Below are 57671 nucleotides of genomic sequence, written 5' to 3' on the forward strand. Positions count from 1 at the left end.
AGTGACAGTTATGCAAGCTACACCGACGTTATGGCAGGCGTTAGTAACTGAATATCCAGAAAGGCTACAAGGGCTAAATGTGCTCGTTGGTGGTGAAGCTCTTCCAGCCCATTTAGCAAATATATTAAAAGAATTAGGTTGCTCTATTACAAACTTATATGGACCAACTGAAACGACTATTTGGTCTACTGTCATGAACATTAATGAAAATGAAATTGGTATACCTCCTATTGGAAAGCCAATTTGGAGTACAGACGTGTATGTATTAGATGCAGGTTTACAACCAGTACCACCTGGATTAATTGGTGAATTATATATTGCAGGGGAAGGGCTTGCGAACGGATATTTAGGAAAACCAGAGTTAACGGCTGAACGGTTTGTTGCAGATCCTTATGGAAAACCAGGGAAGCGCATGTACCGCACAGGTGATCTTGTGAAATGGCGTAACGATGGTGTGTTAGAGTACATGAGCCGCGCAGATCATCAAATTAAAATTCGTGGTTTCCGAATTGAATTAGCTGAAATTGAAATGGTATTACAACGACATGAATATATTCAACAAGTGGTAGTAATGGTACGGGAAGATCGCCCAAATGATAAACGAATCATTGCGTATATCGTTGCCGAAGGGAATGAAGGGATTAACCTTTCAGAAATTCGTTCTTATGTTTCAGAAAGTTTAGCGAATTATATGGTGCCATCGGCATTTGTTGTGCTAGAAGAATTACCATTAACGCCAAATGGTAAGGTTGATAGAAAGAAATTACCTGCTCCTGATTTTAATGAAATGAACAAGGAGAGAGTTGCTAGAAATCCGAAAGAAGAAATATTATGTGATTTATTTGCAGAAGTACTTGGTGTTTCTCGCATTAGCATTGATGATAATTTCTTTGAAATGGGTGGCCATTCGCTTCTTGCATCTCGTCTAATGGCAAGAATTCGTGAAACGTTAAGTGTTGAATTAGGAATAGGAAAACTATTTGAATCGCCAACCGTTGCTGAACTGGCGAAACAATTGGATCAAGCAAAAACTGCAAGACCAGCTATTAAGAAAGTAAGTAGACCAAATGAAGTTCCACTTTCATTTGCACAGCGCAGGTTATGGTTCTTAAATTGTTTAGAAGGTCCAAGTCCTACTTATAATATTCCATTAGTCGTTCGTATTTCTGGAAAGTTGAACGAGGAAGCATTGCAAGGTGCCTTTTATGATGTAGTTGAGAAACATGAAACGCTTAGAACGATTTTCCCTAACGTATTAGGTAGTTCCTATCAGAAAATTTTAGATATGGAAAATTTAAATTTAGAAATGATAATAACAAAAACATGTAAAGATGAATTAGAAAGTGTGCTTGTAGAGGCGGTAAGATATAGTTTTAACCTTGATGTTGAACCAGCAGTTCGTCTGCAACTATTTACAGTGAATGAAAACGAACATGTATTACTAATTCTATTGCACCATATTGTAGGGGATGGCTGGTCATTACAACCGTTAACGAGAGATTTTACAGCGGCATATAAAGCACGATGTCAAGGTAACAGAGTTCAGCTAGAGACACTTCCAGTTCAATACGCAGATTATGCACTTTGGCAACAACAACTGCTCGGTAATGAAACTACACCAGAAAGTCTTATTTCAACACAATTAGATTTTTGGAAGAAAGAGTTAGAAGGTTTACCAGATAAAATAGAGTTACCTACAGATTACCAGCGTCCAATTGAAATGAGTTATCACGGAGAAACAATTCATTTTCAAATAGATGCGGGTATGCATAGTAGGTTAGTAGAGCTTGCACGGAAAAACGGAGTTAGTTTGTTTATGGTGTTGCAAGCAGGACTTAGTGCGCTATTTACAAGATTAGGTGCAGGTACTGATATACCAATTGGTAGTCCGATTGCTGGAAGAAATGAAGATGCACTCTCTGACATAGTCGGTTTATTTGTAAATACATTAGTGTTACGTACAAATACATCAGGAGATCCAAGCTTTAAAGAATTATTGAATAGAGTGAAGCAATCAAATCTTGCAGCTTATGAAAATCAAGATGTTCCATTTGAACGACTCGTTGAAGTGTTAAATCCAGTACGTACTCGAAATAGTCATCCGCTGTTTCAAGTTATGTTAGCTTTCCAAAATACGCCAGAAGCAACGTTTGATGCTCCGGATATAGAAGCGAACCTTGAAATTCAAAGCGTTGGTTCTGCGAAGTTTGATCTAACATTTGAAATTAGCGAGAGTAACGGAGTTGATGGTACTCCAGATGGCTTAAACGGGTTACTAGAATTTAGTACGGATTTATATACACGTGAAACAGTTCAAAAATTAGTTGAACGATTTATTTTGTTATTAGATGATGCAGCGAAACATCCGGATCAATCAATTGGCACATTAGAAATATTAACTTTAGCAGAGAAAAATACAGTGTTAGAAAAGTGGAATGGTGGTTTTCAAATTGTACCAGAAATGACATTGCCACAATTATTTGAAAAGCAGGCTCATATAAATCCAAACTCTATTGCTGTCGTCTTTGAAGATGAAAAGTTAACTTATGAAGAGTTGAATAAAAAAGCGAATAAAATAGCTCGATTGCTAATAGCAAAAGGAGTAGGCCCTGATCAACTCGTTGCTTTAGCGATGCCGAGATCTTTAAATATGGTTGTAAGCTTACTAGCTGTTCTGAAAGCTGGTGCGGGATACCTTCCGTTAGATCCGGATTATCCGTCAGATCGTATTTTATTTATGCTCCACGATGCGAAACCATCATGTGTTTTAACAAATTCAGATGTGGAAATTGAATGTGATGAGGAACTGAAAATTTTAGTTGATGATGTGAAAGTAATAGGGGAAATTGAGAAATATAGTGAAGACAATATTGATGAAATGGAGCGCATGAAGCAGTTATCTCCTTCGCACATTGCGTATGTTATTTATACATCAGGCTCAACTGGTAGACCGAAAGGCGTTATGATACCTCATCAAAATGTAGTAAGACTTTTAGGAGCAACTGATCATTGGTTCCTATTTGACGAGAACGATGTATGGACAATGTTTCATTCATATGCTTTTGATTTCTCGGTTTGGGAAATTTGGGGACCTTTATTATATGGTGGGCGTTTAGTCGTAGTACCACATACTGTAAGTCGCTCGCCGAAAGAATTTTTACAACTTCTTGTTAAAGAAAAGGTAACTGTTTTAAACCAAACTCCATCAGCGTTCTATCAATTGATGCAAGCAGATCGTGAAAATGAAGAAATTGGCCAAAAATTATCTTTACGATATGTTGTTTTTGGAGGAGAAGCACTTGAGCTAAGTCGATTAGAAGATTGGTATTGTCGACATTCTCATAACGCACCAAAACTTATTAATATGTACGGTATTACGGAGACGACAGTACATGTTAGTTATATTGAATTAGATGAAACAATCGTCTCTTTACGAGCAAACAGTTTAATTGGGTGTAGTATACCTGATCTTAAAGTGTATGTGTTAGACAACTATTTACAACCGGTGCCACCTGGAGTAGTTGGAGAAATGTATGTTGCAGGTGCAGGGCTTGCTCGTGGATATTTAGGAAGAGCAGGCTTAACTGCAGAACGTTTTATTGCAGATCCATTTGGTAAGCCAGGTACAAGAATGTATCGTACTGGGGACTTAGCACGTTGGCGTCAAGATGGGACGCTAGATTATATAGGACGTGCAGATCATCAAATAAAAATTCGTGGATTCCGAATTGAATTAGGGGAAATAGAAGCGGTAATAATGAAACATCCTAAAGTTGAGCAAGTAGCCGTTATTGTACGGGAAGATCAACCAGGGGATAAACGGTTAGTTTCTTATATCGTCGCATCAAATAATGAAATGATTGATACGAATGAAATGCGTAAGTATGCTGGAGGTAGTTTACCAGATTACATGGTTCCATACGCTTTTGTAGTAGTAAATGAGTTGCCTTTAACTCCAAACGGTAAATTAGATAGAAAGGTATTGCCGGCTCCAGAATTTATCGCATCATCTTCTAGTCGTGGACCAAGAACACCGCAAGAAGAAATGTTATGTGACCTGTTTACAGAAATTTTAAGTGTGCCGCAAATTGGAATTGATGACGGATTCTTTGATCTAGGTGGCCATTCACTTCTTGCAGTGCAGCTTATGAGTCGTATTAAAGAAGCACTTGGGGTTGAACTAAATATCGGAACTTTATTTGCAGCACCTACTGTTGCGGGTCTTGCTGAAAGACTTGAAGTGGGAAATGGACAAAGTGCACTTGATGTGTTGCTTCCATTACGAGCAAGCGGAGACCAATTACCACTATTTTGTGTACACCCAGCAGGTGGATTAAGTTGGTGCTATGCAGGACTTATGAAATCTTTAGGAACAGATTATCCAATCTACGGTGTCCAAGCACGTGGTATTGCTAAAAATGAAGAACTTCCAAAAAGTTTAGAGGAGATGGCGGCGGATTATTTAAAACACGTTCGTGAAGTACAGCCTCACGGACCATATCGTTTACTCGGTTGGTCGCTCGGAGGAAATGTTGTGCATGCAATGGCGGCGCAACTGCAAAATGAAGGGGAAGAAGTAGAATTACTCGTTATGCTGGATTCTTATCCAGGTCACTTCTTACCGAATACGGAAGCACCTACTGAAGAAGAAGCGTTAATCGCATTACTTGCTTTAGGTGGATACGATCCAGATAACATGGATGGTAAACCACTTACGATGGAAAGTGCAGTAGAAATACTTCGTAAAGATGGAAGTGCATTAGCAAGTCTTGAAGAAGAGACGATTTTAAATTTGAAAGAAACATATGTAAATTCGGTAGGATTGTTAGGGAAATATGTACCGAAAGTTTATAACGGAGATATTTTATTCTTTAGATCTACTGTTATACCAGACTGGTTTGATCCTATCTCTCCAAATACGTGGCTAAATTATTTAGATGGGCAAATTGTGCAACACGATATTGATTGTAGACATAAAGATTTATGTCAACCAGGACCACTTACAGAGATTGGACAAGTATTAGCGAAATATTTGCAGGATAAGAAAGGGGTAAGTACAGTATGACGAATCCGTTTGAAAATGATAATTACACATATAAAGTACTAAAAAATGAGGAGGGCCAGTATTCTCTCTGGCCTGTCTTTCTTGATGTACCTATTGGTTGGAATGTCGTACATGAAGAGGCTAGTAGGAATGATTGTTTACAATATGTTGAAAATAACTGGAAAGATTTGAATCCGAAAAGTAATCATGTTGGCGAAAAAATATTAGTAGGAAAACGATAATGAAGGAAAAAATAAATCCAAAAGTAGTTGTAAGTATCGTATATATAACAGCGATGTTTATGGCTGCGATGGATGCAACGATTGTGAATGTAGCACTCCAAACGATAAGTAAAGAACTACAAGTGCCTCCATCTGCAATGGGGACGGTTAATGTTGGGTATTTAGTTAGCTTAGCTGTTTTCCTTCCGATTTCTGGTTGGTTAGGAGATCGCTTCGGTACGAAAAGAGTATTTCTAACCGCTCTTTTCGTATTTACAACTGCGTCTGCATTATGTGGAATAGCGAATGATATTACTTCATTGAATCTTTTTCGCATCATGCAAGGTGCTGGCGGGGGGCTTTTAACACCAGTTGGGATGGCGATGTTATTCCGAACATTTTCACCAGAGGAAAGGCCGAAAATTTCACGGTTTATTGTGTTGCCAATTGCTGTAGCACCGGCAGTAGGACCAATTATTGGCGGTTTTTTTGTAGATCAAATGTCTTGGCGCTGGGCATTTTATATTAATTTACCGTTCGGAATCGTAGCATTACTATTCGGTCTACTATTTTTAAAAGAGCATATTGAAAAATCAGCTGGTCGCTTTGATTCTCTCGGTTTTGTTCTTTCAGCACCAGGATTCGCGATGCTTATCTATGCACTTAGTCAAGGGCCGTCAAAAGGCTGGGCTTCAGAGATTATAAGTACTGGAATAGCTGGGATTGTATTCATTACATTGTTTATCATTGTAGAACTTAGAGTAAAGCAACCGATGTTAGATTTACGCTTATTAAAAGAACCAGTCTTTAGAAAAATGAGTCTTATTTCATTGTTTTCATCCGCTGGTTTACTAGGAATGTTATTTGTTTTTCCACTTATGTATCAAAATGTAATAGGGGTTTCCGCATTGGAATCAGGTCTTACGACATTCCCAGAGGCGATTGGGTTAATGATATCGTCACAGATTGTGCCATGGTCATATAAGAAACTAGGAGCTCGAAAGGTAATTTCTATTGGATTAATTTGTACGGCGATTATCTTTGTTTTATTAAGTTTTGTAAATCACGATACGAACCCATGGCAAATTCGGGCATTATTGTTTGGTATCGGTATTTTCTTAGGTCAGTCTGTTGGAGCAGTTCAATTTTCTGCATTTAATAATATCACGCCACCTTCTATGGGGAGAGCTACGACTATATTTAATGTGCAAAATCGATTAGGTTCAGCGATAGGAGTTGCAGTTTTAGCTAGTATACTAGCCGGTTTTGGAAATAATAGTGTACAAAATAATGCTCAGTCAGATTTCTTACCATATCAAGCTGCGTTAATTGGATCAGCAATATTTTTACTCGTAGCATTACTATTTTCTTTACGTATTTCTGATAAAGAGGTAGTGGCAAAGAAGAAGAAAAAGCCGTTACCTATATTACAAAAAGAAAAAGAAGTTGTAAACGAATAAGTTATAGAATAATAATATTCTTTTGAAATAAAATGATATTGTTTTTTAGAAGGAGAGAGTTTACATGATAGAGAGTAAAGTTGTAGATTCTGTACCAACTCTTAATGAGAATAGTTGTCAAATATGGTGGGCAAGAATTTCAGATTTACAATCATGGCATTACAATTTACTAAATGATGTTGAACGAGAGAAAGCAAATTCATATCATCATTCGGCAGATCGTGCACGATTTATAATAGGTTGTGTAATTAGTAGATTAGTTCTTGGAAAGATCCTTTCTATGTCGCCAGTTCAAGTACCGATTAATCGAATGTGCCCTGTATGTAAGTTACAACATGGTAGACCACAATTACCAGAAGGAATGCCGCAAATATCTGTTTCACATTCGGGTGAGTGGGTTGTTGTTGCATTTACAAAGTCTGCACCTGTAGGCGTTGATGTTGAACAAATGAATCCAAATGTAGATGTTAAGAAAATGGCAGAGGGTGTATTAACAGACATTGAAATAGCACAAGTTATGAAGTTACCTAATGAACAGAAAATAGAAGGTTTTTTAACATATTGGACTCGAAAAGAAGCGGTACTAAAAGCGACAGGTGAAGGACTAATGATTCCACCAGTAGGTATTACTGTATCAGCTCCAAATGATCCTCCAAATTTGTTAGTTTTTAAGGATAGGCAAGAGTTAGTAGAAAATACAATGATGGAGGATATAAGGCCAAGTGCAGATTATATGGCTTCAATTGCAATATTTAGTAAAGAAGTAACTGAAATTACACAGTTAGACGCAGTAGCGCTTTTAAATTATAAATAAGTTAAATAAAAAATCTTATAGAAGAGGTGTTCCTCATGTTAGTAGCGGAAAATAGAACAAATGAATTCACTTATAATGTACAAGCAATTAAAAATATTTTATTTTCTGGAGATACATCATCTATTCATGCTTTAGAAAAGCTTTTGAATGATACAGTTCAGTTTGAAATTCTCGAACAAGAGGTACTTGATAGACAGTACATCCCGAAAGAAGCAAAGAATTTCTTTGATAAAAACGGAACATTTCTTTACCGTGTATCCAATGTTAGTTATAAAGGAAAAGTGTTATCTGAGAATCTAATTTTTGCGGACACTTCGTTTTTACCAAATACAATTAAGAGTGAATTAGAGAGTGGGAATATTCCAGTTGAAAAAATTATAGAAAAGATGGAAGTAAGAAGAAACGTATTATACGAAGGATATCAGCCATCTGGGAATATTATTGAATTGTTTGATGGATGCTCTGTTACGGCGAATGTGTATCCAACTAGAAAATATCAAATTGTAAGTAATTGCAAATGCATATTTTATATTTGTGAAGTATATCATGCAGAGAATATAAAAAATCTGCTTAAATAGAAAATAAGAAACCAGCCTATAAAATGGCTGGTTTCTTATTTATTTCACAGCTTCTTTTAACTCTTTACCAGCTTTAAATGCTGGAACTTTACCAGCAGCGATTTGAATTTCTTCGCCAGTTTGTGGATTACGTCCTGTACGAGCAGATCTTTCGCGCACTTCAAACGTTCCAAAGCCGATTAATTGAACTTTATCGCCAGATTGTAATGCAGTAGCAATTGTGTCAAATACGGATTGTACCGCTGCAGAAGCTTCCTTTTGAGAAATATCAGCGGATTGTGCCACGTTTTTAACTAATTCTGTTTTGTTCATGTTTTCACCTCATAAAAAGTTTTTTAGAATGAATGTTTTAGTATAATGGATAGTATAGAGAAAGCTATTTATATGGTTAGAAAGAATACTATATAGTTATGTTAATTTCGTTGTAAGAAACTGAATCCCTGCTAATAATTAGGGATTAATTAAGAATTGATGTATAGAAAATGCTGTAATATGAGGATGAGGGGGAGTATATGAATGATTTTTCGTGAAAAGAATGAGAAAGAAAGTATATTAATTCGTCAACATGATCATGGTTTTTTAGCTGGAGAGATTGCAAAGCATATAAAAGAAGATTTTTTTGAAGATGAAACATACTTAAAAGAGACAATTGATGCAATTTATGAGCATGATAGAGGATGGATAGAACTTGATAAAGTACCAATATTGAATGATGCTAAAAATATTCCATATACATTTATGGATTGTCCAAGTTCATTGCGTTTTGTTTTTTATACGATTGGTTTGAATGAAATTGAAGATTCGAATCCATACGGAGCATTACTTTGTAGTAAACATTTTTTATCATTTTCATTAAATGACGAAGACGAAGAAATGATGTCTTTTTATAAACATGAATTGAAACGACAAAAAAGAATTTTGAAAACGTTAACGAAAGAACAATTTACGATGTTCGATAAACATTACAGATTATTAAAGTTTTGCGATGAACTTTCTTTATATGTGTGTATGAATAAACCTGGCGTAGAAAAGGAAGATGAAATTGATTTGTTTAAAGGTGGTTTTGAAGGAACGGAAATGTTTAATAGTAAGGTGGAGAAACCTATTCAAGCTGAATGGGTGGACGAGGAAACAATACGGATTACACCGTTTCCATTTCAAACGGAATTTCATACGTATGTAAAATATAAAACTATAAATAAACATGTAGTTGAAGAAAAAGGGATTGCAAAAGCTGATAGAGAATCGGAAATGGAGAAACAAAACATTCGTTTCGTACAATAAGGAGGCGATTTAGATTGAAAGAGTACATGTTAAAACAGTTTGATTACCATGATTGGGCTAATACGCGATTATTCAATCGATTAAAAGAGTTACCAAGCTATGAGACAATCTTTAGCGAAAAGATACAGAGTGTATTTCCATCAATTAAGGATACTTTTGCGCATATTTATATTACAGATCAAGTGTGGTTACACATATTGCATGGTAAAAGTATGAATGAAGCAATACAAGACCGAGAAAATTTACGAAAACAAATCGAAACTAAATCGTTACATGAATTAGAAAAAATGTTTAAAAACATGGCAAATCAATATAAAGACTTTTTAATTATAATACAAGACGTGAATGCTGTATTTGTTATCGAAAATCCATATGCAGGGAAATTAGAAACTTCAATTTTAGAGTTAGTACAACATGTCGTAAATCATGGTACATATCATAGAGGAAATATAACAGCGATGATCCGTCAACTCGGTCATTCGTCGACAATGACGGATTTTGTACTGTATTTACATATGGTGCAGAAGGAGGGGGAGTAATATAGTTTGTAAGAAGGAGAGCCTTTAATTGTAAAAGTCTCTCCTTCTATTTTATTCCGCACTAATGGCAGATCACTGATTAAAGTTTTACATTATTTCTTAAGAGGCTTTATTTTCTTGTAATTGTTTAGCATATTGTATAGCTTTATATGCATTGACTCTACCATTTTTCCAATACGTACCTGTACCACTAATTTTATCAGACGTTGACTCAATAATTTGGCGGATTTGTGTATTGCTATATCCTTGATTTGCTAAAAGAGCAGCGACTCCTGCAACATGAGGTGTTGCCATAGATGTACCACTTAATGATTGATACGTGCTTCCTTTATATGTGGAATATATATTTGAACCTGGTGCTGCAACATCTACCCAGTTACCATAAGTAGAAAATGAAGATTTTCTATCTGATTGATCTGTAGAAGCAACTGCAATCACCTCGTTGTAATAAGCAGGATAATTAGCTTTTGTATTTCCAGCATTTCCAGCAGCTGAAACAATAACAGAGCCTTTATTCCATGCATATTGAACGGCTTGTTGTAAAGCAGTCCCACCATTTGGAGCGCCTAAGCTTAAGCTAATTACTTTTGCACCTGAATCAGCAGCTTCTCTAATCCCTTGCGCTACAGCATCAAGAGTACCACTTCCTTGATTATCTAATACGCGGATGGCATAAATTGAAGTTTGTGGGGCAACACCAGCAATTCCAACACTATTATTCGTAAGTGCTCCAGTAATTCCAGCGCAATGCGTACCATGACCATTACCATCATCAGATGTATTGTCGTTGTCAACATAATCATGTCCGTAAATTACTTTCGAAGCTAAATCAGGGTGTGAACCTTGAACTCCTGTATCAATAATAGCTACTTTTACACCAGGATCACTTCGTTGACTATCCCAAGCTTGTGGAACTTGAATTTTTTGCAATCCATATTGATTTTTAAAATATGGGTCGTTCGGAGTCCAAAAGGCGTGAACGTAATAATTCGGTTCTGCATATTCCACATCTGGATTATTTTTATAACTTTTTATTTTTTCTTTGACAGTACCTTTTGAAAATTGAACGACTTCAAAACCTAACGTATCATCTTTAGATAAAACGTTAGCACCGACAGATTTGTGAAAAGATTGAACATTACTTAAAGAGGCATTTTGTTTGAACTTAACGATTAATTGGTTAGGGACGTAATCAGTAGATGATGTTTCAGCACTTGAAGTATTTGTGTTAAAAAAGAAACCACCAATAATAAATGATAAAACAGATAGGAAAACAATGATTTTGTTTTTCAAAAGATTTTCCCTCCCTTTTCTTGGATGAGTTTTTCGGCGACACTTTAATGTCACATTCCTTTTCAACTATATAGTTAGACCATACGATTTATGTCATTTATGTGAAAAATTTTTAGTGGAATAAAAAAAGGGAAAGATCGATATAAATATATTTTTAATGACATTTACTGAGTTAGAAAACGAAAAAAGGAATGCTCATTATGTATGAGTCATTCCTTTTTTTATATTAACTTGCCTGTTTTTTATGACTTTCTTTCAATTTCTCTGCTTGTAAAAAGCGATTCGTTTCAGCAACAACAATACCACTTAACCCAATAAGGCCAATTAAGTTTGGAATCGCCATAAGTCCATTTGCAATATCAGCAAATGTCCATACGATACCTAGTTTTAAATTAGCCCCAATAGCAATCATGACGATAAAGATTGCTTTATAATATTTAACAGCACCTTCTCCAAATAAATAAGCCACGCACTTCTCGCCGTAATACGACCATCCTAAAATAGTAGAGTAGGCAAATAATATAATTGCGATACCAAGAATCATACTACCAGCAGTGCCAAATACAGATTGGAACGCAAGTGTTGTCGCTTCAACGCCAGTTTTACCTGATTTCCATGCACCTGTAGTAATTAATACTAGCCCTGTAATTGTACATACAATAAACGTATCTAGAAAAGTACCAGTCATAGAAACTAAAGCTTGCTTTGCAGGTGAATCTGTTTTTGCAGCCGCTGCAGCAATAGGGGCACTCCCTAAACCAGCTTCGTTTGCAAATACACCGCGCGCCATTCCGATTTGAATTGCAGATGCAATTGTTGCGCCAATAAAACCACCAGCAGCTGCAGTCCCATTGAATGCGCCAGAAAAAATAAGTGAGAATGCTTCTGGAATTTGATCGTAGTGATAGAAAATAATAATAAGCCCAGCAATGATATAAAAGAAAGCTTTAATAGGAACGATATATCCTGTCACTTTCCCGATTTTTTTCACACCGCCTAAAATAACAATGGCGATTAAAAACGACATAAATATACCAGTTAAAGCAGGAGGGAAAGAGAAATTAATTCGCATTGCCTCTGCAACTGAGTTAGATTGCACCATATTACCGATACCGAAAGAAGCAGTTGTGCCGAATATAGCGAATAAAACAGCAAGCCATTTCTTACCTAAACCACGTTCTAAATAGTACATTGGTCCACCTGAATATTCACCATTTTCATTACTAACACGGTATTTCACCGCAAGAATTGCTTCGGCATACTTTGTTGCCATACCGAACAAAGCAGTAATCCACATCCAAAAGATTGCACCGGGTCCACCAATCGTTACAGCAGTTGCAACACCGGCTATATTCCCCATACCTATCGTTGCCGCCATAGCTGTCATAAGTGCTTGGAAGTGGCTAATATCTCCAGAGGAAGATGTATCTTCTGATTTTTTAAAAGCTAGTTTGTGAGCGTATAATAGTTTACTAAACTGTAATCCTTTTAAACGAACTGTGAGAATGATACCAGTACCAACGAGTAACAACAACGTTGGTAATCCCCACACATAGTGATTGATTTGTTCTAATACTGTACTTACTGTCTCCATCTGTATTCTCCTTTTTATGAAAAAATAAAAACCACTTCAAGTAAATGAAATGGTCTCTGGAGAAACAAGGGATAGAAAAATAAACCGATACAAATCGGCATTTTCTTTCGCTTGTCTCTGTCCTTTTACCTGAGAGATTATCCGCTATAGTAGCGGATTTGCTCCTTCGGTGCTCTTTTTCCTCCGCGCTATATAAAAGCGAGAGGGAGTCTCTCCAGAGATTCGTCCCCATGCAGTTCTACTTGTAAACAAGACCTGAGAGTTTCAAAGTTGATTCAGCAACTTTTTGCCCCGTCGGTAGATCAATAGACCTTCTCCTGAATGGTTCATCCGAATTATAAAATTTATAAAAATATTGATTGTAAATCAATAAAAACATTATAGACAGACAAAATATGAATTGCAATCTTTTTTATTTTAAAATAGTAACCAGTTTTATTTTTTTGCAAGTCCTAATTTAACTTCAACTTCATTTAACGTAGATAAAGCGAGGACAATATGTTGGTCCGCAAGTCCTAAAGCATGTTTAGTATTTTCAATTGTTTCATTGGATGGAGTAGAGTTATTTGCTCCGTCTATAATTAAATTTGCTGCGTTTTTCATAAATTTAGAAGCAGTCTTAAATTCAGTTGTGAAATAAATTAGTTGTTCTTGTATTTGTACTTCCGATATATTTTCTTTAATTTTCACAGTGTCTATTTCGTTCATGATTTTTTCATATTGTTTGGAAATAGCAGTCATTGTGACTAATAGTTTATCTCTGTCTACTGAATCTCCGTTCGTGTTAATCTCTTCCCAGGCAGGCAACCAATCTTTTTCGATGATGTCATTATAATTTGTAGTTAATTCATCAATTTTTGGTTGTAATTTAGTTTTAAAACTTTTTGTATCAATTGTTTCTACGATAGTTTTTTCGTTATTATTTTTATCTTTAGTTGTGTAGAAAATCGTACAGGTAATAATAAAAATAGGAATAACGATTGTCCATTTATTAAAAAATAATTTCTTCAATGGGTAATACCTCCAAAAATAAATATCCTTTAATTATAATGTATAACAATAACATTGTTAATAATAGAGAATATAGTCTGGAATTAATTTTAATTATATTTTTTATATACACAAATAATCAAGATCAGTAAAATAATGAAAGTAATATGTGAGAAAAGAGGGTTTTTAGTGAAAATGAATAGAAGAAAACTAGTTTCAAATATTTCAACGGTTTTGTTATTAGCTGGTTTATTTACACTTATATATTTAGACAAAGAATCTAAAATTGAAGATTTTCCAGTACCAATGTCAGCAATTCATATTAACGATGATAAGGAAGAGGAGTATAAATATATAAGTGTAATGCCTATTACAAAGGCTAGTGGATGGGAGAACTTAGGGGAAAACGGACATACTGTTAGTTTTAAAAAAGAGGAGCGGAAGGTAACTGTATTACATTATCCAGGAGAAATTACATATTATTTATTTGAACAAAAGGTGAATAAGGAAGGGAGATAAGATAAAGTTGTAATTCGTTAAGGGTTACATATTTTCTTTTTATTCTGAATTATTTGAAATAAAACCAGATAGATGGTTTGATAGATATAGTGATAAATATGATTAGTTCTATATGCACATAAAGAGTAATGAGGAGATTATAAAAATATTATGTAAACTGAAAATTATAAGTGGAAGGTAAATTATATCCTAAGGGGGAGTTAAAAATGTTAATAAAAACAATCTACTGTAAAGTGGAAGAAGAGAAAAAAGAGTTATTTTCAAAAGCACAAGAAAAATGGCAAGCTATACAGCAGCTAGATGGATTTCATGGGCAATTTGGTGGATGGTATGAGGATGAGGCATGTGTATTTACTTTATGGGAAGATAGAAGTGCGTATCAATCATTTATGAATGCTGCTCACGATACCATTTATTTAAATAGTAATCAAGAGGATACGTTTCTTTCATGTGAAATTGAATTGTTTCAAACGTTGTATGATATAACTGATATGCCTTTGAAAGACGTAGTTACAGAAGGAACATTCGTAAGAGTTGCTATATGTGATGTAAAGGTGGGAAAGGAAAAGTATTTCTTACATAAACAAGAAACAATTTGGAATAAAGGGATGAAAAATGCAAAAGGGATGTTAGGTGGAGTTATTGGGAAGTCTTTAAAAACTGAAAATCGTTACATTGTGCTAACTTATTGGAAAGATGAAATGACGCATCAAAATTATGTAGAAGAGATTTTCCCTGAGTTGTTTAAACTAGCTAATATTCATGATGATTTAAAAGATATAAGAGGTAAACAAGCTATATGTAAGGAAGAGTGGCTTGTATATTAAGTGTACAAAACGTGCATAAATGAATGTGTAATAAAGATATTTTCTTATAAACGAGTAATTAATAGAAGACGTTATATACCCTTTCATGTTAATATATTTAAGTTATAATAGAAGGCTTACCCTTTTGTATTGTACGGTAGAAGCAGTGTGAGCTTGAATTTTTTTGAAAAGGATGTGCCTAATTTGCGTATCAATAAATTTATTAGTGAAGCTGGAAAAGCGTCTCGACGTGGAGCAGATAAACTAATTAATGAGAGAAGAGTAATTATTAACGGTAAGGTTGCAAAAATTGGTGACCAAGTAAATCCAGGTGATGATGTACGCGTAAATGGAGAGCAACTTCGTATTGCTCGAGATCACGTATATATCGCTTTAAATAAACCAGTAGGTATTACATGTACGAGTGAAAAAGCTGTAAAAGGTAATATTATCGATTTAGTGAATCATCCATTACGAATTAGTCACATTGGACGTCTTGATAAAGACTCAGACGGTTTAATTTTATTAACGAATGATGGTGATATTGTAAATGAAATTTTACGTGCTGAAAACAAACATGAAAAAGAATATATCGTTTCAGTAGATAAGCCAATTACACCTGATTTTCTAGAGAAAATGGCAGCTGGTGTGAAAATTTTAGGAACGAAAACGCTTCCTTGTGAGGTAACACAGTTATCAAAATATGAATTCCAAATTATTTTAACTCAAGGGTTGAATCGTCAAATTCGTCGTATGTGTGAAGCTTTAGGTTATCAAGTATACACTTTAAAGCGTACAAGAATTATGAATATAGAATTAAATAATTTACCTGTTGGACAGTGGAGAGATTTATCGAAGAAAGAGAAACGACGTCTATTTTCAGACTTAAATTACGAACCACAAGATTGGTAAAATTGAGAAGAGGAAACCAAAAATCTATTTTTGGTTTCTTTTTTTATTTAATAAAAAATCATTTTTAAACACTTGCAAAAATAAAATGAATAAGATATAGTAAATAACAATTAATGGATGTACTTTTAAAAGCAAAGAAAAGGACACGAGTTATTTTATCCGGTTATACAGAGAAGGAAGGAAAGCTGAGAACTTCCTAACGCAGAAAAATAACTTACCACCTTAGAGCTGCACTGGGGAAACTAAGTATCTAGTGCCGTGTAAGCGACGTTATCGCAAAAGAAGCCATTATGTTTTTTGTGATGGGAATCTGGGTGGAACCACGGATATAAGCATATTCGTCCCTATTTTAGGGATGAATATGCTTTTTTGTATTCAATTTCATAATAAGCGAAGAAAAGGACACGAGTTATTTTATCCGGTTATACAGAGAAGGAAGGAAAGCTGAGAACTTCCTAACGCAGAAAAATAACTTACCACCTTAGAGCTGCACTGGGGAAATTAAGTATCTAGTGCCGTGTAAACGACGTTACCGTAAAAGAAGCCATTGTATATTTACAATGGGAATCTGGGTGGAACCACGGGTAAAAGCACGCTCGTCCCTATTTTAGGGATGAGTGTGCTTTTTATTATGAAATGGAGAGATGAAAAATGAAAGAACAGATGATTGAAATGAAATTTCCGGATGGAAGCGTTAAAGAATTTGTAAAAGGAATTACTTTAGAAGAAATTGCGGGATCCATTAGCAGTAGTTTAAAAAAGAAAGCAGTCGCAGGGAAAGTAAATGATCAGTTATATGATTTACGCCGAAATATTGAAGAAAATGCGGAAGTAGAAATCGTTACTATAGATTCAAATGAAGGGGTAGAAATTGCAAGACACTCTGCGGCACATATTTTAGCGCAAGCTGTAAAGAGAATGCGTGGTAATGTAAACCTTGGTGTAGGACCTGTTATTGAAAATGGATTTTATTATGATATGGATCTTCCGAGTAGTGTAAACGTAGAAGATTTACCGGAAATCGAAAAAGAAATGAAAAAAATTATAAATGAAAATATAAAAATAGAGCGAGTTGAGGTTTCACGAGAAGAGGCAAAAAAACTGTTTCAAGAAATGAATGATCACCTGAAATTAGAATTGTTAGAAGCAATTCCTAGTGGGGAAAGTGTAACACTATATAAACAAGGTGAATTTGTAGACTTATGTAGAGGACCTCATTTACCGTCAACAGGCTATTTGAAAGCCTTCCAATTAACTCACGTTTCTGGTGCATATTGGCGAGGTGATAGTAACAATCAAGTGCTTCAGCGTATATATGGTGTTGCGTTCTCTTCTCAAAAAGAATTAGAAGATTATGTACATTTCGTTGAAGAAGCAGCAAAAAGAAATCATCGTAAATTAGGTAGTGAGCTGGAGTTATTTATGTTTTCTGAAGAGGCTCCGGGAATGCCATTTTATTTACCGAAAGGACAAATTATTCGTAATGAATTAGAAGCATTTTTAAGAGGAATTCAAAAAGAGTATAAGTATCAAGAAGTACGTACTCCGTTTATGATGAACCAAGAATTATGGGAGAAATCAGGACACTGGGGACATTACAAAGACAACATGTATTTCTCTGAAGTAGACAATAAAAGTTTCGCATTAAAACCAATGAACTGCCCAGGACATATGTTAATGTTCAAAAATAAATTACACTCTTATCGCGAATTGCCAATTCGTATGTGTGAGTTCGGTCAAGTACACCGACACGAATTTAGCGGGGCATTAAATGGATTATTAAGAGTACGTACTTTCTGCCAAGATGATGCTCATTTATTTGTAACTCCAGAACAAATTGAAGATGAAATTAAATCTGTAATGGCGCAAATTGATTACGTTTATAAAACTTTTGGATTCGAATATGAAGTAGAGCTTTCTACTCGTCCAGAAGATTCAATGGGTGATGATAAGTTGTGGGAGCAAGCAGAAGAGGCATTAGAAAATGTATTACATTCATTGAATTATAAATATAGACTAAATGAAGGTGACGGTGCCTTTTATGGACCGAAAATCGACTTCCATATTAAAGACGCTTTAAATAGAAGTCATCAGTGCGGGACAATCCAACTAGATTTCCAAATGCCAGAGAAGTTTGATTTAAATTATATAGATGAGAAGAATGAAAAGAGAAGACCAGTTGTCATTCACAGAGCAGTTTTAGGATCTTTAGACCGTTTCTTAGCGATATTAATTGAGCACTTTGGAGGCGCGTTCCCGGCATGGGTGGCACCGGTTCAAGTGAAGGTCATTCCAGTTTCGAATGCAGTCCATGTACAATACGCAGATGAGATTGCGGATAAATTAGCACAAGCTGGCATTCGTGTTGAAAGAGATGTACGAGATGAAAAGTTAGGATATAAAATAAGAGAAGCACAAATGCAAAAAGTTCCTTATGTTCTTGTTATTGGGGATAAGGAAATGGAGAACGGATCTGTAAATGTACGTAAATACGGTGAAGGCCAGTCAGAAGTTATTGAACTAAATGGGTTTGTGGAGAGTATAAAAGAGGAAATAAAAAATAAGAAATAGAGATTGATAATAAAATACACCATTAACATGTATTACTGAATTTAAACTCATTAAAGAACCATAATAAATGATGAAGGGATAGCTTAATCGCTATCCCTTCATCATTTATTGCCATATACTTCACTTCATACCGTTAAATCATTTTCTGATTTTATATTAATGGCTTCTTGTAAGAGCTTTTGGAGAACTGCAGCAAAAACAGCAATCACGATAGAGGAGAAAATAATGATCAATCCAATTGGTATAAAACTTGGAGGATCAATTTTTTTTGCCATAAGATTGTAAAGTGGCATACCTAGTATGTATATGGTACCGATAGTGAGGGCACAGTATTTTATATTTTTTAAAGCCTTTACTGATAATACCGAGAACGTTTTGTTCTTATCAATATAACTTAAAAGTTTAAAAACTTGATACAGAGCGAAGTAAAAAGGTATCGTCGCTACGTACATATCGATTAAAACGAGAGATTTCATATAAGCAATAGCTGGATACAATTCTCCAGCGAAATTCCCGATTTTAGGAACTAAAAATATGCACAATGCAAGTACTACTATACCTATAAAAACAATAGCTAGTTTTAAAAAGAGTGTTGTAACTTGTTTCATAAAAAGCACCTCGTTTATTTAATGACAACATGATTTTATCATATAATTTATCGTTTTAAAATAAAATTATATTGTTTTTTAACTTATTATTATTGTTATTTATGTATCCTATTAATTTTGATAAAAATAAAAAACTTGCTCATTACAAAGGAATCCGCCTTATGAAATGGTCTGTAAAATTTTTACCTTACAAAAATGTAAGGTAAATGTAAGCGAAATCGAAGGAACGAGTTTTAGAAAAGTGAGAATATGGAATAGGAAAAAGGTTTACGTAACTCGTGTAATCCTTTCTGATTGAAAAGTTTAAAAATTATTAAGGATTTACATGAGAAAAAGATAAGAAATATGTGAGAAATTAATTTTATACAAAAGGGATGGAGTGAAAGAGATGTCAACAAATGTAGTTACTGTAGAACGTGTAGAAAAAACGTATGGGAAAAGAAATGAGAATCAGTCAAAAGCGTTAAGGGGTGTGTCATTAAGTATTAAAGAAGGGGAATTCGTCGGGATTATGGGTCCTTCTGGATCTGGAAAAACGACTTTACTTAATGTGATTAGTACATTGGATCAAGCAACGGGTGGCAGTGTGACAATAGCTGGTACAAATATTACTTCTATGAAGGGGAATGCATTATCTGATTTTCGATCTCAAAAATTAGGATTCATTTTTCAAGATTTTAACTTACTAGAAAACTTATCAATTTATGAAAATATCGCTTTACCACTTTCTCTGCAAGGCGTACCTTCAAGTGAGATTACGGGGAAGGTAAATGAGGTTGCAAAGAAATTAGGGATTACTGAAATTTTAACGAAATATCCAACTGCTGTTTCTGGTGGACAAAAGCAAAGAACGGCGGCAGCACGAGCTTTAGTACATAATCCAGCAATCGTATTAGCAGATGAACCGACAGGTGCGCTTGATAGTAAAAATGCAAAAAGCTTATTAGAAGCGATGCAAGATTTACATGAAAATCACAATGTAAGTATTTTGATGGTTACACACGATGCATTTAGCGCGAGTTATTGTGAACGTATTTTATTTATTCAAGACGGTCTTCTTTATAAAGAGTTAAAGCGTCAAGGAACGCGAGAAAATTTCTATCAAGACATTTTAGGCGTGCTCGCTCATATGGGCTCAGCTGCTGAGTCTAAGTAGGGGGCGAGACTATGTTATTCAAATTATCACGTCATAGTATGAAAAAGATGTTAAAAGATTATATGGTTTTACTTATTGGTCTCGTTATTAGTATTAGTATTTTCTACATGTTCCAAACGATGGCGATGAATAGTGAATTTACGAAGGATAATAGTCTTATTGGTAGTATTAGACTCGTATTTTGGGTAGGTGCCATACTATTATCTTTCATTACTGTATTTTATATTATATATGCCAATTCTTTCTTACTCACATTAAGAAGAAAAGAACTCGGTATGTACATGATGCTCGGTGCGAAAAAGAAAAAAGTAGCACAGTTATTATTTATTGAAACATTCGGTATGGGTATTGTCAGTATTATTATCGGGATCTTAGTAGGGATGTTACTTGCAAGTGTAGCAGGAAACTTTTTAATGAATGGTATGGAAATTTCAGCAAAAGGTAGTTATTCATCTGTATATACACCAGCAATCTTAGTTACAGCTATTTTCTTCTTAATACTATTTTTTATTACTGGTTTAATGAATAGCATCCGTTTATTACGTAAAACAGAATTAGAATTAATACGTGAAGATGAAACACTAGATGAAGTGAAGAAAAGTAAAACTCGCATTATTATAATGACTGTACTTGGTGTATTACTAGTAAGTACAGGATATTATTTTATGGTAAATATAAAAATGTTTGCTGAACTTGGTTTTATAATAGCGACAATCGTTACAACACTCGGAACATATTTTATCTTTAGTTCATTGCTTCCATTTTTTGTGATGAAAATTAAAGGGAATAAAAAACGAAATGAAACGGGCTTAAATAGTTTTACATATGCACAGCTACGCTTTCGAGTAAATAGTTTATCGAGAGTATTAGGTACCGTAGCGATGTTAATTGCATTAGGTGCAGGTGCGATGACGGCAGGGATGGCGTTCCAAAAAAATGTAGGTATTATGACAGACTTCTCTCGTGTATATGATGTCGTAATTCATGATCCAAATGATCAAGATAAAGCAGCCTTAAAAGAAATGGAAATTGTGGAAGAAAGCAAGTATAAGTATAAAGTAGATGGAGAAGCGGTTTATTATTTACGTAACGACTTAACTGAGAAACCACCACTTGTTTCAGACCACTTTGATACAAAAACTTTAAAAGAACCTGCTCGTAAACGTGTGGCTGAACCTTTAACTGAACCTGTTTATTCTGCTTTGGAAGCTCCTGAAGCAGCCAATAAACTTCCTCGTATGCCAAGGGATTGGGAAGATGCGGTTGTAAGAGAAATACAAATTACACATAATCAATTTAACGGAAAACCTGTAAGGATTGCAGATGAAGAACACTACAAAGCAGTTCAAGGAACGGAACATAGTGTAACATTAGCAAAAGTAGATGATATGAAAAAATATAAACCGTTGTTAATTGAAATAGACAAGAGACAAAAAGAACAAATTGAAAAAACAACAGGTGCAAAAGTAGACTTATTTACGAAAATGACAATTTATCAGTTTATGAACAGTTTCATGAGTGGAACAATGTTTATGGGATTTTTCCTCGGAATTGCCTTTTTAGCGATGATGGCAAGTTCTCTTATGTTCAAAATATTAACAGGTGCTTCTCGTGACGTACGCCGTTATGAAATGTTACGAAAAATCGGTGTGAGACGTAGTATGTTAACGAAAAGTATATATAAAGAAATTTCATATTTATTTATCTTCCCAGCGATTATTGGAATTTCCCACGTGTTAGTAGGGCTTAACTTATTTAGCTTTATATTAGTTGACCCGTTTGTAAAGGTGTGGGTGCCGATAGGGATTTTCTTAGTCATTTATTTCATCTATTACTGGATTACTGTCCAGCTTTATAAAGGTATGGTAATGCCGAAAGAAGAAGTAGCGAAATAGTTAAAGGAAAAAAGTCTTTGTTTTGAAAACAAGGGCTTTTTTCTTTATTTTTAATACATTGTGACCGAGTCTTTCTATAAAATTTATATTGAAAATTAAGAAAATATTAAGAGTTTATATAGGGGAAAGTTAAGAAGTGTATGGGATATTAAAAATGTGCAAACGAGCAAGATGAAATTAGAGAGAGAAATTGTTATATATTCATATTATTTTGAGGGAGTTTTACAGAATTAAATTGATGTTTTTATAAATTTAAAAGAAAGGAGACTACTTATGAAGAAGATAAAAAAATTAATAAAACTTATTGGTGCCATCACTACACTATTATTAATCGTAGCACTAATATTTCCTACATGGACTTCGCAAATAAAGGGGAAGAACAGTATAAACATATTAGAGCAAGTAGAGATAAATGGCAGTGGTCATGAAATTATGATACGCGGCAAAGATAGGAACAATCCAGTTATTATTTTTGTACATGGTGGACCAGGAACTTCAGAAATACCATATGCTCAAAAATACCAAAACTTATTGGAAGAGAAATTCACAGTTGTTAATTACGATCAAAGAGCGAGCGGGAAGTCGTATCATTTCTTTGAAGACTATTCGAACCTTATATCAGATCTTCTTGTAGAAGACTTATTAGCTATGACAGATTATATTTCAAACCGTCTTGGTCGAGAAAAAATAATATTGGTTGGTCATTCTTACGGTACATATATTGGAATGCAAGCTGCCAATAAAGCCCCGGAAAAATTTGAAGCATATGTTGGCATCGGGCAAATGAGTGATACAGTAGAAAGTGAAATCGATAGTTTAAACTATGTGGTTGAACAGGCACAAAAAGCTGGGAATACAGATGAGGTGTCCTATTTAAATGGGTTGACTGAAAAAATTAAAAATGGCGATACATACACTCCGAGAAATTATGTTGCGAAATATGGTGGAACATCAAGACTCATTGAAAATCCAGATGGTGATAACATCGGAATGTTACTCAGTAATGAATATAACTTGTTAGACGTAATTCGTTATAACGTTGGATTATCACATTCTCAAACTGTCTTATTAGAAAAGGATTTAAAGAATCCATTGCCTACTAAGGTGACTAAAATGAAGCTACCGCTTTATTTCCTTATGGGGAAATATGACTATAACACTTCATATCATGCAGCAAAAACATATTTTGATACGATTGAAGCAGGTCAAAAAGAATTTATTACTTTTGAGAAGTCAGCTCATTATCCACAATTTGAAGAGGAAGAAAAATTTTATAATTGGATGTGCGATACATTCGTAAAATAAATAAAGTGTATCCGAACTTTAGAAAATTATAATAGTTAGCGAGACGTATAAAGACATTTAGATGCATAGTATTAACTGAAGCGAAGTTAAATAAAAAGACTCTTGATAAAAAACAAGAGTCTTTTTTATATTGTTCTCTATACAGAAGGAAAAGATTGGATAATGGTCGAAAAATATAATATAACTTCCAATAAATGACTGGAAAAATAAAATTTTGTCGAGAGAAAGGGTTAGAAGTATGAAAGAAATGCTACAGTTATTTCGTAACAAAGTGTATGCCCGTTTTTTTCTAGCAAATATTTTAGAGCGACTCGGTTCTATGATTGCTGGAGTTTCTTTAATGTTTTATTTGCTAGATCAATACGGAAAACAACCAGTTTACGCAACGATGACACAAATTATGATTGCATTACCTGCATTAATCTTTTTTCTATTAGTAGGGACAATAGTAGATCGTTTTGATAGACAACGTATTTGTACGGTAAGTAACATATGTTGTTCGCTTTGTAATATCGGAATTCTAATTTCGCTTTATTACGGGATGATTATACTTGTCTTTATATTTTTATTTTTGGAGAATGCATGTATACAATTTTTCTCTCCATCAGAACAGTCGATGATACAGGGAGTAGTTGAATCAGACCAATACGGTGCAGCAGCAGGTTTGAATCAAATGGTAAATAGTTTGTATGCTTTGTTTGGTGTAGGAATTGCAACGATGGTGTACTGGACTTTTGGAATTTACGGGAGTATTTTAGTAAATACGCTCACCTTTATTATAAGTGGTATTTTGATTCAAACGATTTCAATTCCAGAAAGAGTTCGTTTACCAAATGGTAGAATAAAATGGAAAGAAGTGAATTTGAAAATGTTAATAACAGAGTTTCAAGGAGGGATTAAGTATATATACCAAAATGACACTTTAAAAAAATTACTTTTAGGATTTATCGTATTTGGACTATTAAATGGTATTTTAAGCGTATCTACTACTTACATATTAAAATACAAATTGGCACTGGAAACGTATGAAAGTTTAGCGATGGTGGGTGGTGTAGTTGGAGGAATTTCATTACTAATTGGAAGTATAGTAGCAACAAGTGTAGGTAAGAAATATGCATCTAAACCTATTATTGTATTTGGTATGGCGGGCTCAGGGGTCTTTTTCGGTATGTGTTACTTTGTAAACTACGTATGGTCTTTTTACGTATGTATCGCTTTTGCGACTTTCTTTTTACCGTTTATTAATGTTGCAATCATGGGCTGGATGTATGAAATTGTAGAAGAATCATTCATGGGACGTGTTCAAAGTTTACTTAGTCCATTAACGACAGGATTTCAGCTGTTATCTCTCGGTGCGATAGCGATGTTGTTCCCGAAATGGATTCGTGCAGATACGTTATATATTATTTTATTTAGTTTATTATTTTTTGTTACGTGTTTATATCAAGCTATTTTACCTAGTGGAAAGAAGCAGGTGCAAAGTATAGCTGAAGAGATGTAATATCTGGTTTTTTGTTTCTGAATATTCTATCGGATAGTAAGGAGAAATCGTTATGTTGATGCGAATTGTTAAATGGTGGGGGGTTACTTGTTTACAGCTAGTAGCTGCTATTTTATGCATAATCTGCCTAGGTGCACTGTCACGTTTATTTAAGGGATTGCAAATTGATTTAATTGGTTTTTGGAACACGATTGTATTTCTTGGAGGGAAGTTACTTCAACCGGGTGAAATAACATATGGATTTCGGGACTCAAGAAAATTATTTCCGCAAATATGGATTCATTATATTGAAACAATGACTGTATTTCTCTCAGCGTTTTTACTATCTTTGCTTATAGCGTATGTACTTGTCGTTTGGGTATTGCAGCGTTCTCATATGAAGCAAAGAATATGGAACGGGGTTTTTCTTACGCTGGAGAGTATACCGGATATATTACTTATATTAGTATCACAACTTCTTGTCGTAATTCTTTTTCAAAAAACAGGATTTATGCCGGTCAAACTGGCTGGATTAGGGGAAGAAAGAATACGTTTGTTACCGATCATATGTCTTACAATACCAACAACTTTATTGTTTATTAAACTGTTGTTATTACGATTTAAAGAAGAGTTAGAGAAAGATTATAGTTTGTTTGCCAAGAGTAAAGGATTAAGCTTACAGCATATTTTGACACATCATATTTCAAGAAATGTTTTATTAACGACAATTTATTATGCGAAAACAAATATTTTATTTATGCTTTCAAATTTATATATTATCGAATGGATATTTAATACATATGGTATGTTTGTTTTTGTAAAAGAAAATTCTAAATTAGAAATATTTACAGTGAGTCTAGTAATATTATACGTACCGCTTTTTATACTATTTCGTATATTACATACGCTCTTACAAAATGTGATAAAGGAGCGTGTGTAGCATGTGGCAAGTTGTAAAAAGAGATGTGAGATTTTGGATAGGTATTACTTTTTTGAGTGTACTAATGATTGTTAGTATTGGATATACGTTGTTTTTTGATGGGAATATTCGTGAACTTACGATGATGTATAACGAAAAAGGAGAACTAGAGGCAGCTCCATTTTCACCATCAAGTAAATTTTGGTTTGGAAGTGATGTGAAAGGCCGCGACCTTGTTCAATTAATAATAGAAGGCGCGAAATGGACAGTTGGAGCGAGTATAATTATAGCGATTTTACGAGTTATAGTTGGAGGGGGAGTTGGTTTACTTCTTGGTATGTATGGTAAACGTTCTTTTCCAGTTATTTCATCCTTTTTTGATCCTTTTAGTATTGTACCAATGGTCATGATTTCTTATTTTATGTTAAATGAAGTTTTAACGTTTGACAGTGGAGCGGAAGTTGTGCCGTTATATTTGCGCGTGGCATTTCAAATTATAGTTCTTGTATGTCTTGCTGTACCAACGGTTATGTTGTATGTAGCACAAGAAGTAAAACGTATTAAGAAAGAGGAATTTATGTTGGCAGCTACTGTGCTCGGCGGAAGTAAGTGGCATAGGTTGAAGCGCCATATATGGCCGCATATGTTACCACCATTTCTTTTATTAGTAGCTCAACAATTTGTAAGTACTTTATTGCTTCTTTTACACCTTGGTTTGTTGCAATTATTTTTTGGTGGAACTATAACCTTCAGTGGAATGGATCCAGATAGTGTAACAAAAGAATGGACTGGCCTAATTGGTCAAAACTTCCGTCACTTAACTACACATACATGGATTGTACTTATACCAATTGCTTTTTATAGTATGACAATTTTAGCGGGAAATCTAGTTAGTAATAGTATGCAAGATGCGATTAAACTAGGAAATGTAAAAATACCAAAGAGCAAGGATAAAGGAGTAAAGGAAGAGAAACGAATCCAAACTAATGTGAATGATTTTTCTTTTTATAGAGAAATACAAAAATAAAAGAGATAGCTGAAGACAAATCGTTTTCAGCTATCTCTTTTGTTTATAGTGGAGGTAAATCAATCTTACCTTCTTCAAATAATTCTTTTATCATATGCTTCGTATAACCAGCGGCTTGACCAAAGGTGATTTTTGCTGGCATTGGTGCTTCATTTACATCTACAACTACATCAATAATACACGGACTATTTTGTTTTACCGCACTTTCGAAAGCAGGAAGTAGTTCATCTAAATTCTCAACACGGTATCCAATACCTCCGCACGCCTCTGCGTATTTTGCAAAATCAGGGTTTGTTAAGTCTGTACCAAATTCGATATTCCCCATAACTTCTTGTTCGAATTTAATCATGGCGATTTTATTATTGTTTAAAACGACGACAACGATTGGTAGTTTATATTTAACAGCTGTTACGAAATCGTTCATTGTCATTCCAAAACCACCGTCACCACAAACCGCAAATACTTGTTTATCCGGGAAAGCAATTTTTCCAGCAAGTGCACCAGGTAAACCGCAGCCAAGTGTTGCGAGCCAGCTAGAAATAATAAATTGCTGATTTGTCATACGAAAGTGCCTTGCTGTCCATACTGTTACATTTCCGACATCGACTGATAATATTGCATCATCATGAGCTACTTGTTGCAGTGCATGCATAACGCGTTGTGGTTTAATTGGAGTAGAAGAATCTTCTTCTTGATTGTGTAATTTTTCTTCCCACTTTTTCATCATGTCTTGGTGATTCTCTAAGAAGGAATGGTCCTCGTGTTTTTCTACATTTTCAATTAACCATTTTAATGTTTTATCAGCATCACCAGCTAAGCCAATATCTGTTACGTAACGTTTTCCGATTTGGGCAGGATCAGTATCGATATGAATTGTTTTTGCTTTTTCGGGCAAGAAACCTGTGAACGGATAGGATGTACCAATCATAATTAAAGTATCCGCATGTTTCATTGCTTCATAAGAAGGTTTCGTTCCAATTAATCCTAATCCACCGATACAAAGTGGATGTTCATCAGGAATAATTCCTTTAGCTGGCAATGTAAGTACGATTGGAGCACCAATATGTTCTGCGAAAGTAAGTAAAGATTCTCTCGCGTGTTTCGCACCTTTTCCCGCTAGAATAACAGGCTTTTTCGCTTCATTTATTGCGAGTTTGGCAGCATGTAAATCTTTTTCTTGCGGAAATAATTCAGGTAATGTAAAAGAAGTATTTGTAACACGAGCACCACTTTTCACTTCGAATTTCGGAACATCATCTGGAATCGTAAGAACAGATACACCTTTTTTCGTATAAGCCATTCGAATCGCTTGATTCACGACAGCAGGCAACTGTTCTGCTGACATAATGCGCTGGTTATATACCGCAACATCATCGAATAATCTTTCTAAGTTTATTTCTTGGAAAAAATCCGTCCCGAGTAAATCTGTTTCTACTTGACCTGAAATTGCTAGAACAGGGGCTTTATCGAGTTTAGCATCATATAAACCATTTAATAAATGAATAGCACCGGGCCCTGCGATTGCCATACAAACGCCGAGTTTCCCTGTTAATTTCGCATAGGCAGCTGCTGCAAGTGCACCAGCTTCTTCATGGCGCACTTGAATAAATTTGATTTTATCTTGTTTTTTTCGTAAAGCTTCAATTATAGAATTGATGGAATCTCCAGGCATTCCGTATATATGTTCTACTCCCCAGTCAATTAAAAGGTCAACTAGTGCTTCACCGGCTGTTTTCCCAAACATAATTTTTCCTCCTTATAATTAGGTAGATACTATTATGTTTTGGAGAAAAAGGAAAAATATACAAATGATAATATTATTATCTTTAATGATGACCAGCGAATAGTGTAAATACTGTTATTAGTAAAAATCCACTAGTTGCCCATGTTAAAAATGTCAAGAAAGAGAGCTGTCTCTTTGCTTTCCAAAGCATTTCATGAATTGTAACATAGCCAAGGGAACCGATAGCACTTCCCATAATGAGCCCTTGTAGATGAAGAGCTTTTCCTTCCATCAAAATGCCAAAAACAGTACCGGTACCGAGAATAAGTGAAAGTAATAAAGTTGTTAGTAAAAATGAAATATATTTATGCTTTGTAAAGAGAAAGGGGATAATTAAAGCTAATCCTTCAGGAATATGGTGAACAACGATTGCTATTAAAAAAGGAACTGCAGATTCAGCATGATTAATAAAAGCTGTACCTAAAGCAAATCCACTTGGCAAATTATGAATAAATATAGCAAAAGAAAGAAAAAGGAAAGTTTGCCATGCTTGTTGATTTTTTTTATGTATCATTGGATGATGACAATAGTTATCTAATAAGCTCATAACTAAAATACCGATAGCTATACCAAGTATAGGCCCAATTATTTCAAAGCTTGAAAATGTTTCAGGAATTATTTCAAGGGATAAAAGCCCAAGCAAAATTCCGCCGCATAATGCATATAAACGATGCATTTTTTCTTCAATTAGCTGGCGTGTAGCAATGCCAACAGCACCGCCTAATAGTAATCCACCAAATGAAAAAAACGTAACAATCATTGGAATCCATAATCGTTCCATCGTATCACACTCCGATTCTTCCACTTATTTTTAGCTTACGAAAAGGAAAGTTAGATTAGTCCAAGTAATTATGTTTGATTATAGAGAAAAAACTAATAATTCGTTATAATTTATATATTAAACTTAAGTGGAAATATGAAATGGGGAATACGTTTGCAAACAAAATGGAGTCTATCTGAATACGAAAATCCAAAACGATATGATATAGAAAATAAAAGTCTGTCAGATTTTCCGTTCTTACTATCATGGGCACAAAAACTAAATATACAAAATGAATGGATTCTAGATATTGCCTGCGGAACAGGAAGGGTTACAATTCCATTTATAGAAAACGGATATCAAATGATTGGTGTAGATATACATGAAGGTATGCTTGCTGAAGCGAAGAGAAAATCTATGGATTGTAAAAAAGTAAAATGGTTACAACAAGACTGTTTACAATTAAAGATTGAAGAAACAATTCTGTTAGCATTTATGGTTGGTCATGGATTTCAACACTTTCTTACGAATACAGATCAAAATAAGTTATTAACATCTATTCATCATGTGTTAGCTGATAATGGTATATTTATATTCGATACACGTTTTCCTTCAAAAGAAGAATTAATACAACCATCTACAGAAGAATATTGGACAACTATTAGTGATGAAAAGGAAAGAAAATGCGATCTATATACTGAAATGACATACGATTCAATTCAGCAAATACAGCATTACATAACAACAAGAAGATTTTATGAGGGTGATATGCAAGTAGAAGAACTGAAAACAACGATTGATCTTCGCTATACGTATCCACAGGAGTTAGAAAGATTATTAGTAGTGAATGGTTTTGAATTATTACATATATATAATGATTGGGAAGGAAATGAGTTAGGGGAAGACTGCTATTCTATGGTAGTAGTTTGTCGGAAGAAAAAATAGTGTTATTTTTAAAATATGAGTGTGAAAAGCTTTTAAGGAGAGAAAAAGATGACTTGGTACTTAGATAATGTTTATGAAATAAATAAAGAAGCGCCCTATACATTCTATCTTCCTAGCTCAGAAGTTTTGGAGAAATTAAAGGTTGGAGATTTGGTAAAGTTAATTTTTGTAACTAAAATCGAAGACGAAGATGGGTTTCATGGTGAACGAATGTGGGTGGAAATCACTGAAAGAAATGAGAAAAAGTTTGTAGGGGAACTGATCAATGATCCATATCGTTTAGATTTAAAAATAGGTGATAAAATTTCATTTGGAATTGAAAATATATGTGATACGGAATATAATGATCCAGCTTCAAAAGATTGGGATTTTTATTTTGATACGAAGGTAATTGTTAGTGATGATGTACTTGAAAAAAGAGAATTTAACTTTATGCTTAAAGAGGGTTCAAGAGAAGAAGGTGACTCTGGTTGGTCAATATTGAGTGGCTATGAAAGTGATGACTATGTCAATAATCCTAAAAACTTTCAAATTATTTCAATTGGAGTCATTTTGAATATGGATGATTCTATTTTAAACTTTCTTGAAGAACCACCTTTATGTGCATATGAAAGAAATGATGAAGGTAGATTCTATAAAATTGAAGACTATGATTGGGATGCTTATTTAAATGGATAGATGAAGTTACTATGTTCTAAAGAAAGCGATATATATTATTTCATGCTATGTGCTGGATGAAGGTTTTACAGATAATAATTGAAGAGAATAGTAATAAATGGAGGGGTTTGTAATGCAGCAAATTAAAAAAATAGGAAACTCATTTTGGTATATGACACCAGTTTCTGAAACAGATAGACCTATATTAGGAATGGTCGTTGGACAAGAAAAAACTTTAATGATTGATGCAGGGAATTCAGAAGAACATGCACAATTATTTTTAGAAATGCTAAAAGAACAGAATGTATCAAGTCCTGATTTCGTAGCATTAACGCATTGGCACTGGGATCATATTTTTGGGTTGCCTGTACTACAAGATGCATTAACTATTGCGCATGCAGAAACGAAGAAAGAAATGCAGCCACTAGTATCTTATGAATGGACAGATGAAGCGTTGGACGCACGCGTAAAAGATGGTACTGAAATTGCATTTTGTGCAGATTGCATTAAAAAAGAGTTTGAAGAAAAAGCGAGAAATATTAAAATTATTCCTCCGACCTTAACGTTCCAGGATCAAATTGAATTAGACCTTGGTGAAGTGACATGCGTGTTAAAACATGTCGGCGGAGATCATGCACATGATTCAGTTGTTATTTACGTGAAAGAAGAAAAGATTTTATTTTTAGGAGACTGTATATATGCAGATATCTTCTCTTCAAAGTGGAACTATTCGATGAAACGAACGTTTAAATTAATAGAAGAGTTGGAGGCATTTGATGCTGAAACTTATATTCTTTCTCATGGGACAGCTATAAGTCGGGATGAGTTTTTACAAGAAATGCATTTGTTAAAAACAGTAGGAACTTATACAGAAATTCATAAAGGCGATGAAGAAAACATAAAGACAGCGTATAAACGAGACGTAAATAGAGAATTAAATGAAGATGAATTAGAAACAATTACGTTTTTTGTAAATGGTTATGAAATGAATAATTAGTAAGACACTACACTAATCAAATATAATTAAACTGCATAAAAAGAGTATTGAAAGTTAATTCAATACTCTTTTCAATAGTTAAATATGTAGTTTCAAACAAATTCTAAATATGGGGTTTATCGTCTGAAATAATGCCATTCTATTTATTTTTCATATAGATAGTGGTTCAAGTGGAAGCTTTCTTCGCTAATTCAGTTATATAGTTAAAAAATCCATTGTGGTTTACATCATATACTACATTTACAGGTCGTCCGTCAACAGTTTCCACTGTACGCCCCTGGCTAGGTCCATATGTATGAATAATACTATTAATTGTTTGTAATTTTACAAGGTCAGATTTCCCGATAAAGGCAGCAGTTAATACATCCCACAAATAGTAAGTAGAGTTAGTTGAGAAATGAACGAGGGGAGGAACCATTGCATAGCATTGACCAAGAAAATCAACACCAATATATTTACGCTCTTTTGCCCAACTTTCACGTATGTCTATAGTTAATGGAACTTGGTTTGTACTTTCTAGCGTTACTAAGTCGATTTTAATTTTTGATTCCCACACACGAGCTACTGCTTCAGGATCCCAAAACGAATTCCACTCAGCCGTTCCATCATGTTCTGGTTCATGTACATTGCCGGCAGTACGAAATGTTCCTCCCATCCAAACAAGGCGCTCAATTTTCCCCTCGATTACAGGTGCTTCATATAGTGCACGCGCTAAATCGGTAAGAGGCCCTGTAAATAATAAAGTTGTTTTCTCTTCAGTTTGTAGTAGGGTTTCAATTAAATGATGATGTGCAGGTTTTTCTACTACGGGTGTTACAACTTTTCCAGATTCATTTAAAATGGGTAAAGCATCTACATAAAATGCATGCATCCGCCAATCTTTTGGAAATGGATTTTTTGCACGGGAATTTGATGCAGCTACTTCAATATTTCCTTTGCCGAAACGATCAATAATTTTGCGACTTGCAGACATTGCTGGTTCTAAATAGCAATCTGCAGGGATAACTGAAACACCTATTAGCTTGACATTATCCATCTGGAGTAATAAAAATAGTGAAATTAAATCATCAACACCACCATCATGATTGAAGTACACTTTTTCCCTCATTGTAATCTCCATCCTATATGATTTAGTAAGGAATTAAATATGAATTGTGGAAAAATCATCAATGATTTCCACCACTTCACTTTTTCCATTAATCAGTAATTCCGGAAGTTCATTATTTACAGTTCCTTTCCAATACTCTCTTGCTTGTTCAATTTTTTGAGAGAAAGGAATACCATCTTCTTTCGGTAAAAGATTTCCGTCACCTTCAAAACAATTTCCAATTACTCGTAGTTTAACAATCTGCAAAACTTCTCGATTGTAAGAATCAAATAATGCTTTCCATTTTAAAGCATCTTCATAGCTCTTTGCAGCATATAAACAAGATAATCTTGAAGGGTATTCAGGGAATTCTTGTAGTCTTACCATTTCTACAATCGTTTCTCTAACGGCTCTAATTGTTTGATCCATATAATTCATAACTACTTTAGCATTTTCATTCTTTATATGTAATTCTTCATTTTTATAGTGGTTATTTATAATTTTTATGCCATCTTCACCACTAGAATTTAATTGTTCTCTTTCAAAAAAGAACCGATATAGAGTATTAGTTTGATTTTTACCGAAATGAATGATTTGTCCAATATTCATTTTTTCCCTTGTAACGATGTGGTATACGTAAAATTCTATGTCATTCATGGTTATCCTCCTAGTAGTAATGTATTTTAATGTTAAATTTAGTAATTCAACATTGAAATATATAAAACCTTTATAAGTAAGAGTGAGAATTTGATCAGAAAGTATAGTGAATATATGAAAACGCTTTAAATTTGTTCACGAAATGTTCACTTACGAAGAGGTTTCCATAATCGATATAATGACAAAGACTTAAACAGAAAGGATGATAGAAATTGCCAACAACAAGAAAGGAAAACCTCCAATTTGGTATGATGATGTGCCTTGGGATGGTTATTGTAATGACGTTTTATAATGTATTACTGAATGGAGCAGGAGGGCCAATTCATATTAAGGAGATCGCATTAGAACTAATAATTGGATTCATTATTGCATTATTAATTGAAATATGTATCGTTGGACCTTGTGCGAAAAAATTTGTATTCATGTTACCGTTTGATAAATCGAAGAAAATAAATATTATAGTTGCGATGGCGACAGCTATGGTAATCGGAATGGTTTTCTTTATGTCTTTTTACGGAATGGCTATGATGTATTTACATGGTGGATTACAAGGAAACTCATTTGTATCGATGTATTTTTCAATTTTCATTAAAAATTTCATTTTGGCGTATCCATTACAATTAATTATTATGGGGCCACTTGTGCGTTTCTTATTTGGAAAGTTTGTTATGAAGAATAAACCTGTTAATATAGCGTAGTTATAAATATTAAAATATTATATAACGATAAAACAATAAAAAACACATCTCAAATATTTTGAGTTGTGTTTTTTATTGTTCATTTGTAGCTATTTTCATACTGATGTGACATTTGTCCTTTTGCCTTTATAGGATTATAGCTTTTAATTAAGTCAGAAATAGAAGATTAGGAGATGATTTTTTGAAAGGCGTTGTATTTGCTATTTTAGCTGGCGTATTTATTACACTTCAAGGTACATTTAATGCAAAACTTAGTTCACATATCGGTATACGGTCGACAAGTATTATTACGCATTTAATTGGATTCATTATTGCAACAACAATATTTTTGTTAAAGAAAGAAGAGAAAATTGCGGATTTAAAGGATGTGAAAAAAATATATTTAGTAGCTGGTGCACTTGGCGGATTAATTATTTGTGCAGAAACAGTAGCGATACATGCAATGGGAGTTACATTAACAGCTGGAACACTTATGGTTGCTCAATTATTAACAGCAACTCTAATTGAAATGAAGGGATTATTTCAAATAAAAAAGATACAGATGGAGAGATATCATATTGTGGGAACAATAGTAATGATTATAGGTATTGTTGTATTTAATATGTAAATGAAAGGAGGAAATGAAAATGGAGAATAGATCAGATTTAATTATCCATTATTTGAAAACTAATAAAATGCTTGAAATTTTTTCAGAGATAGATACAGCTTATTTTCAAGTAAATCATTTTGAAAAAGGCGAGCTTATTTGCAATATAGATGACGCAATGGATCGTTTATATTTTGTTGTTAAAGGTAAAGTAAAAGTTTATACGATTACACCAGAGGGAAAGAAACTGATCCTTCGTTTTATCAATCCATTGGCAGTTGTTGGTGATATTGAATTAATACAAAATAGCAAAGCGCATAATGTCGTTGAAGCTTGTTCAGATGTTATAGCCATCTCTATTTCTCATGCTGTAATTAGAAATAAGTTATTACATGATCCTATATTTATGAACTTCTTGCTTGAAAACATTGCAAACACATTAAAAATATCGACTCGTTTTACAGCACTTAATTTACTTTATCCAGTAGAAGTACGTGTAGCTAGTTATTTACTTTCTATTTCTACTGATAGTAACGGGAATATGTATAAAAAAGATTTGGATGCAACTTCGATATCAAGTATTGCGGATTTTATAGGAGTAAGTTATCGGCACGTAATTCGGGTGTTACAAAAATTTTATAAAGAAAAATTAATTGAAAAGAGAAATGGAGTTATTGTAATTAAAGACTTTTTTAAAATGAAGGAAGTTGCTAAAGATAATATTTATGAGTAATGAAAGGGAGAGGAAGATTTTGATTGGATTTACTTTAGCTATATTAGCAGGAATATTAATTAGCTTACAATCTGTTTTTAATACGAAAGTGAATGAAAATGTAGGGCAGTGGTTAACAACTACATGTGTTCTTGGAATAGGTCTTATAAGTTCAGTGCTATTTTATATCATTACAGAGAAAAGTATAAGCGTTAATTTTTACACTACAAATTATTTGTTTTATGTAAGTGGGTTGTTTGGTATCGGATTAATTATTTGTATAATGGGTGCAATAAAGAGCTTAGGTCCAGCATATACGGTGCTCATTAGTCTCATAACTCAATTAGTAGTTGCGTTATGTATTGATACATTTGGATTATTTGGAATGGAGAGTATTCCATTACAAATAAATAAATTAGTTGGTATAGGTCTATTAATTATAGGGATAGGAATTTTTAAAAATCTTTTTTCGAATAAGAAATCTATTAAAATAACTGAGGATGAGATTTAAAGAATATAAAGGAAAGGTGTTAATGATCTGATTAAATATTTATGTAGTAGAGAATGCCTTACCTATATGCCCTGTTTGTAAAGGTTTTATATCTATTCAATAAAAAACATGAGTTAGCAATTAGCATAGTTGAAAAGAAGACATCGATATGTCGAGGTCTTCTTTATTTATATTGTTTTGAGGTTATATGAACTTAAGTATTGGAGTATAAGAAGTGGCTTTAGGCAAGAAGAATATGACCAAAAATAAAATATTACTAAACATATATAACTAACGCATGCAATGTCTTTTTCAGTTATTATGTTGTAAATAATTTTATGTTAAAATCTTTTACATAATGAAATAAAGGGGTAGTATTCTATGGGTTATTTCTCAAATAGTTTATTAGTTTTGTTTGTTCTTATCGTCTGCAGTTGTATGATTTTTGGTTGATAAAATAATGATAGATTTATATAAAAGAAGTTAACTGATGTGAGGTTAACTTCTTTTTATTTTATGTTGAGAAGGAGTTATTTTGTTCTTATGGAAGTTTGTTAAAGGTAATTTTATGAAATACAAACAAACGATAGGATAAGGAGTATTTACATGAATAATAGTATAAATTACACAATTGAACACCCAACAGATTTCAATGGATTATTAGCGTTATATGAATCTTTAGGATGGAATTCTCTTAAATTAACGCTCAATGAATTGGAACAAATGTGTAAACAAAGTTGGTATGCAATTTATGCTTTTGATGATAAGAAATTAGTAGGGATGGGGCGTATTATATCAGATGGTGTAATAACAGGCGTTATTTGTGGTATATGTGTATTGCAAGATTATCAGTCCATTGGTATTGGAAAAGAAATCGTAGAACGATTAATCCAGCACTGTGAACTAAATAAGGTTATTCCTCAACTTATGTGTGTGGAAAAATTGCAATCTTATTATGAATCTAAAGGGTTTGAGGTATTCTCTATTGGGATGACAAAACCTAATAAAAGATAGTGTGGCTTTATATTTCCGATGTACTTGTGCATATTTTCAAACTTCATCATAAAGGAGACTGACTATATGGAGATTGCTAAAGGGGTAGAAATGTTACAACTTGAGTTTCAAGAATTTATCCCGCTTTAATGGGCAGTAAGACCCCCACCTCAAAATTCAACGAAAGCAAAGAATTTAGGTGGGGGATCAACTGCCCATAAAAGTCCGATTGGTTCAACTAATAATCAGTTGGGGATGAAGAAAACCCCCACTGATTAAAGTTTCACTTTATTATTCACCCAATTCTTTTATGGGATGATGAAATGGCAGTGTTAATAGATACTGGTTTACCTGGACAATTTGAAGATATACAAATAGAGATGGAGAGAGTTGGAGTATCTTTTGATAAGCTAAAAGTTGTGATTTTGACACATCAGGATATAGATCATATAGGTAGCCTTCCTGATTTATTGGAGAATGGTGTAAGTGATATTAAAGTTTATGCGCACGAGCTAGATAAACCTTATATTGAAGGAGAGTTTCCTTTACTGAAGGATGAACAAGTAAAGAATCCACCAAAAGGAAAAGTGAGTGATATTGTGATTGATGGGCAAGAACTTCCGTATTGCGGTGGGATACTAATTCTACATACCCCAGGACACACTTCAGGTCATATTAGTTTATATTTGAAACAAAGTAAAACCTTTATTGCAGGAGACTCGATGTATAGTGTGAATGGACAGTTAGGAGGAATTCACGTCCCAACAACTTTAAATGTTAAGGAAGCACAGCAGTCTTTGAAGAGGTATTCAAATCTTGATATTGAATCGGTAGTTTGTTACCATGGGGGATTAAGTAAGGAGAATATAAAGATTCAAATTCAAAATTTGTAAAAGTTGAAGAGGAATTTTTTATTAAACTGAGCTGAAGTATAATCTAATTAATAGTAAATAAATAAAAGAGCATGTTTGAAAAAATTCAAACATGCTCTTTTATTCAAGAAAATCTATTTAATATTAATGACCTAACCCGTTCCAATAAAAAGAAACGATTTCTTTTGCTAAGTTATCTATATTTGAAGGAATATCATTATGGCTCTCATCCTTAAAATTTCCCATTGATAATAAAGAAACGAAAGCGTAAGCGGCAAATGTAGCATTTCCTTTTGGGATTTCTCCAATTTGCATTGCGTTATCGAGTGCTTTTTCTAATACTTCATACATGTTGTCTTCAGCGTCTTTTAATTCTTTCAATTGTTCTTCAGATAATGATAGTTTTGCATCTTTCATAAAATTCTTCATATCAATATCCATCGTTGCGTGTAAGTAGACTTTAGCGAAGTCCAATAATCTTTCTTTTAAAGTCTTATTTGTAGAAAGGATTTGAGACATATTCTCGCGTATACGTATCATCATTTGAATCATAGTAGCGGTAAATAAATCTGCTTTTGTTGAATAGTAATAGTAGACGGTTGCTTTCGTAACACCACAAACTTTTGCGACTTCATCCATGGAAACGACTTGATAATTTTGAGTAAGAAATAGCCGAGTTGCCACTTCCAAAATGGTTTCTTTTGTAGATTTTGTATTTTTATTTTGACGAGGCCTTCCGAGAGGACGTTGTTTTTGTTCCAAATCTATTCGCTCCTGACATGTATTGTTGAGATAATTATAACACAAATTTTTATTCATTCTTGATTAATTAACCGACCAGTATATATAATTAATAGTGGAAGAAAAAAGGAAGGTGGGTTTTTATGAAAAAGCACCCGTTACATATGTTAGGGAGGCTTGTAGCAGGGAAGCATACACAATGGATAACTTTATCAGTATGGATTCTTATTACATTATTACTTTCATTTACGTTACCACAAGTAAATAGTACAAAAGAACCGAATCCGAAAAATTTACCTGAAACAGCTATGTCGCAGCAAGCGGAAGCACTTATGAAAAAAGAGTTTCCGAATAATGCAGGGAATCCTTTATTAGTAGTATGGTATAGAGATGGTGGATTACAGTCACAGGATTATAAACTCATACAAGACGTTTATAAAGAATTAAAGGCCAGTCCTTTAAAAGAACAATCAACGTTACCACCATTTGATACAATACCAGAACAAGTATTATCAAAAAGCGCATCAAAAGATGGTACATCATTTGTCACACCGGTATTCTTTAATAAATCTGCCGGAACAGATATATTAAAAGGAAATCTTGAAGATTTAAGAAAGATAGTAAATAGTAAGGTGAAGGAAGATCCATTTAAACAAAAAATAAGTGAATCTGGTTTACATGTTCGATTATCTGGACCTGTAGGTATTCAAACTGATGCGGTTAGCTTATTTAGTCAAGCTGATGTGAAGCTGTTAGTTGCTACTGTACTACTCGTATTAGTCTTATTAATTTTACTGTATCGTTCACCAATTTTAGCAATTTTACCTTTACTTGTTGTGGGCTTTGCATACGGTATTATTAGTCCTACACTTGGTTTTTTAGCTGATCACGGATGGATTAAAGTAGATGCCCAAGCGATATCAATTATGACAGTATTATTGTTTGGTGCTGGAACGGACTATTGTCTATTTTTAATTTCGAGATATAGAGAGTACTTGCTAGAGGAAGAAAGTAAATATAAAGCATTGCAACTTGCAATTAAAGCTTCTGGCGGAGCAATTATAATGAGTGCGTTAACTGTTGTACTTGGATTAGGAACATTATTACTCGCTCATTACGGTGCCTTTCATCGATTTGCGGTACCATTTAGTGTTGCTGTATTCATAATGGGAATTGCTGCTTTAACAATTTTACCAGCGTTATTATTAATTTTCGGTAGAACTGCATTCTTCCCATTTATACCGAGAACAACTTCAATGAATGAGGAATGGGTAAGAAAGAAAAAGAAAGTTGTAAAAGTTAAAAAATCAAAAGGTGCCTTTAGTAAAAAACTTGGAGATGTCGTAGTACGAAGACCGTGGACAATAATTATGCTCACTGTATTTGTTTTAGGTGGATTGGCTTCATTTGTACCACGTATTCAATACACATATGACTTATTAGAATCGTTTCCAAAAGATATGCCTTCACGTGAAGGGTTTACGTTAATTAGTGATCATTTTTCAGCTGGAGAACTAGCACCAGTAAAAGTTGTTGTTGATACGAAAGGAAAAGAGCTTCCTATTAAAGAAGAACTAGAGGGATTTTCTTTTGTAAATACAGTAAAAGACCCAAAAGAGGGTAAAGAAAATAAGCAAATACAAATGTATGAGGTTTCTTTAGCTGAAAATCCATACTCAATTGAAGCGTTAGATCAAATCCCTAAATTGAAAAGTAGTGTAGAAAAAGTATTAAAAGATGCTGGGATTAGTAATGCAGAAGATCAACTATGGATTGGCGGAGAAACAGCATCATTATATGATACAAAGCAAATTACGGAACGTGATGAAGCAGTTATCATTCCAGTAATGATTAGTATTATAGCTTTATTATTGCTTGTTTACTTACGATCAATTGTCGCGATGATTTATTTAATTGTAACTGTTGTATTATCGTTCTTCTCGGCACTAGGAGCAGGGTGGCTATTACTTCATTATGGTATGGGAGCGCCGGCCATTCAAGGTGCGATACCGTTGTATGCATTCGTATTTCTAGTTGCTTTAGGTGAAGATTATAATATCTTTATGGTTTCAGAAATATGGAAAAACAGAAAGACACAAAATCACTTGGATGCTATAAAAAATGGCGTTATACAAACAGGTAGTGTCATTACATCCGCAGGTTTAATTTTAGCAGGAACTTTTGCAGTGTTAGGTACACTTCCAATTCAAGTTCTTGTTCAATTTGGTATTGTAACTGCAATTGGTGTACTACTAGATACATTTATTGTTAGACCATTACTTGTACCAGCAATTACAGTTGTTCTAGGTCGCTTTGCTTTTTGGCCAGGAAAGCTTTCAAGAAAGAGTGAAGAAGTACAAAAGGTGGATGCATAGTTAAGAAAGCCAAGGATATTTTCCTTGGCTTTCTTCTATGTATTTTATTAATTTTTTGAAGTCAAATCATCAGTTACAGCATGATCAGCATCTTCAATAGCAGTTTCTGGCATTCCATATAAGCCGTTCATTGCTTGTTCTTCTACATTAAGGTTTACAGTATTATTATTTTGAATAGGTGTATTGTTTGCGATAGCATTATCTTTTTTATTTACATTTTTGTTATTCATGTTTGAATCCTCCAAACGTCAGTTGATTTATTAATAGTATGTGGTTGGATTTCAATAAATATGTGAATGAATTTTTGTAGATGTTATATAATTAAATAAAAACTTTAACTATTAGGAGTGAACAGGTTTGGTGAAAACAAGAAAGGTAGCCTTCTAAAATAAAAAAATTTTTAGGAGGCTATTACAATGAAGTTTTATATAATTGACAGAGAAAATTGGAATAGAGAGCAGTATTTTGAACATTATTTAAAGTTGAAATGTACGTTTAGTATGACTGTGAATGTTGATATTACGAGGTTATTAAAGGAATTACATCAAAAAGGAATAAAATTTTATCCCGTTTTTATATATTTAATTTCTAGAGTAATAAATAATCATAAAGAATTTCGAACATGTTTTAACGATGAAGGAGTTTTAGGATATTGGGAGGAAATGATACCAAGTTATACAATCTTCCATAAAGATGATAAATCTTTTTCAAGTATATGGACGGATTATTCTAATGATTTTCACATTTTCTATAAAAACTATGAAGAGGATATGAGGTGCTATGCTGGTGTTCATGGTCTCTTCACAAAAGAAAATGTTCCGCCAAATGTTTTTCCGATTTCTAGCATACCTTGGGCTAGTTTTACTGGATTTAACCTTAATATTAATAATGATGGTGATTTTCTATTACCAATTATAACTTGTGGAAAATATTTCACTGAAGAAAATAAGGTTATGCTACCAGTTTCATTACAAGTTCATCATTCGGTTTGTGATGGATATCATGCGAGTCGATTTATAGAGGATTTACAGGAGTTAAGTAATAGTTGCAACGAGTGGCTAAAGTAATATCTAATTTTTAATTATACACAATTGAAAATGAATAAAAAAGGAGAACATGTTTATATAGCATGGTCTCTTTTTTATTCATTAATACTAAGTAACAGTGGAAAATATAGGTTGATTTGTAGTTTAATAGTAAATGAAGCTATTAATTTAATTTTCTTTATTTTATAACTATACGGTTCGCAAAACTTATTATCTTGTAACAATGAAGGAGAAAACAAAAATGATAATAATATCTATAGAAAAAGCTACAATTTTAGATGCTGAAAAGTTAACAGAAATAATGACAAGAACATTTGATGAAGAAGCAAAACGATGGCTATGCGGTCAAGGTGATGTCATTGACTATAACATCCAACCACCAAGCTATTCTTCAGTTGAAATGATGAGATATTCAATCGAAGAACTGGATTCTTTCAAGGTAATAGTGGATGACAAAATAATCGGAGGAATTATAGTTACGATTTCTGGTAAGTCATACGGTCGAATTGATCGTATTTTTGTAGATCCTGATTATCAAGGAAAAGGAATTGGATCACATGTTATTAAATCAATTGAAGTGGAATATCCAAGCATAAGGGTTTGGGATCTCGAAACATCCAGTAGACAACTTAATAATCATCATTTTTATGAAAAAATGGGTTATGAAATAATTTTTAAATCTGAAGATGAGTATTGTTATGTAAAAAGAATAACTGTAGAGTCAGCTAAAGAGAACCTGATTAAAAATAATGATATGAAAAATAGCCAATATGAAAACTGTAATCTAGCAAATACAGAGTATTATCAAGTGAATTTAAAAAACAGTTCCTTTATTGGTAGCAATATGATGAATATGAAGATGAGTAATTGTAATGTGAGTCAATCAAAGTTTAGAAATATAAATTTTAAAAGTTCTTTATATGCCGATTTAAATCTTTCCGGTAGTAAATTTTCTTTTGTGACTTTAGGTGGAGTTCATTTTAAAGATACAAACCTTGGAGAAGGTAAACATCCTATTTCATTTAATAGATGTGATTTGGAAGGTAGTGCGATAAGTAATAGTAATCTGAAAAATATGGAAATAGAAAATTGTGATATAACTGGTATGAAAATAAATGGTATTCCAATTGAAAATCTGCTGGAGTTATATAATAGAGTAAAAAGTTAACCAAATTGTAGATAAGGATAAGCTGTTCATAAATTGGATGTTATACTGAAATGATTATGTAAAAATAACATAAAGAAATATAGAAGAGAAGGGGTTTCACCCAGGGGTCTAGAATGAATAATGTATTGTTATGAATATAGAGGGGAGAAAATATGGAGGTCAAACTAAGAGCGGTAGAAATACAAGATGCTAGAGCAATTCATCGTATATGCATACAAGATGATGTATTACCTTATATGGTTTTCTTACCTAGTATGCGTGTAGATGCGATGGAAAATAGAATTCTTAATTTAGCGCCAAATCAATTTGAATTTGTTGCAGAGTATGATGGAAAAGTTGTTGGATTTGTTGGATTAACCCAAAGCCCAGGACGTAGATCTCATTCGGGGGATTTGTTTATGGGGGTAGATAGTGAATATCATAATAAAGGCATTGGGAAAACACTTCTTACAAAAATGCTTGATTTAGCTGATAATTGGTTAATGTTAGAGCGAGTAGAGCTTGGTGTTTTAGAAACGAATCCGAAAGCGAAATCGCTATATGAAAAATTTGGATTTGTAGAAGAGGGAATAAAAGTAGGGAATTTGAAGGCTCACGGAAAGTTTATTAATGAAATTATGATGAGTCGTTTTAGACCTGATGGTTTAATTGTACATAATGAATAGTGAAAAGCATGACAAATTAATGTCATGCTTTTTTATTTGTTAGTTGTGATTCGGTAGTTTTGGTTGTAATAAGAATAATGCTAAACCAATAAAAATAACTGTAATGCCTAGCCCTTGTTGTAAAGAAATAGTCTCATTTAATATAAAGTACGCTAGTATACAAGTTCCAATCGTTTCTCCTAAAATACTCATAGAGATTACAGTAGCACTCATCCATTTTAATAACCAATTAAAAACTGTTTGCCCTAAAATTGTAGCAATAAATGCTAAGCCGATAAAGCACAACCAAGTTTGTGTAGAGTAATGGATGAAAGATTCTTGCTGCGTGTAGGCAAATATACCGAGAAAACAGGCGCTACTTCCATAACTAATTACCGAATACGGTATAAGTGATAAATCTTTACGAACATGTTGGCTAATGAAAAAGTAAGTGGTAATAATTCCGGCCGCAATAAAGGCTAAAATATCTCCGTATAATGCGTCTCCACTAATTTGGAAGTCTTGCCATCCGATGACGATACTTCCTGAAATAGCGATGAGGCAACCAATGACCGCTCCTTTCGTAAATCTCTCTTTAAATAGAAAGTAACCACCAATCATTGAAAATAAAGGTTGTAACGTTACGATAACTGTAGAACTCGCTACAGAAGTATATTGTAATGATTCAAACCATAGTACGTAATGTGTAGCTAAAAATAGCCCGGATATGAATCCGAATCCCCATTGTCTTCTTGTTACTGTTTTTAGCTCGTTTCGATTATTTTTATTAAATAGTAATAACGGTAACAGAATCAGTGCAGCAAAAAATAAACGGTAAAAAGCAATGATAGCCGCAGGAGCATCTGCCAATTTTACGAAAATTGCTGAAGTTGATAGGGCGAATACGCCGAAAAATAAGATGCAATATGAAAGAATAGGTGATTTCACAGTTTGTCCCTCCGATAGATCGTTTATTATAATGAACTAAATACGATATAATGTACAAAGGTAAGTATATAAGTCCTTAAGGCGATAGGAAAGGATTATTTGCCTTTGTTTACTATGTCAGCACAAAGACAACGAAACATGCAATATGATGAACGAAAGGAAGGTTTTACTATGATACATGATAGACTCGGACAAACTGTATTAAGTTATCGTAAGAAAAATAATATGACAATTCGTGAATTTGCTGATTATGCAGGAATTAGTACTTCACTAATTAGTCAAATTGAACGAGGATATGCGAATCCTTCTTTAAGTGTATTGGAATTAATTGCGAAAGCATTAAATGTACCGCTATTTACACTTTTTATTAATGAGATTGATACAGATTCACTCATTTCTAAGAAAAAAGATCGAAAAAAAGTGTATCGGGAGAACAATGATCACATTGTATATGATGTATTAACACCGGATTTTATGAAAGCACGAATTGAAATGTTAATAATGGATTTAAATAAACAAGCAAACACAACGGAAAGTCACTATTCACATGAAGATAAAGAAGAGATTGCTGTTGTTATGAAAGGAGAAGTGTATGTGGAGTTAGAAGGAAAAGAATATTTTTTAGAAGAAGGCGATGTTGTACGTATTCCGCCAAATGTGAAACATCGCTTTTTGAATAAAAGTGATGAATCCAATCATATTTTATTTGTATTGACACCATCTTTAGGATGAGTATTAAGTGATTTTTATTACGGGGGAAAAATAGATGGAAAATAAAACTGTTTTAAGAGAGGGTCTTTCAATTATTTCTCAGTGTAAAAAACAAACAAATGATATTTGGCATGCGCATTTCGGAGCAGCTGCAATTGCTAGTTATTTTTTTATGAAAGATAACAATATGGAAGAAGAGATAAATCGTAGTATGTATTCTCAAACAAAAATGATGTTGAACAATCAAAACTTAGGTGAAATCATCGAAAGTAAAAAAGAAATTGATTTTCAAAGTGCTGAAAAACTGATTATAAAATCAATGGAGCATACAATTGATGAACTTCATTGGGTGGGGCATAATGTCATTTATGCTGCATTAAGTTTATTAGCTATGAAAGAGTTACAAAAATGGGGGAATAATCAAGCAATTGAAGGGATTACTAACCTTATATTATCGTTTCGAAAAACAATTCCTGGTAGATCGTGGATTGGTTTTACGACGAAGGAAGTAAAACAATTAAGTATAAACGATGAGATAGAAAGTGAATTCAAAAATCCGAAACAATTATCTAAGTTTATTTTAAAGGAGCTCTCGCAATTTAATATTATTTATAGAGCGGAAGCGCATCATGATTTAATTGGTCATTTACTTACTTTTTCTCATGCAATTAATATTATGTATGATTTAGGGCATAGAGATATATTCCAACGAGGGATACGTCCACTGTTAAAACTAGTATACGTGTTACGTGCTAGTCAATATCTTATGCCGAATACTGAAATTAACTTGCACTCACCTATAGATCGTTTACCTTTAATCGAATCAAAACGTGCTTATGTATTACCAACAGAAAATCAATTTTGGCTAAAAGACTATAGTGCGTTTGATTGGGATTTCGGGCATGTTTTTAAATTCTCATATAGTTATTTTGATCATATAAAGAGAGCTCCAGAATATAAAGATATTACATTAGAGAAATTCCGATTTGTTATTAATACATAATGAAGTCTAATGATCTGTATAAAGGGTTAAATTTAAAATTTTTTGTTGATAGTATATTATTTTTTTATTTGTAAGATTTTACATGCTTATTTTACTTTTACTAATTATGTAAATAGGCTATACTAAAATACATATATTTTAGTATTGGAGAGAGAAGTAAAACGACATGGAATTAGTGAAATTGGAAAAAGTCATTGAAATAAAGAAAGAAGAACTTTTATATTTAGTATCGGATTACGGAATTCAACATGAAAAAGTATTGGCATTAAGTCAAGAAATAGACAAATTGATTAATTACTTTATGTTTTTAAAATAAAAAGAACTATGGCATGATTTGAAAATGTTATAGTTCTTTTTTATTTGGAAATTCAGATGTATATTCTATATACTAATAACAGATAGAATATTCTGTTTTTGAAAGAGGGAGATATATGATATTACATACGCACATTTCAGGCGAAGGGGAACCAATTGTGCTTTTACACTCTGGTGGTATGACAGGTTTAGTAGAGTATGAAGAGCAGGTAGCATTTTTTCGAGAAAAAAACTATCAAGTCATTCGTCCTGATTTAAGAGGACATGGAAGATCAGGGGGGACGTTGGAGAATTATTTCCTACGATCTGTAAAGGATTTACATGATACGTTAGTACATTTACAAATTGATAGATGTCATATAGCTGGTGTTTCACTAGGAGGATTAGTCGCTTTATTATTTGCAAAAAAATATCCAGATAAAGTGAGAACATTAACTTTTTCAGGTATTTTTCCGGTTAAGAGAGAAAATTGGGAAGAGTCTCAGGAGTATGAAGCAAAGTGTCATCAGGAATTGATGGAAAATAAAGAAGTTATAACGTATATGAATGAAATTCATGAGAAAAGTGATTGGAAAGCATTACTTGAATCGTGGCAAGTTAAAGATTGGTACCCGTTTGATGAAACAGGTGATGTAGCTAATCTTCAAATACCTACACTTTGTATTGCTGGGGGAGATGCAGAAGATGAAGTTACAGCTACTACAACGTTCAAACAATTAAACGATAATATTCATATTGCTGTTATTCCGTTTGCTGGTCATTTAGTGCATAACGATCAACCAGAAATATATTCGAATATATTGTCTAATTTCTTACAGAATGCACAAGCTGCTAGTCGAATATAAGGACTTTTGGGTATAATAATAAAGGAATTATTAATTGTATCGGTTAGGAGCGCAGTACATATGAAAACAGTTGTTGTTATCGGTGGAGGTATAACGGGACTTTCTACTATGTTTTATTTAGAAAAATTAAAAAAGGATAATAATATCGATTTAAATTTAATCCTTGTAGAAAAAGAAGAGTACTTAGGTGGTAAAATCCACAGTGTAGAAGAAAAGGATTTTATTATGGAATCAGGAGCGGATTCTATCGTTGCTCGTAATGAACATGTTATGCCGCTTGTAAAAGATTTGAATTTAGAAGAAGAAATGGTATATAACGAAACGGGTATTTCTTACATACATTCTGATAATAATTTACACCCAATTCCATCTGACACTATATTTGGGATACCGATGAGTGTGGAGTCATTGTTTAGCAGTACGCTAGTATCAACGAAAGGGAAAATTGTTGCTTTAAAAGATTTTATAACGAAAAATAAAGAGTTTACAAAAGATACTTCACTTGCTGTATTTTTAGAAAGCTTTTTAGGGAAAGAGTTAGTGGAAAGACAAATTGCTCCGGTGCTTTCAGGAGTATATTCCGGTAAATTGAATGAACTTACTATGGCATCGACATTACCGTATTTACTGGATTATAAAAATAAATATGGAAGTATTATTAAAGGTTTTGGAGAGAATAAAAAACAGTTTCAATCAGCAGGAAACAAAAAGTTCGTATCATTTAAAGGTGGACTATCTACGATTATTGATCGTTTAGAAGAAATGCTGACTGAGACAGTCGTTAAGAAAGGCGCTGTAACGACTGCCGTAAGGAAACAAGGTGATCGCTATGAAATCTCCTTTGCAAATCATGAATCAATCCAAGCTGATTATGTTGTTTTAGCAGCTCCGCATGATATCGCAGAAACTTTATTACAGTCTAATGAGTTAAACGAGCAGTTTCATACATTTAAAAACTCATCTCTTATAAGTATTTACTTAGGATTTGATATACTTGATGAACAATTACCGGCGGACGGCACAGGATTTATCGTAACGGAAAACAGTGATTTACATTGTGATGCGTGTACATGGACAAGCCGGAAGTGGAAGCATACATCGGGAAAACAAAAGCTATTAGTAAGAATGTTTTATAAGAGTACAAATCCAGTATATGCAGCGATTAAAAATTATAGTGAAGAAGAATTGGTACAAGTCGCTTTATATGATATTGAAAAGAGCCTGGGAATTAAAGGGAAACCAGAAGTAGTTGAAGTTACAAAGTGGAAAGATTTAATGCCGAAATATCATTTAGAACATAATCAAGCTGTTCAAATATTACAAGAAAAAATGACGGATCTTTATCCTAATGTATACTTAGCTGGAGCCTCATATTACGGTGTCGGAATTGGTGCGTGTATTGGAAATGGGAAGAACACTGCAAATGAAATAATTGCAACATTAAATGAATCGTCAAACTAACATAGAATAAATAAATAAATAAATAAAATGTCCCTCCAGTATATTGGAGGGACATTTTATTTATTTCACTTGAATTGAAATTTTTTTATTAATTGTATTATTCTCAGTAATCGTTAATGCTATGTTCCCAGATTCTTTAAATGAATATGATGAGAGTTGATAAAGCTCTTTTATGCCATGTTTCTCTTTTAATTTATTGGCTGGAAGTGATGTTATGTTCGGTTTCCATGTTTCCTGTTTACCCGAAGGATAGTTAACTATTATTTCTGGATTATTTAATTGCATTACTTCCCAAGAGGCAAAATGTAGTTCAACTTCTGTATCTTTCTTTAGTAATACTTCTGAGAAATATCCAAGCTCTCCGACATTACCGAAAACAGTAAAGTTTTGATTTTGTAACGTGATATCTAAATGTTTAGGTTGATAGGTTGCTGCGTGATAGATTCCATATGAAAGCGAAAGAGTGGAAGCGATTAACATGCCGATTGAAAATGTCATAAAGCTATTACCTTTAAAACTAGTCATCATGAATGAATTTGGGGCGAACTTTTTTGCAAATAAAAATATGAGTAATATGAGTAAGAGGGATAAGCCGATGAATATATACATAGAACATTTACACCTCCACAGTAAAGTTTTAACTATATTTTACCATAAATGTATGGGGGGAGGGTGTTGTTTTAGAAGAGAAAAGTGAGCATGGAATTGAAATTATAAGACGGAGTGTTGAAAATGAAAATAATACAATTAACTTTTATAAATGAAGGTAAGAGCGGGGAATGTGATTGTATCCTTTTGTTAATAAGTTAGATACACTACTTAGAGAAACTGGTTTTTTAAGTGTAAACTGGAGACAAACAGCTCCATGTCATTGGGCATTAGTTGCATATAAATAGAGCATAGTATTTTGATCACCCCTTTATTTTTTCTAATTATGCAAAAGCAAGAAGGGTTATTTTTAGTTCGTATTGAATTAAGAGGATAAGCTTCTCTAGAAATATTTGATAAATGGGACATTGAGGACTTTCCTAATTATAAATACTTTTTCTGCTATAATGAATGAGTAGAAAGAAAGGAGTGATCCTGTGGCGTTTCCTATATTAGAAACAGAACGTTTGCGTTTAGTTGAAATAGAACAATCTTATTGTCAAAAAATATATGAAATCTTTTCATTGGATGAAGTAACGTGTTATTACGGTATGAATTCTTTTACGGAGTTTGGACAAGCTTCACGTATGATTGAATCTTTTTCAAAAAATTACTTTGAGAAAAAGGCAATACGATGGGGGATTGTATTAAAAGAAACAAATACTTTAGTGGGTACAATTGGATTAAATAATTTACAACTATGGAGTAAACGATCTGAAATTGGATATGACTTACATCCTCGTTATTGGGGGAATGGTTATGCGTCAGAAGCGGCTCGAGAAATTATTCATTATGGATTTCGAGATTTAGGCTTATTTAGAATTGGAGCTATTACATACCCTGAAAATGTTACTTCTTGTAAAATGTTATCTAAAATAGGCTTTCATAAGGAAGGGTCATTACGTGGCTATATTCATCAAGGAAATAAGCAACATGATGCACTATTGTATTCTATAGTTCGAACGGATGTAGAGGATATAAATTTATAATAAAAACCCCCTCTTATAAAAGAGGGGGGTAAGTAAAAATTAACCTATTTTAGGTAATAAACGTTCTCCGCTTTTCATGCTACTTTTACATAAAGGGCATTTAGGCTCTTCTTCAAATGAAAAATTCTTTCTCATCCATCCTAAACAATCCTCTGATTCACATTCCCAGACAGGGGTTTGTTCTGGTGGTACTTCAGCTACATCGTTCTTTCGATTGCGATACATATAACCACTCCTTTTATGTAAAAAATTTTAGTTATATATTAAAAAGGTTGTTAACCGAGCTGGTAACAACCTTTTTATTGTTTGAATTATAGCTTTACAACGTTTTTAGCTTGAGGTCCACGGTTACCGTCTTCAACTTCGAAGCTAACTTCTTGACCTTCGTCAAGAGACTTGAAGCCGTCGCCAGTGATAGCTGAGAAGTGAACGAATACGTCGTTACCGTCTGCAACTTCGATGAAACCGAAACCTTTTTCGCTGTTAAACCATTTTACTTTACCTGTTAATGTCATGGTAATGCCTCCTAAAATTTAAAAAGATTACAATATGATCGGCCTTATTTGAATGAAAAATAAAAGTTCACATATTATCAAACACCCATAAGGAGTACAAAATAATCCTGATTGATACTTGATAATATGCAAAGGAAATATAGTGTTAAATTGACCTTAATTACTATCTTACAACAAATGGTGGGAAATAGCAAGTGCTGGTAATACCAGTGAATAATCTTGGTGATAATAGTAAAACGCACAAAGTCATCTCTTTTATTTATATATTATTCCAAATTTAGGTTTATGCTAAACGGAGAACATTTTTATTGAAAGTTTGTATTATGGAAACGATATATAGTATTAATATATTTGTTATGGAGGCGAGAATATTGCAATTTACTCAATTTAAAATAATTGAAGCAGCTAAAGAAGGAAGAAAAAAAGTTCATCCAATATTCGCTGTTATACTTGCAATTGTATTTTTAACTTTAGGTCAATTGTTCATGTTATTTATGTTGTTTTTACCGAAAGCAGAAACACTTTTAATGAAGGCAATTTATAGTGATATTGAGATGAAATTGACGTTTGGCGGAGCTGTATTTTTTGTTTTTTTATGGGTTAGATTTGTAGAGAAAAGATCAATTTCATCCATTGGTTTTTGGAGAAAACAGTGGATAAGAAAATATTTGAGAGGTGCATTAATAGGTTTTGTTTTCATTTCAATACCAGTAATGCTACTTTTATTTACAGGAAATGTACAACTACAAATGCAACAAATTACGCCAACCGCTATAATTGGAATTGTGGGATCTTTAGTTGCTTTTTTAATACAAGGTGCAACAGAAGAAATTGTTGTTCGAGGTTGGTTATTTCCAGTCCTTTCTGTTAGAAGCCGTATATGGATTGGGATTGTTGTAACTTCTTTTTTATTTGGTTTTCTTCATTTACTAAATCCAGGTATTACAATTCTTTCAATATCGAATATAATATTAGTTGGTGTATTTGCAGCTTTTTACGCTTTAAAGGACAGTAGTCTTTGGGGGATATGCGCGTGGCATTCGTTGTGGAATTGGGCACAGTTTAATATTTATGGTTTTGCAGTAAGTGGAATGGCAATGTATTCTACACCACTTTTTAAACCTGTAACAAAAGGATCGGAAGTCCTTCATGGGGGCTCGTTCGGTATTGAGGGGAGTATCATTACAACAATCATGCTTTCTATTGCTTCAATTGTTTTATGGAGACAGTTATGGGGAAAAAATGCAAAGCAAAGAGATTTAAGTTAATGAAAGTGGGAGAAACTATGGGGATTATAGCGTTTGAGGGAGCAAGTGCGGTTGGTAAGAGTAGCACGTGTCGTGAGTTAGAAAAAAATTATGGTGCGTACATTATACCTGAAGTGAATGTATTATTTGAAAGACCAAAAAACGAACATAGAACATGGTATTTTGAAAAACAAGTAGAGCGCTGGAAAATAGCAGCGCAGAAATCAGAGCAATATGAATTAGTAATACTTGATGGCGACATTTATCAACCACTTAGTTATAATTGGTGTTTCCATTTTGATATATTTAATCAGCCGTTATCTTTAATAGAAAACTTTTATAAAGAAAAGCTGGTACATAGGGAAATTGGTTTTCCCGATCAATATTTTTATTTATATACGAATGATGAAGAACTTAGAAAACGGAAAGAATCTGACGAGACAAAAAGAAGAAGAAACTTTGAAAAACATTTACATATATCAAAATCGTTTCAACGTTATTATGAAAATTTAAATGCTGTTACAGACGGATATTGCAAAATGATTGATGCGAAAAGTGTAAAATCGAATGAATTAGAAATTGTGAAAAGTTTAAATAGTTTAAATGTGTGTGAAGAGAGACGTTTTGATGTTTCGAGGTTAGATGCGATTACGAAGTGGTTAAAAGAACATCGTGCATAAAAACAACGAGTGCCTTATAAGGTACTCGTTGTTTTTTTATGTATTATATATTGATTTTAAAATTTGTAAGTTTGCTTTTTCATTTTTCTTAATAGCATTTGCATATTTAGCTAGAAAGAGCTGAGAAGGATAAACCGGTAGTTCACCACAAATATCGATACCATAAACATTTTTATTCCTAATAAGAGAATGTAAACATTTTAATAGTGTAGAAAGTTTCATATGTCCTTGATCCCAATTTGTAATAGTTACTTTTGAATCTAAAACATCTTTATCAATGCTTACATATATAGTATCTGTATGAATATGCGAAAGTATCGTATGTGTAGATACTTCATAAGTTGTATCTATCGGGAATACTTCTACGCATGAATAATCATTAGAATGAATGGTTAAAGAAGAAGGTCCGATAATAATTACTTTCTTTAATTTTGGGTTATTTTGAAGTGCGAACGATACCCATGACCCGCAAGAAATAAGAGTATGTTCATTTTCTTCTGTTAAGTTCATGTCAGTGTGATGATCAAATAAAATAAGGCTAAATGGTTCATCTATTTCTTTTAGTAGCAAATAAGATACATAATGATAATTTCCAGAACCGATAAAGGTGATTCCTCTTTGCTTTCTACGATATAACTCCCGTTTTATACGCTTTAAAGAAGGAATCTCGCAATACAGGTTTGTGTGCTCTAAATGACTAAAATCAATATCTTCATGTGAATAAGAATGAAGTTTATTTTGTAATAAATATGTATCGTCAAAGTTTAAAAAAGTTAAACCGCTATACAATAAACTCATATTTATTCATCTCCTTTATATGTAGGCTAGCATATATTTTTATAAAATTAAAACGAAATGCTTAGAGATGGATCTGCATTTGAAAAAGACGGATATTTTGACAGAATAATCTTTCAATTGATAAAGAAAAGAAATATAATATAAGGAAATATATATGTGGTTCGAGAAATAGAAAATATGAATGGGATATGTGGGAGGAAACAAGCAAGATGAAAACATTTTTTAAAATAATAGGTATTTTAGCTGGTATGGCGGTAATCGGCGTAGGTGTAACATATGGTATGCTGTATTATCTAAATAATAGTAAACCAGCTGCGAAAAAGGCATCACCAGCTGCTCCGGCAGCAGAAGTACTAGCTGATAGTAATGTAAAAGCTGAAGATGCAAAGCTTTTAGAAAATGGCAATCATTCATTACCAAATAGCGGTTTTAATAAAAATTTTAAATGGACAGATGAGAACATACAGACAGCATTACATGAAATGGCACATCAAAAAACGAAAGCTGATCAAAAGTGGGGCTATATTTTTATCACACAAGAACGAATTGAAAGTTTACTTGATATTGTAAAGAGTAATGATCTAGTACAAGGAAATACATATGCAGATATTTTAGAGAGATGGAAACAAGGAAAATATGAAAAGATGGACGCGGATCACAACAAGATTTGGAAATTACAAAGCGGGAATTTAGGCGAAGGAAAAGGAGTAATGTCAGAAGCGGAACAAAAAGAGTTAATTAATCAATTGTTTATGCAAAAAGGTACATATTCAGGTAGTAAATTAATTGCAGATGGGGGACAGACTAATAAATAAGATAATATTGGAAGAGAGTAAGTGCTTATTAGGCAGTTACTCTTTTTTTGTGCACCTTTTAGTCTCGCTCTAGTAAGGAAAGAAACGATTGTAAAACGGGTGAAATCCATCTAGATTTATGATAGATTACATGGCTTTGAATAACTGTTGAAGTTTCGATAGGCTGAAAACAGAGTTGTTCTTTTTGACAACTTTCTTGTACAACAATGTAAGGAAGAATTGAAATTCCTAACTCACACATCACAGATTGTTTAATGACTTCAACGTTGGAAGTTTCAAATGTTTTAGCTGGAATATTTCCGCTTTGACGTAAAAACCGATCTACCATCGGTCTATAGCCGCAGCTTTGTTCTGTAAAGATAAATTGAGTATCATTTAGTAAACAAAATGGATTAGAGTGTGTAGAGTAATGGGGAGGTAAAATCCATCCAAATGCTTCATTACAAAAAGTACGCGTAATAAAATCATTATGTTCCATACTTTCTCCAATTATGAAAATAACATCTGTTTCTCCTTCACGTAGCTTATTCATTGCTTGTTCGTTTGTAGTTGTTTCCAGTATGATATTTACTTTCGGATTCTCCTGTTTGTATATACGTAATAATTGTGGTAATCGGTACACTGCTAATGATTCGTTAGATGTAATCGTTAAAGTTCCCTCTAAATCATCACTATTTTGAGGGATTTCTTGCGCTTTTTCATAAATAGCTAGTAATTCTAGAGCATAAGGATGAAATTGATGACCTGCTTTTGTAAGAAGTACTTTTTTCCCTAATCGATCGAATAGAGGGAGACGTAAATCGTTTTCTAATGCTTTCATATGCGCTGTTACAGTAGATTGCGCATAACCTAACGCATGAGCAGCTTTAGAAAAACTACCATACTTAACGATGGCACAAAATGTTTTAACATGTCTCATTTCCATAAGCTATCCCTCTTTTATTATCATGATTTGTGAATGATTATATCACGTATTTCAATTTTCCAAATGATTAAATTCTTTATAAGATGAAATTATAGAAATATTCATTTAAGTTATATTGGAGGAGAAATGATGATCAAAAAGGGCTATCATGTAGCTGTAGTTGGTGCTACAGGTGCAGTAGGACAGAAATTTATTGAACTGTTAGAAAAAGAAACTAAATTTAATATAGTTGAAGTTACATTGCTTTCGTCAAAACGATCCGCTGGCAAGTTAGTGCAATTTAAAGGACGAGAGATAATGATACAAGAGGCAAAAGCAACTAGCTTTGAAGGTGTAGATATTGCCTTTTTTAGCGCTGGAGGAGAAGTGTCTAGACAATTTGTTAATCACGCAGTCACTAGTGGTGCCATCGTAATTGATAACACAAGTGAATACCGAATGGCGCACGATGTACCACTCGTTGTTCCAGAAGTAAATGCGCACACTTTAAAGGAGCATAACGGTATCATAGCAGTTCCGAATTGTTCAGCATTACAGATGGTGACGGCACTTCAACCAATTCGAAAAGTATTCGGATTGGAACGAATTATTGTTTCCACATACCAAGCTGTGTCAGGCTCAGGAATTCATGCGATTCATGAATTAAAAGAACAGGCAAAGTCAATGCTTGAAGGTGAAGAGGTTAAGAGTACTATACTGCCAGCGAAAAAAGATAAAAAACACTATCCGATTGCGTTTAATGTATTGCCTCAAGTAGATATATTTACAGATAATGATTTTACATTTGAAGAAGTAAAAATGATTCAAGAAACGAAGAAAATTTTGGAGGACCAAAACTTGAAAATGGCAGCTACTTGTGTGCGTGTTCCGGTCGTATCCGGGCACTCAGAATCGGTTTATATAGAACTTGAAAAAGAAGCAACTGTTACAGAAATAAGAGAAGTGTTGCTGGATGCACCAGGTGTTGTACTGCAAGATAATCCTAGTGAACAGCTGTACCCAATGCCATTATATGCAGAAGGGAAAATAGATACATTTGTCGGGAGAATTAGAAAAGACCCTGATACACCAAAAGGATTCCATCTTTGGATTGTTTCCGATAATTTATTAAAAGGGGCCGCTTGGAACTCGGTTCAAATTGCAGAAACGTTGGTGGAAGAGGGGATAATATAGTATAGGTAAATTAGGAAACTGTTAATGATTACAGTTTCCTAATTTTTATTTTATAATTGTTTTCTTTATTCCAGCCAAATTTGATTTGAAAGACAGTAAAAAACATCAAGAATGAATAAAATTCATTTGGTATGATATGGATAAATTAGATGTAAGGGGGGATTTAGATGTACCAAGTAAAGGGGTACTTTTCATCATTAAAAGGAAGTCATTATGATATTGGAAAGCAACAAGGAGAGTTTGTGAAAAATCATCCGTATCTCATTCCACAATTTATACAGCAAGAACATTTAGTATCAGATAATTATTGGACAGAATCTAGAAATATATTAAATCAATATTGTCCAGGAATTAATGAAGAAATTGAAGGGT

General features: G+C 33.4%; 58 protein-coding genes, 1 riboswitch and 2 other annotated features (2 of these 61 running past the window's edge). Of the genes, 41 read left to right on the top strand and 17 right to left on the bottom strand.

The window, feature by feature from the left end:
* From ACSG5Z_RS04165 to ACSG5Z_RS04185, 5 genes are all read left to right on the top strand, one after another.
* Positions 1–5065 carry the 3' portion of a non-ribosomal peptide synthetase gene (locus tag ACSG5Z_RS04165; protein ID WP_435710728.1) on the top strand. It extends 2093 nt beyond the left edge of the window, so 5065 of the gene's 7158 nt are visible here — the last part of the coding sequence; its start codon lies off the left edge, out of view; the stop codon is at positions 5063–5065.
* The gene (locus tag ACSG5Z_RS04170; RefSeq protein WP_088081794.1) at positions 5062–5286 is read left to right on the top strand and encodes an MbtH family protein; all 225 of its coding nucleotides are present in this window, start codon (positions 5062–5064) and stop codon (positions 5284–5286) included. The genes ACSG5Z_RS04165 and ACSG5Z_RS04170 overlap by 4 nt, the downstream gene beginning before the upstream one ends.
* A complete protein-coding gene (locus tag ACSG5Z_RS04175; protein ID WP_435710729.1) occupies positions 5286–6725 on the top strand; it encodes an MDR family MFS transporter in 1440 nt (479 codons plus the stop codon). Before ACSG5Z_RS04170 ends, ACSG5Z_RS04175 begins: the two co-directional genes overlap by 1 nt.
* A 64-nt stretch (positions 6726–6789) precedes the next feature.
* On the top strand, positions 6790–7539 hold the full coding sequence (gene sfp, locus ACSG5Z_RS04180; protein ID WP_435710730.1) for a 4'-phosphopantetheinyl transferase Sfp: 750 nt from the start codon (positions 6790–6792) through the stop codon (positions 7537–7539).
* A gap of 35 nt (positions 7540–7574) precedes the next feature.
* Entirely contained in the window at positions 7575–8117 is a 543-nt protein-coding gene (locus tag ACSG5Z_RS04185) for a hypothetical protein (RefSeq protein WP_046955745.1), read from the top strand.
* 39 nt (positions 8118–8156) lie between these two features.
* Here ACSG5Z_RS04185 and hbs read toward each other — a convergent pair whose 3' ends face one another.
* Positions 8157–8429: a non-specific DNA-binding protein Hbs gene (gene hbs, locus ACSG5Z_RS04190; protein ID WP_001043960.1), complete on the bottom strand. Its 273-nt coding sequence runs from the start codon at positions 8427–8429 to the stop codon at positions 8157–8159.
* A 204-nt stretch (positions 8430–8633) separates the two neighbouring features.
* Here hbs and ACSG5Z_RS04195 point away from each other — a divergent pair, with 204 nt between their 5' ends.
* A complete protein-coding gene (locus ACSG5Z_RS04195) occupies positions 8634–9401 on the top strand; it encodes a DUF3891 family protein (protein ID WP_435710731.1) in 768 nt (255 codons plus the stop codon).
* A 14-nt stretch (positions 9402–9415) separates the two neighbouring features.
* Complete coding sequence (locus tag ACSG5Z_RS04200) at positions 9416–9940, top strand: DinB family protein (protein ID WP_435710732.1); 525 nt, start codon at positions 9416–9418, stop codon at positions 9938–9940.
* A 99-nt stretch (positions 9941–10039) separates the two neighbouring features.
* Here ACSG5Z_RS04200 and ACSG5Z_RS04205 read toward each other — a convergent pair whose 3' ends face one another.
* The 3 genes from ACSG5Z_RS04205 to ACSG5Z_RS04215 form a co-directional block, all read right to left on the bottom strand.
* On the bottom strand, positions 10040–11233 hold the full coding sequence (locus ACSG5Z_RS04205; RefSeq protein WP_435710733.1) for a S8 family peptidase: 1194 nt from the start codon (positions 11231–11233) through the stop codon (positions 10040–10042).
* 226 nt (positions 11234–11459) lie between these two features.
* Positions 11460–12827, bottom strand: coding sequence for an alanine/glycine:cation symporter family protein (locus tag ACSG5Z_RS04210; protein ID WP_000451054.1), 1368 nt, complete (start codon positions 12825–12827; stop codon positions 11460–11462).
* 107 nt (positions 12828–12934) lie between these two features.
* Positions 12935–13055: riboswitch (glycine riboswitch) on the bottom strand.
* Between the two features lie 207 nt (positions 13056–13262).
* Positions 13263–13838: a hypothetical protein gene (locus tag ACSG5Z_RS04215; RefSeq protein ID WP_435710734.1), complete on the bottom strand. Its 576-nt coding sequence runs from the start codon at positions 13836–13838 to the stop codon at positions 13263–13265.
* A gap of 132 nt (positions 13839–13970) precedes the next feature.
* On the opposite strand from ACSG5Z_RS04215, the gene ACSG5Z_RS04220 reads away from it, so the two are divergent.
* The 4 genes from ACSG5Z_RS04220 to thrS all read left to right on the top strand — a co-directional run bounded on the left by ACSG5Z_RS04220 (position 13971) and on the right by thrS (position 18625).
* The gene (locus ACSG5Z_RS04220) at positions 13971–14336 is read left to right on the top strand and encodes a hypothetical protein (protein ID WP_435711251.1); all 366 of its coding nucleotides are present in this window, start codon (positions 13971–13973) and stop codon (positions 14334–14336) included.
* A gap of 206 nt (positions 14337–14542) precedes the next feature.
* Positions 14543–15163, top strand: coding sequence for a DUF4937 domain-containing protein (locus tag ACSG5Z_RS04225; protein ID WP_435710735.1), 621 nt, complete (start codon positions 14543–14545; stop codon positions 15161–15163).
* A gap of 183 nt (positions 15164–15346) precedes the next feature.
* Positions 15347–16054 carry a 23S rRNA pseudouridine(2604) synthase RluF gene (gene rluF / locus ACSG5Z_RS04230; RefSeq protein ID WP_001222161.1) on the top strand — a complete coding sequence of 236 codons (708 nt, stop codon included), beginning with the start codon at positions 15347–15349 and terminating at the stop codon, positions 16052–16054.
* A gap of 125 nt (positions 16055–16179) precedes the next feature.
* Positions 16180–16403, top strand: a binding site (T-box leader).
* Between the two features lie 35 nt (positions 16404–16438).
* Positions 16439–16661 (top strand) — a binding site (T-box leader).
* A 44-nt stretch (positions 16662–16705) separates the two neighbouring features.
* A complete protein-coding gene (thrS, locus tag ACSG5Z_RS04235; protein WP_435710736.1) occupies positions 16706–18625 on the top strand; it encodes a threonine--tRNA ligase in 1920 nt (639 codons plus the stop codon).
* A 125-nt stretch (positions 18626–18750) separates the two neighbouring features.
* Here the strand turns inward: thrS and ACSG5Z_RS04240 are convergent, their stop codons facing one another.
* Positions 18751–19233: a DUF2975 domain-containing protein gene (locus ACSG5Z_RS04240; protein ID WP_435710737.1), complete on the bottom strand. Its 483-nt coding sequence runs from the start codon at positions 19231–19233 to the stop codon at positions 18751–18753.
* Between the two features lie 388 nt (positions 19234–19621).
* Between ACSG5Z_RS04240 and ACSG5Z_RS04245 the strand changes: the two genes are divergently transcribed.
* The 6 genes from ACSG5Z_RS04245 (at position 19622) to ACSG5Z_RS04270 (ending at position 27015) form a co-directional block, all read left to right on the top strand.
* On the top strand, positions 19622–20389 hold the full coding sequence (locus ACSG5Z_RS04245) for an ABC transporter ATP-binding protein (RefSeq protein ID WP_000106412.1): 768 nt from the start codon (positions 19622–19624) through the stop codon (positions 20387–20389).
* A gap of 11 nt (positions 20390–20400) precedes the next feature.
* Positions 20401–22284, top strand: a complete 1884-nt coding sequence (locus ACSG5Z_RS04250; protein ID WP_147788055.1) for an FtsX-like permease family protein — start codon at positions 20401–20403, stop codon at positions 22282–22284.
* A gap of 273 nt (positions 22285–22557) precedes the next feature.
* The gene (locus tag ACSG5Z_RS04255) at positions 22558–23589 is read left to right on the top strand and encodes an alpha/beta hydrolase (protein WP_097907509.1); all 1032 of its coding nucleotides are present in this window, start codon (positions 22558–22560) and stop codon (positions 23587–23589) included.
* 214 nt (positions 23590–23803) lie between these two features.
* On the top strand, positions 23804–25090 hold the full coding sequence (locus tag ACSG5Z_RS04260; RefSeq protein WP_435710738.1) for an MFS transporter: 1287 nt from the start codon (positions 23804–23806) through the stop codon (positions 25088–25090).
* Between the two features lie 52 nt (positions 25091–25142).
* Positions 25143–26009, top strand: a complete 867-nt coding sequence (locus ACSG5Z_RS04265) for an ABC transporter permease subunit (RefSeq protein WP_435710739.1) — start codon at positions 25143–25145, stop codon at positions 26007–26009.
* 1 nt (position 26010) lies between these two features.
* Positions 26011–27015, top strand: coding sequence for an ABC transporter permease subunit (locus ACSG5Z_RS04270; protein WP_435710740.1), 1005 nt, complete (start codon positions 26011–26013; stop codon positions 27013–27015).
* 43 nt (positions 27016–27058) lie between these two features.
* On the opposite strand, the gene ACSG5Z_RS04275 is transcribed toward ACSG5Z_RS04270, so the two are convergent.
* Both ACSG5Z_RS04275 and ACSG5Z_RS04280 read right to left on the bottom strand, forming a co-directional pair.
* Positions 27059–28759 carry a pyruvate oxidase gene (locus ACSG5Z_RS04275; RefSeq protein ID WP_088609701.1) on the bottom strand — a complete coding sequence of 567 codons (1701 nt, stop codon included), beginning with the start codon at positions 28757–28759 and terminating at the stop codon, positions 27059–27061.
* Positions 28760–28841: 82 nt separating this feature from the next.
* Positions 28842–29579 (bottom strand): ZIP family metal transporter, encoded by a 738-nt coding sequence (locus ACSG5Z_RS04280; RefSeq protein WP_435710741.1) that lies wholly within the window; start codon positions 29577–29579, stop codon positions 28842–28844.
* A gap of 135 nt (positions 29580–29714) precedes the next feature.
* On the opposite strand from ACSG5Z_RS04280, the gene ACSG5Z_RS04285 reads away from it, so the two are divergent.
* The 3 genes from ACSG5Z_RS04285 (at position 29715) to ACSG5Z_RS04295 (ending at position 32157) form a co-directional block, all read left to right on the top strand.
* Complete coding sequence (locus ACSG5Z_RS04285; RefSeq protein WP_088609703.1) at positions 29715–30503, top strand: class I SAM-dependent DNA methyltransferase; 789 nt, start codon at positions 29715–29717, stop codon at positions 30501–30503.
* Positions 30504–30551: 48 nt separating this feature from the next.
* Positions 30552–31181, top strand: a complete 630-nt coding sequence (locus ACSG5Z_RS04290; RefSeq protein WP_435710742.1) for a DUF2185 domain-containing protein — start codon at positions 30552–30554, stop codon at positions 31179–31181.
* A 112-nt stretch (positions 31182–31293) separates the two neighbouring features.
* The gene (locus tag ACSG5Z_RS04295) at positions 31294–32157 is read left to right on the top strand and encodes an MBL fold metallo-hydrolase (RefSeq protein WP_435710743.1); all 864 of its coding nucleotides are present in this window, start codon (positions 31294–31296) and stop codon (positions 32155–32157) included.
* Positions 32158–32323: 166 nt separating this feature from the next.
* On the opposite strand, the gene ACSG5Z_RS04300 is transcribed toward ACSG5Z_RS04295, so the two are convergent.
* Both ACSG5Z_RS04300 and ACSG5Z_RS04305 read right to left on the bottom strand, forming a co-directional pair.
* Positions 32324–33277, bottom strand: a complete 954-nt coding sequence (locus tag ACSG5Z_RS04300) for a nucleoside hydrolase (protein WP_435710744.1) — start codon at positions 33275–33277, stop codon at positions 32324–32326.
* Positions 33278–33298: 21 nt separating this feature from the next.
* Complete coding sequence (locus ACSG5Z_RS04305) at positions 33299–33901, bottom strand: DUF2441 domain-containing protein (protein ID WP_262746958.1); 603 nt, start codon at positions 33899–33901, stop codon at positions 33299–33301.
* A gap of 212 nt (positions 33902–34113) precedes the next feature.
* Here ACSG5Z_RS04305 and ACSG5Z_RS04310 point away from each other — a divergent pair, with 212 nt between their 5' ends.
* The 6 genes from ACSG5Z_RS04310 to ACSG5Z_RS04335 all read left to right on the top strand — a co-directional run bounded on the left by ACSG5Z_RS04310 (position 34114) and on the right by ACSG5Z_RS04335 (position 38273).
* The gene (locus tag ACSG5Z_RS04310) at positions 34114–34599 is read left to right on the top strand and encodes a DUF2798 domain-containing protein (protein ID WP_435710745.1); all 486 of its coding nucleotides are present in this window, start codon (positions 34114–34116) and stop codon (positions 34597–34599) included.
* Positions 34600–34780: 181 nt separating this feature from the next.
* Entirely contained in the window at positions 34781–35206 is a 426-nt protein-coding gene (locus ACSG5Z_RS04315) for a DMT family transporter (protein ID WP_435710746.1), read from the top strand.
* 19 nt (positions 35207–35225) lie between these two features.
* Positions 35226–35918, top strand: coding sequence for a Crp/Fnr family transcriptional regulator (locus ACSG5Z_RS04320; protein ID WP_060488718.1), 693 nt, complete (start codon positions 35226–35228; stop codon positions 35916–35918).
* Between the two features lie 19 nt (positions 35919–35937).
* A complete protein-coding gene (locus ACSG5Z_RS04325) occupies positions 35938–36408 on the top strand; it encodes a DMT family transporter (RefSeq protein ID WP_327957724.1) in 471 nt (156 codons plus the stop codon).
* Between the two features lie 585 nt (positions 36409–36993).
* A complete protein-coding gene (locus ACSG5Z_RS04330) occupies positions 36994–37401 on the top strand; it encodes a GNAT family N-acetyltransferase (protein ID WP_088063328.1) in 408 nt (135 codons plus the stop codon).
* Between the two features lie 269 nt (positions 37402–37670).
* Positions 37671–38273 carry an MBL fold metallo-hydrolase gene (locus ACSG5Z_RS04335; RefSeq protein WP_435711252.1) on the top strand — a complete coding sequence of 201 codons (603 nt, stop codon included), beginning with the start codon at positions 37671–37673 and terminating at the stop codon, positions 38271–38273.
* A 123-nt stretch (positions 38274–38396) separates the two neighbouring features.
* Here ACSG5Z_RS04335 and ACSG5Z_RS04340 read toward each other — a convergent pair whose 3' ends face one another.
* On the bottom strand, positions 38397–39020 hold the full coding sequence (locus tag ACSG5Z_RS04340; protein WP_088063330.1) for a TetR/AcrR family transcriptional regulator: 624 nt from the start codon (positions 39018–39020) through the stop codon (positions 38397–38399).
* 116 nt (positions 39021–39136) lie between these two features.
* Between ACSG5Z_RS04340 and ACSG5Z_RS04345 the strand changes: the two genes are divergently transcribed.
* On the top strand, positions 39137–41368 hold the full coding sequence (locus tag ACSG5Z_RS04345; protein ID WP_435710747.1) for an MMPL family transporter: 2232 nt from the start codon (positions 39137–39139) through the stop codon (positions 41366–41368).
* Positions 41369–41415: 47 nt separating this feature from the next.
* Here the strand turns inward: ACSG5Z_RS04345 and ACSG5Z_RS04350 are convergent, their stop codons facing one another.
* Entirely contained in the window at positions 41416–41598 is a 183-nt protein-coding gene (locus ACSG5Z_RS04350) for a DUF4021 domain-containing protein (RefSeq protein WP_215563225.1), read from the bottom strand.
* A 186-nt stretch (positions 41599–41784) separates the two neighbouring features.
* Between ACSG5Z_RS04350 and catA the strand changes: the two genes are divergently transcribed.
* The 3 genes from catA (at position 41785) to ACSG5Z_RS04365 (ending at position 44247) form a co-directional block, all read left to right on the top strand.
* Positions 41785–42435: a type A chloramphenicol O-acetyltransferase gene (gene catA, locus ACSG5Z_RS04355; protein WP_435710748.1), complete on the top strand. Its 651-nt coding sequence runs from the start codon at positions 41785–41787 to the stop codon at positions 42433–42435.
* 220 nt (positions 42436–42655) lie between these two features.
* Positions 42656–43582 (top strand): GNAT family N-acetyltransferase, encoded by a 927-nt coding sequence (locus tag ACSG5Z_RS04360; RefSeq protein WP_435710749.1) that lies wholly within the window; start codon positions 42656–42658, stop codon positions 43580–43582.
* A gap of 152 nt (positions 43583–43734) precedes the next feature.
* Positions 43735–44247, top strand: a complete 513-nt coding sequence (locus ACSG5Z_RS04365; protein ID WP_435710750.1) for a GNAT family N-acetyltransferase — start codon at positions 43735–43737, stop codon at positions 44245–44247.
* A gap of 39 nt (positions 44248–44286) precedes the next feature.
* On the opposite strand, the gene ACSG5Z_RS04370 is transcribed toward ACSG5Z_RS04365, so the two are convergent.
* The gene (locus tag ACSG5Z_RS04370) at positions 44287–45174 is read right to left on the bottom strand and encodes a DMT family transporter (RefSeq protein ID WP_435710751.1); all 888 of its coding nucleotides are present in this window, start codon (positions 45172–45174) and stop codon (positions 44287–44289) included.
* Between the two features lie 171 nt (positions 45175–45345).
* Here ACSG5Z_RS04370 and ACSG5Z_RS04375 point away from each other — a divergent pair, with 171 nt between their 5' ends.
* From ACSG5Z_RS04375 to ACSG5Z_RS04395, 5 genes are all read left to right on the top strand, one after another.
* Positions 45346–45906, top strand: a complete 561-nt coding sequence (locus ACSG5Z_RS04375; protein ID WP_000581036.1) for a helix-turn-helix domain-containing protein — start codon at positions 45346–45348, stop codon at positions 45904–45906.
* A gap of 34 nt (positions 45907–45940) precedes the next feature.
* Positions 45941–46888 (top strand): hypothetical protein, encoded by a 948-nt coding sequence (locus tag ACSG5Z_RS04380; RefSeq protein ID WP_435710752.1) that lies wholly within the window; start codon positions 45941–45943, stop codon positions 46886–46888.
* 166 nt (positions 46889–47054) lie between these two features.
* Positions 47055–47204 carry an aspartyl-phosphate phosphatase Spo0E family protein gene (locus tag ACSG5Z_RS04385; protein WP_000424361.1) on the top strand — a complete coding sequence of 50 codons (150 nt, stop codon included), beginning with the start codon at positions 47055–47057 and terminating at the stop codon, positions 47202–47204.
* A 115-nt stretch (positions 47205–47319) separates the two neighbouring features.
* Complete coding sequence (locus ACSG5Z_RS04390) at positions 47320–48048, top strand: alpha/beta fold hydrolase (RefSeq protein WP_435710753.1); 729 nt, start codon at positions 47320–47322, stop codon at positions 48046–48048.
* Between the two features lie 60 nt (positions 48049–48108).
* The gene (locus ACSG5Z_RS04395) at positions 48109–49509 is read left to right on the top strand and encodes a protoporphyrinogen oxidase (RefSeq protein ID WP_435710754.1); all 1401 of its coding nucleotides are present in this window, start codon (positions 48109–48111) and stop codon (positions 49507–49509) included.
* A 60-nt stretch (positions 49510–49569) separates the two neighbouring features.
* On the opposite strand, the gene ACSG5Z_RS04400 is transcribed toward ACSG5Z_RS04395, so the two are convergent.
* The gene (locus tag ACSG5Z_RS04400; RefSeq protein WP_435710755.1) at positions 49570–50118 is read right to left on the bottom strand and encodes a hypothetical protein; all 549 of its coding nucleotides are present in this window, start codon (positions 50116–50118) and stop codon (positions 49570–49572) included.
* A 476-nt stretch (positions 50119–50594) separates the two neighbouring features.
* Here ACSG5Z_RS04400 and ACSG5Z_RS04405 point away from each other — a divergent pair, with 476 nt between their 5' ends.
* Positions 50595–51146, top strand: coding sequence for a GNAT family N-acetyltransferase (locus ACSG5Z_RS04405; RefSeq protein ID WP_435710756.1), 552 nt, complete (start codon positions 50595–50597; stop codon positions 51144–51146).
* 39 nt (positions 51147–51185) lie between these two features.
* Here the strand turns inward: ACSG5Z_RS04405 and ACSG5Z_RS04410 are convergent, their stop codons facing one another.
* Both ACSG5Z_RS04410 and cspD read right to left on the bottom strand, forming a co-directional pair.
* Positions 51186–51371 carry a cold-shock protein gene (locus ACSG5Z_RS04410; protein ID WP_000286202.1) on the bottom strand — a complete coding sequence of 62 codons (186 nt, stop codon included), beginning with the start codon at positions 51369–51371 and terminating at the stop codon, positions 51186–51188.
* 86 nt (positions 51372–51457) lie between these two features.
* Complete coding sequence (gene cspD / locus ACSG5Z_RS04415; RefSeq protein ID WP_000176365.1) at positions 51458–51661, bottom strand: cold-shock protein CspD; 204 nt, start codon at positions 51659–51661, stop codon at positions 51458–51460.
* A gap of 371 nt (positions 51662–52032) precedes the next feature.
* Here cspD and ACSG5Z_RS04420 point away from each other — a divergent pair, with 371 nt between their 5' ends.
* Entirely contained in the window at positions 52033–52929 is an 897-nt protein-coding gene (locus ACSG5Z_RS04420; RefSeq protein ID WP_435710757.1) for a CPBP family intramembrane glutamic endopeptidase, read from the top strand.
* Positions 52930–52946: 17 nt separating this feature from the next.
* A complete protein-coding gene (locus ACSG5Z_RS04425) occupies positions 52947–53588 on the top strand; it encodes a DEAD/DEAH box helicase family protein (RefSeq protein ID WP_435711253.1) in 642 nt (213 codons plus the stop codon).
* Positions 53589–53624: 36 nt separating this feature from the next.
* On the opposite strand, the gene ACSG5Z_RS04430 is transcribed toward ACSG5Z_RS04425, so the two are convergent.
* The gene (locus tag ACSG5Z_RS04430) at positions 53625–54386 is read right to left on the bottom strand and encodes an arginase family protein (RefSeq protein WP_147787848.1); all 762 of its coding nucleotides are present in this window, start codon (positions 54384–54386) and stop codon (positions 53625–53627) included.
* Between the two features lie 188 nt (positions 54387–54574).
* Here ACSG5Z_RS04430 and ACSG5Z_RS04435 point away from each other — a divergent pair, with 188 nt between their 5' ends.
* Positions 54575–55201: a PRK06770 family protein gene (locus tag ACSG5Z_RS04435; RefSeq protein ID WP_116300182.1), complete on the top strand. Its 627-nt coding sequence runs from the start codon at positions 54575–54577 to the stop codon at positions 55199–55201.
* Between the two features lie 58 nt (positions 55202–55259).
* On the opposite strand, the gene ACSG5Z_RS04440 is transcribed toward ACSG5Z_RS04435, so the two are convergent.
* Entirely contained in the window at positions 55260–56126 is an 867-nt protein-coding gene (locus ACSG5Z_RS04440) for a LysR family transcriptional regulator (RefSeq protein ID WP_147787849.1), read from the bottom strand.
* Between the two features lie 129 nt (positions 56127–56255).
* Between ACSG5Z_RS04440 and ACSG5Z_RS04445 the strand changes: the two genes are divergently transcribed.
* Positions 56256–57299 (top strand): aspartate-semialdehyde dehydrogenase, encoded by a 1044-nt coding sequence (locus ACSG5Z_RS04445; RefSeq protein WP_435711254.1) that lies wholly within the window; start codon positions 56256–56258, stop codon positions 57297–57299.
* 167 nt (positions 57300–57466) lie between these two features.
* Positions 57467–57671: the 5' portion of a C45 family autoproteolytic acyltransferase/hydrolase gene (locus ACSG5Z_RS04450; RefSeq protein ID WP_060488746.1), read on the top strand. It continues 902 nt past the right edge of the window; only the first 205 of its 1107 coding nucleotides appear in the window; it begins with the start codon at positions 57467–57469; the stop codon falls past the right edge of the window.

Source organism: Bacillus pretiosus, from assembly GCF_051294775.1.
GTDB classification, from domain to species: Bacteria; Bacillota; Bacilli; order Bacillales; family Bacillaceae_G; genus Bacillus_A; species Bacillus_A wiedmannii.

What these genes read in the sequence shown, in the direction of transcription:
- ACSG5Z_RS04250 (WP_147788055.1), top strand. Translation starts at nt 20,401, where the DNA reads ATGTTATTCAAATTATCACGTCATAGTATGAAAAAGATGTTAAAAGAT.
- ACSG5Z_RS04330 (WP_088063328.1), top strand. Translation starts at nt 36,994, where the DNA reads ATGAATAATAGTATAAATTACACAATTGAACACCCAACAGATTTCAAT.
- ACSG5Z_RS04285 (WP_088609703.1), top strand. Translation starts at nt 29,715, where the DNA reads ATGAAATGGGGAATACGTTTGCAAACAAAATGGAGTCTATCTGAATAC.
- ACSG5Z_RS04345 (WP_435710747.1), top strand. Translation starts at nt 39,137, where the DNA reads ATGAAAAAGCACCCGTTACATATGTTAGGGAGGCTTGTAGCAGGGAAG.
- ACSG5Z_RS04300 (WP_435710744.1), bottom strand. Translation starts at nt 33,277, where the DNA reads ATGGAGATTACAATGAGGGAAAAAGTGTACTTCAATCATGATGGTGGT.
- ACSG5Z_RS04425 (WP_435711253.1), top strand. Translation starts at nt 52,947, where the DNA reads ATGGGGATTATAGCGTTTGAGGGAGCAAGTGCGGTTGGTAAGAGTAGC.
- ACSG5Z_RS04195 (WP_435710731.1), top strand. Translation starts at nt 8,634, where the DNA reads ATGATTTTTCGTGAAAAGAATGAGAAAGAAAGTATATTAATTCGTCAA.
- catA (WP_435710748.1), top strand. Translation starts at nt 41,785, where the DNA reads ATGAAGTTTTATATAATTGACAGAGAAAATTGGAATAGAGAGCAGTAT.
- ACSG5Z_RS04400 (WP_435710755.1), bottom strand. Translation starts at nt 50,118, where the DNA reads ATGTATATATTCATCGGCTTATCCCTCTTACTCATATTACTCATATTT.
- ACSG5Z_RS04320 (WP_060488718.1), top strand. Translation starts at nt 35,226, where the DNA reads ATGGAGAATAGATCAGATTTAATTATCCATTATTTGAAAACTAATAAA.
- ACSG5Z_RS04375 (WP_000581036.1), top strand. Translation starts at nt 45,346, where the DNA reads ATGATACATGATAGACTCGGACAAACTGTATTAAGTTATCGTAAGAAA.
- hbs (WP_001043960.1), bottom strand. Translation starts at nt 8,429, where the DNA reads ATGAACAAAACAGAATTAGTTAAAAACGTGGCACAATCCGCTGATATT.
- ACSG5Z_RS04270 (WP_435710740.1), top strand. Translation starts at nt 26,011, where the DNA reads ATGTGGCAAGTTGTAAAAAGAGATGTGAGATTTTGGATAGGTATTACT.
- ACSG5Z_RS04275 (WP_088609701.1), bottom strand. Translation starts at nt 28,759, where the DNA reads ATGTTTGGGAAAACAGCCGGTGAAGCACTAGTTGACCTTTTAATTGAC.
- ACSG5Z_RS04295 (WP_435710743.1), top strand. Translation starts at nt 31,294, where the DNA reads ATGCAGCAAATTAAAAAAATAGGAAACTCATTTTGGTATATGACACCA.
- ACSG5Z_RS04440 (WP_147787849.1), bottom strand. Translation starts at nt 56,126, where the DNA reads ATGGAAATGAGACATGTTAAAACATTTTGTGCCATCGTTAAGTATGGT.
- ACSG5Z_RS04185 (WP_046955745.1), top strand. Translation starts at nt 7,575, where the DNA reads ATGTTAGTAGCGGAAAATAGAACAAATGAATTCACTTATAATGTACAA.
- ACSG5Z_RS04265 (WP_435710739.1), top strand. Translation starts at nt 25,143, where the DNA reads ATGTTGATGCGAATTGTTAAATGGTGGGGGGTTACTTGTTTACAGCTA.
- sfp (WP_435710730.1), top strand. Translation starts at nt 6,790, where the DNA reads ATGATAGAGAGTAAAGTTGTAGATTCTGTACCAACTCTTAATGAGAAT.
- ACSG5Z_RS04390 (WP_435710753.1), top strand. Translation starts at nt 47,320, where the DNA reads ATGATATTACATACGCACATTTCAGGCGAAGGGGAACCAATTGTGCTT.
- ACSG5Z_RS04360 (WP_435710749.1), top strand. Translation starts at nt 42,656, where the DNA reads ATGATAATAATATCTATAGAAAAAGCTACAATTTTAGATGCTGAAAAG.
- ACSG5Z_RS04280 (WP_435710741.1), bottom strand. Translation starts at nt 29,579, where the DNA reads ATGGAACGATTATGGATTCCAATGATTGTTACGTTTTTTTCATTTGGT.
- cspD (WP_000176365.1), bottom strand. Translation starts at nt 51,661, where the DNA reads ATGACATTAACAGGTAAAGTAAAATGGTTTAACAGCGAAAAAGGTTTC.
- ACSG5Z_RS04170 (WP_088081794.1), top strand. Translation starts at nt 5,062, where the DNA reads ATGACGAATCCGTTTGAAAATGATAATTACACATATAAAGTACTAAAA.
- ACSG5Z_RS04255 (WP_097907509.1), top strand. Translation starts at nt 22,558, where the DNA reads ATGAAGAAGATAAAAAAATTAATAAAACTTATTGGTGCCATCACTACA.
- ACSG5Z_RS04380 (WP_435710752.1), top strand. Translation starts at nt 45,941, where the DNA reads ATGGAAAATAAAACTGTTTTAAGAGAGGGTCTTTCAATTATTTCTCAG.
- ACSG5Z_RS04245 (WP_000106412.1), top strand. Translation starts at nt 19,622, where the DNA reads ATGTCAACAAATGTAGTTACTGTAGAACGTGTAGAAAAAACGTATGGG.
- ACSG5Z_RS04430 (WP_147787848.1), bottom strand. Translation starts at nt 54,386, where the DNA reads ATGAGTTTATTGTATAGCGGTTTAACTTTTTTAAACTTTGACGATACA.
- ACSG5Z_RS04435 (WP_116300182.1), top strand. Translation starts at nt 54,575, where the DNA reads ATGTGGGAGGAAACAAGCAAGATGAAAACATTTTTTAAAATAATAGGT.
- ACSG5Z_RS04210 (WP_000451054.1), bottom strand. Translation starts at nt 12,827, where the DNA reads ATGGAGACAGTAAGTACAGTATTAGAACAAATCAATCACTATGTGTGG.
- ACSG5Z_RS04395 (WP_435710754.1), top strand. Translation starts at nt 48,109, where the DNA reads ATGAAAACAGTTGTTGTTATCGGTGGAGGTATAACGGGACTTTCTACT.
- ACSG5Z_RS04225 (WP_435710735.1), top strand. Translation starts at nt 14,543, where the DNA reads ATGTTAATAAAAACAATCTACTGTAAAGTGGAAGAAGAGAAAAAAGAG.
- ACSG5Z_RS04305 (WP_262746958.1), bottom strand. Translation starts at nt 33,901, where the DNA reads ATGAATGACATAGAATTTTACGTATACCACATCGTTACAAGGGAAAAA.
- ACSG5Z_RS04290 (WP_435710742.1), top strand. Translation starts at nt 30,552, where the DNA reads ATGACTTGGTACTTAGATAATGTTTATGAAATAAATAAAGAAGCGCCC.
- ACSG5Z_RS04350 (WP_215563225.1), bottom strand. Translation starts at nt 41,598, where the DNA reads ATGAATAACAAAAATGTAAATAAAAAAGATAATGCTATCGCAAACAAT.
- ACSG5Z_RS04410 (WP_000286202.1), bottom strand. Translation starts at nt 51,371, where the DNA reads ATGTATCGCAATCGAAAGAACGATGTAGCTGAAGTACCACCAGAACAA.
- ACSG5Z_RS04175 (WP_435710729.1), top strand. Translation starts at nt 5,286, where the DNA reads ATGAAGGAAAAAATAAATCCAAAAGTAGTTGTAAGTATCGTATATATA.
- thrS (WP_435710736.1), top strand. Translation starts at nt 16,706, where the DNA reads ATGAAAGAACAGATGATTGAAATGAAATTTCCGGATGGAAGCGTTAAA.
- ACSG5Z_RS04240 (WP_435710737.1), bottom strand. Translation starts at nt 19,233, where the DNA reads ATGAAACAAGTTACAACACTCTTTTTAAAACTAGCTATTGTTTTTATA.
- ACSG5Z_RS04365 (WP_435710750.1), top strand. Translation starts at nt 43,735, where the DNA reads ATGGAGGTCAAACTAAGAGCGGTAGAAATACAAGATGCTAGAGCAATT.
- ACSG5Z_RS04385 (WP_000424361.1), top strand. Translation starts at nt 47,055, where the DNA reads ATGGAATTAGTGAAATTGGAAAAAGTCATTGAAATAAAGAAAGAAGAA.
- ACSG5Z_RS04445 (WP_435711254.1), top strand. Translation starts at nt 56,256, where the DNA reads ATGATCAAAAAGGGCTATCATGTAGCTGTAGTTGGTGCTACAGGTGCA.